General features: G+C 69.5%; 50 protein-coding genes and 2 pseudogenes (1 of these 52 cut by a window edge). 27 read left to right on the top strand and 25 right to left on the bottom strand.

What is annotated here, in order from left to right; genetic code table 11:
* Positions 1-995: the 3' portion of a rhamnan synthesis F family protein gene (locus Q0W60_RS04685; RefSeq protein ID WP_297693051.1), read on the top strand. It extends 2,095 nt beyond the left edge of the window; only the last 995 of its 3,090 coding nucleotides appear in the window; its start codon lies beyond the left edge, outside the window; the stop codon is at positions 993-995.
* On the opposite strand, the gene Q0W60_RS04680 is transcribed toward Q0W60_RS04685, so the two are convergent.
* Both Q0W60_RS04680 and Q0W60_RS04675 read right to left on the bottom strand, forming a co-directional pair.
* Complete coding sequence (locus tag Q0W60_RS04680) at positions 992-1,741, bottom strand: ABC transporter ATP-binding protein (protein WP_297693049.1); 750 nt, start codon at positions 1,739-1,741, stop codon at positions 992-994. The genes Q0W60_RS04685 and Q0W60_RS04680 overlap by 4 nt on opposite strands.
* A complete protein-coding gene (locus Q0W60_RS04675; RefSeq protein ID WP_297693047.1) occupies positions 1,738-2,571 on the bottom strand; it encodes an ABC transporter permease in 834 nt (277 codons plus the stop codon). Before Q0W60_RS04675 ends, Q0W60_RS04680 begins: the two co-directional genes overlap by 4 nt.
* 183 nt (positions 2,572-2,754) lie before the next feature.
* On the opposite strand from Q0W60_RS04675, the gene Q0W60_RS04670 reads away from it, so the two are divergent.
* A complete protein-coding gene (locus tag Q0W60_RS04670; protein WP_297693045.1) occupies positions 2,755-3,828 on the top strand; it encodes a glycosyltransferase family 2 protein in 1,074 nt (357 codons plus the stop codon).
* Positions 3,825-4,187, top strand: a complete 363-nt coding sequence (locus Q0W60_RS04665) for an SMR family transporter (RefSeq protein WP_297693043.1) — start codon at positions 3,825-3,827, stop codon at positions 4,185-4,187. Before Q0W60_RS04670 ends, Q0W60_RS04665 begins: the two co-directional genes overlap by 4 nt.
* Here Q0W60_RS04665 and Q0W60_RS04660 read toward each other — a convergent pair.
* Complete coding sequence (locus tag Q0W60_RS04660) at positions 4,133-4,939, bottom strand: PIG-L family deacetylase (protein WP_297693041.1); 807 nt, start codon at positions 4,937-4,939, stop codon at positions 4,133-4,135. The two genes, Q0W60_RS04665 and Q0W60_RS04660, sit on opposite strands and share 55 nt — an antisense overlap.
* A 94-nt stretch (positions 4,940-5,033) precedes the next feature.
* Here Q0W60_RS04660 and Q0W60_RS04655 point away from each other — a divergent pair, with 94 nt between their 5' ends.
* Positions 5,034-6,443, top strand: a complete 1,410-nt coding sequence (locus Q0W60_RS04655; RefSeq protein WP_297693039.1) for a hypothetical protein — start codon at positions 5,034-5,036, stop codon at positions 6,441-6,443.
* Here the strand turns inward: Q0W60_RS04655 and Q0W60_RS04650 are convergent.
* Both Q0W60_RS04650 and Q0W60_RS04645 read right to left on the bottom strand, forming a co-directional pair.
* Positions 6,386-7,207 (bottom strand): hypothetical protein, encoded by an 822-nt coding sequence (locus Q0W60_RS04650; protein ID WP_297693038.1) that lies wholly within the window; start codon positions 7,205-7,207, stop codon positions 6,386-6,388. The two genes, Q0W60_RS04655 and Q0W60_RS04650, sit on opposite strands and share 58 nt — an antisense overlap.
* A 13-nt stretch (positions 7,208-7,220) precedes the next feature.
* Complete coding sequence (locus Q0W60_RS04645; protein ID WP_297693036.1) at positions 7,221-8,291, bottom strand: hypothetical protein; 1,071 nt, start codon at positions 8,289-8,291, stop codon at positions 7,221-7,223.
* Positions 8,292-8,431: 140 nt separating this feature from the next.
* Here Q0W60_RS04645 and Q0W60_RS04640 point away from each other — a divergent pair, with 140 nt between their 5' ends.
* From Q0W60_RS04640 to Q0W60_RS04630, 3 genes are all read left to right on the top strand, one after another.
* On the top strand, positions 8,432-10,387 hold the full coding sequence (locus Q0W60_RS04640) for a hypothetical protein (RefSeq protein ID WP_297693034.1): 1,956 nt from the start codon (positions 8,432-8,434) through the stop codon (positions 10,385-10,387).
* Complete coding sequence (locus Q0W60_RS04635; protein ID WP_297693032.1) at positions 10,384-11,409, top strand: hypothetical protein; 1,026 nt, start codon at positions 10,384-10,386, stop codon at positions 11,407-11,409. The genes Q0W60_RS04640 and Q0W60_RS04635 overlap by 4 nt, the downstream gene beginning before the upstream one ends.
* 74 nt (positions 11,410-11,483) lie before the next feature.
* Complete coding sequence (locus Q0W60_RS04630; protein ID WP_297693030.1) at positions 11,484-12,695, top strand: hypothetical protein; 1,212 nt, start codon at positions 11,484-11,486, stop codon at positions 12,693-12,695.
* Here the strand turns inward: Q0W60_RS04630 and Q0W60_RS04625 are convergent.
* Positions 12,655-13,461, bottom strand: a complete 807-nt coding sequence (locus Q0W60_RS04625; RefSeq protein WP_297693028.1) for a DUF6270 domain-containing protein — start codon at positions 13,459-13,461, stop codon at positions 12,655-12,657. The two genes, Q0W60_RS04630 and Q0W60_RS04625, sit on opposite strands and share 41 nt — an antisense overlap.
* A gap of 270 nt (positions 13,462-13,731) precedes the next feature.
* On the opposite strand from Q0W60_RS04625, the gene Q0W60_RS04620 reads away from it, so the two are divergent.
* The 4 genes from Q0W60_RS04620 (at position 13,732) to Q0W60_RS04605 (ending at position 20,423) form a co-directional block, all read left to right on the top strand.
* Entirely contained in the window at positions 13,732-15,471 is a 1,740-nt protein-coding gene (locus tag Q0W60_RS04620; RefSeq protein ID WP_297693026.1) for a type I secretion system permease/ATPase, read from the top strand.
* A complete protein-coding gene (locus tag Q0W60_RS04615; RefSeq protein ID WP_297693024.1) occupies positions 15,468-16,841 on the top strand; it encodes an HlyD family type I secretion periplasmic adaptor subunit in 1,374 nt (457 codons plus the stop codon). Before Q0W60_RS04620 ends, Q0W60_RS04615 begins: the two co-directional genes overlap by 4 nt.
* Before the next feature lie 211 nt (positions 16,842-17,052).
* On the top strand, positions 17,053-18,663 hold the full coding sequence (locus tag Q0W60_RS04610; protein ID WP_297693021.1) for a calcium-binding protein: 1,611 nt from the start codon (positions 17,053-17,055) through the stop codon (positions 18,661-18,663).
* A 98-nt stretch (positions 18,664-18,761) separates the two neighbouring features.
* Positions 18,762-20,423: a glycosyltransferase family 4 protein gene (locus Q0W60_RS04605; protein WP_297693019.1), complete on the top strand. Its 1,662-nt coding sequence runs from the start codon at positions 18,762-18,764 to the stop codon at positions 20,421-20,423.
* Between the two features lie 206 nt (positions 20,424-20,629).
* Here Q0W60_RS04605 and Q0W60_RS04600 read toward each other — a convergent pair whose 3' ends face one another.
* Both Q0W60_RS04600 and Q0W60_RS04595 read right to left on the bottom strand, forming a co-directional pair.
* Positions 20,630-21,613, bottom strand: coding sequence for a M23 family metallopeptidase (locus Q0W60_RS04600; RefSeq protein WP_297693017.1), 984 nt, complete (start codon positions 21,611-21,613; stop codon positions 20,630-20,632).
* Positions 21,614-21,659: 46 nt separating this feature from the next.
* On the bottom strand, positions 21,660-22,409 hold the full coding sequence (locus Q0W60_RS04595) for a sulfotransferase domain-containing protein (protein ID WP_297693015.1): 750 nt from the start codon (positions 22,407-22,409) through the stop codon (positions 21,660-21,662).
* Positions 22,410-22,534: 125 nt separating this feature from the next.
* On the opposite strand from Q0W60_RS04595, the gene rfbF reads away from it, so the two are divergent.
* Genes rfbF through Q0W60_RS04560 form a run of 7 tightly spaced genes read left to right on the top strand, consistent with a single transcriptional unit; the run spans position 22,535 to position 28,699 of the window.
* The gene (gene rfbF, locus Q0W60_RS04590) at positions 22,535-23,302 is read left to right on the top strand and encodes a glucose-1-phosphate cytidylyltransferase (protein ID WP_297693013.1); all 768 of its coding nucleotides are present in this window, start codon (positions 22,535-22,537) and stop codon (positions 23,300-23,302) included.
* Positions 23,290-24,351: a CDP-glucose 4,6-dehydratase gene (gene rfbG / locus Q0W60_RS04585; protein WP_297693011.1), complete on the top strand. Its 1,062-nt coding sequence runs from the start codon at positions 23,290-23,292 to the stop codon at positions 24,349-24,351. Before rfbF ends, rfbG begins: the two co-directional genes overlap by 13 nt.
* Positions 24,348-25,589 carry a class I SAM-dependent methyltransferase gene (locus Q0W60_RS04580; RefSeq protein ID WP_297693009.1) on the top strand — a complete coding sequence of 414 codons (1,242 nt, stop codon included), beginning with the start codon at positions 24,348-24,350 and terminating at the stop codon, positions 25,587-25,589. The genes rfbG and Q0W60_RS04580 overlap by 4 nt, the downstream gene beginning before the upstream one ends.
* A complete protein-coding gene (locus Q0W60_RS04575) occupies positions 25,589-26,119 on the top strand; it encodes a dTDP-4-dehydrorhamnose 3,5-epimerase family protein (RefSeq protein ID WP_297693007.1) in 531 nt (176 codons plus the stop codon). Before Q0W60_RS04580 ends, Q0W60_RS04575 begins: the two co-directional genes overlap by 1 nt.
* A 52-nt stretch (positions 26,120-26,171) precedes the next feature.
* Positions 26,172-27,233 carry an FkbM family methyltransferase gene (locus tag Q0W60_RS04570; RefSeq protein WP_297693005.1) on the top strand — a complete coding sequence of 354 codons (1,062 nt, stop codon included), beginning with the start codon at positions 26,172-26,174 and terminating at the stop codon, positions 27,231-27,233.
* A gap of 6 nt (positions 27,234-27,239) precedes the next feature.
* Entirely contained in the window at positions 27,240-28,049 is an 810-nt protein-coding gene (locus Q0W60_RS04565) for an NAD(P)-dependent oxidoreductase (RefSeq protein WP_297693003.1), read from the top strand.
* Entirely contained in the window at positions 28,046-28,699 is a 654-nt protein-coding gene (locus Q0W60_RS04560; protein WP_297693001.1) for a hypothetical protein, read from the top strand. Before Q0W60_RS04565 ends, Q0W60_RS04560 begins: the two co-directional genes overlap by 4 nt.
* Here Q0W60_RS04560 and Q0W60_RS04555 read toward each other — a convergent pair.
* The 3 genes from Q0W60_RS04555 to Q0W60_RS04545 form a co-directional block, all read right to left on the bottom strand.
* Complete coding sequence (locus Q0W60_RS04555; protein ID WP_297692999.1) at positions 28,696-31,002, bottom strand: tetratricopeptide repeat protein; 2,307 nt, start codon at positions 31,000-31,002, stop codon at positions 28,696-28,698. The two genes, Q0W60_RS04560 and Q0W60_RS04555, sit on opposite strands and share 4 nt — an antisense overlap.
* Before the next feature lie 72 nt (positions 31,003-31,074).
* The gene (locus Q0W60_RS04550; RefSeq protein WP_297693062.1) at positions 31,075-31,371 is read right to left on the bottom strand and encodes a SemiSWEET family transporter; all 297 of its coding nucleotides are present in this window, start codon (positions 31,369-31,371) and stop codon (positions 31,075-31,077) included.
* The gene (locus tag Q0W60_RS04545; protein WP_297692997.1) at positions 31,368-32,039 is read right to left on the bottom strand and encodes a sensor histidine kinase; all 672 of its coding nucleotides are present in this window, start codon (positions 32,037-32,039) and stop codon (positions 31,368-31,370) included. Before Q0W60_RS04545 ends, Q0W60_RS04550 begins: the two co-directional genes overlap by 4 nt.
* A 115-nt stretch (positions 32,040-32,154) precedes the next feature.
* Here Q0W60_RS04545 and purD point away from each other — a divergent pair, with 115 nt between their 5' ends.
* Both purD and Q0W60_RS04535 read left to right on the top strand, forming a co-directional pair.
* On the top strand, positions 32,155-33,435 hold the full coding sequence (purD, locus tag Q0W60_RS04540) for a phosphoribosylamine--glycine ligase (RefSeq protein WP_297692994.1): 1,281 nt from the start codon (positions 32,155-32,157) through the stop codon (positions 33,433-33,435).
* Between the two features lie 77 nt (positions 33,436-33,512).
* Entirely contained in the window at positions 33,513-34,598 is a 1,086-nt protein-coding gene (locus Q0W60_RS04535; RefSeq protein WP_297692992.1) for a phosphotransferase family protein, read from the top strand.
* Position 34,599: 1 nt separating this feature from the next.
* Here the strand turns inward: Q0W60_RS04535 and lpxK are convergent, their stop codons facing one another.
* The 5 genes from lpxK to Q0W60_RS04510 are packed head-to-tail and all read right to left on the bottom strand — an operon-like array spanning position 34,600 to position 40,311.
* On the bottom strand, positions 34,600-35,604 hold the full coding sequence (gene lpxK, locus Q0W60_RS04530) for a tetraacyldisaccharide 4'-kinase (protein ID WP_297692990.1): 1,005 nt from the start codon (positions 35,602-35,604) through the stop codon (positions 34,600-34,602).
* The gene (locus Q0W60_RS04525; RefSeq protein ID WP_297692988.1) at positions 35,601-36,860 is read right to left on the bottom strand and encodes a 3-deoxy-D-manno-octulosonic acid transferase; all 1,260 of its coding nucleotides are present in this window, start codon (positions 36,858-36,860) and stop codon (positions 35,601-35,603) included. Before Q0W60_RS04525 ends, lpxK begins: the two co-directional genes overlap by 4 nt.
* Positions 36,857-37,810 carry a cation diffusion facilitator family transporter gene (locus Q0W60_RS04520; RefSeq protein WP_297692986.1) on the bottom strand — a complete coding sequence of 318 codons (954 nt, stop codon included), beginning with the start codon at positions 37,808-37,810 and terminating at the stop codon, positions 36,857-36,859. Before Q0W60_RS04520 ends, Q0W60_RS04525 begins: the two co-directional genes overlap by 4 nt.
* A 6-nt stretch (positions 37,811-37,816) precedes the next feature.
* Positions 37,817-38,548 (bottom strand): lysophospholipid acyltransferase family protein, encoded by a 732-nt coding sequence (locus Q0W60_RS04515; RefSeq protein ID WP_297692984.1) that lies wholly within the window; start codon positions 38,546-38,548, stop codon positions 37,817-37,819.
* Positions 38,545-40,311, bottom strand: coding sequence for an ABC transporter ATP-binding protein (locus Q0W60_RS04510; RefSeq protein WP_297692982.1), 1,767 nt, complete (start codon positions 40,309-40,311; stop codon positions 38,545-38,547). Before Q0W60_RS04510 ends, Q0W60_RS04515 begins: the two co-directional genes overlap by 4 nt.
* A 119-nt stretch (positions 40,312-40,430) precedes the next feature.
* On the opposite strand from Q0W60_RS04510, the gene Q0W60_RS04505 reads away from it, so the two are divergent.
* Positions 40,431-41,111: a protein tyrosine phosphatase gene (locus Q0W60_RS04505; protein ID WP_297692980.1), complete on the top strand. Its 681-nt coding sequence runs from the start codon at positions 40,431-40,433 to the stop codon at positions 41,109-41,111.
* A gap of 97 nt (positions 41,112-41,208) precedes the next feature.
* Positions 41,209-41,391 carry a hypothetical protein gene (locus Q0W60_RS04500; protein ID WP_297692978.1) on the top strand — a complete coding sequence of 61 codons (183 nt, stop codon included), beginning with the start codon at positions 41,209-41,211 and terminating at the stop codon, positions 41,389-41,391.
* Positions 41,392-41,397: 6 nt separating this feature from the next.
* On the opposite strand, the gene Q0W60_RS04495 is transcribed toward Q0W60_RS04500, so the two are convergent.
* The 3 genes from Q0W60_RS04495 to Q0W60_RS04485 form a co-directional block, all read right to left on the bottom strand.
* On the bottom strand, positions 41,398-41,640 hold the full coding sequence (locus Q0W60_RS04495) for a DUF4170 domain-containing protein (protein ID WP_297692976.1): 243 nt from the start codon (positions 41,638-41,640) through the stop codon (positions 41,398-41,400).
* Positions 41,641-41,698: 58 nt separating this feature from the next.
* Complete coding sequence (locus Q0W60_RS04490) at positions 41,699-43,030, bottom strand: TldD/PmbA family protein (RefSeq protein WP_297692974.1); 1,332 nt, start codon at positions 43,028-43,030, stop codon at positions 41,699-41,701.
* Between the two features lie 80 nt (positions 43,031-43,110).
* Complete coding sequence (locus Q0W60_RS04485; protein ID WP_297692972.1) at positions 43,111-44,637, bottom strand: UbiD family decarboxylase; 1,527 nt, start codon at positions 44,635-44,637, stop codon at positions 43,111-43,113.
* A gap of 63 nt (positions 44,638-44,700) precedes the next feature.
* Between Q0W60_RS04485 and Q0W60_RS04480 the strand changes: the two genes are divergently transcribed.
* Entirely contained in the window at positions 44,701-44,931 is a 231-nt protein-coding gene (locus Q0W60_RS04480) for a hypothetical protein (RefSeq protein ID WP_297692970.1), read from the top strand.
* Here the strand turns inward: Q0W60_RS04480 and Q0W60_RS04475 are convergent.
* From Q0W60_RS04475 to Q0W60_RS17380, 3 genes and pseudogenes are all read right to left on the bottom strand, one after another.
* Positions 44,928-45,281 carry an MmcQ/YjbR family DNA-binding protein gene (locus Q0W60_RS04475; protein ID WP_297692968.1) on the bottom strand — a complete coding sequence of 118 codons (354 nt, stop codon included), beginning with the start codon at positions 45,279-45,281 and terminating at the stop codon, positions 44,928-44,930. The two genes, Q0W60_RS04480 and Q0W60_RS04475, sit on opposite strands and share 4 nt — an antisense overlap.
* Positions 45,282-45,339: 58 nt before the next feature.
* A pseudogene (locus Q0W60_RS04470) lies at positions 45,340-45,576 on the bottom strand (S1C family serine protease); the annotation flags it as partial.
* Positions 45,569-45,784: pseudogene (locus Q0W60_RS17380) on the bottom strand (trypsin-like peptidase domain-containing protein); the annotation flags it as partial. The pseudogenes Q0W60_RS04470 and Q0W60_RS17380, both read right to left, overlap by 8 nt.
* Positions 45,785-45,993: 209 nt before the next feature.
* Here Q0W60_RS17380 and tldD point away from each other — a divergent pair.
* Both tldD and Q0W60_RS04460 read left to right on the top strand, forming a co-directional pair.
* Positions 45,994-47,424, top strand: coding sequence for a metalloprotease TldD (gene tldD / locus Q0W60_RS04465; RefSeq protein ID WP_297692964.1), 1,431 nt, complete (start codon positions 45,994-45,996; stop codon positions 47,422-47,424).
* 146 nt (positions 47,425-47,570) lie between these two features.
* A complete protein-coding gene (locus Q0W60_RS04460) occupies positions 47,571-49,616 on the top strand; it encodes a TonB-dependent receptor plug domain-containing protein (RefSeq protein ID WP_297692962.1) in 2,046 nt (681 codons plus the stop codon).
* On the opposite strand, the gene Q0W60_RS04455 is transcribed toward Q0W60_RS04460, so the two are convergent.
* Complete coding sequence (locus tag Q0W60_RS04455) at positions 49,613-51,472, bottom strand: peptide MFS transporter (protein ID WP_297692961.1); 1,860 nt, start codon at positions 51,470-51,472, stop codon at positions 49,613-49,615. The genes Q0W60_RS04460 and Q0W60_RS04455 overlap by 4 nt on opposite strands.
* A gap of 170 nt (positions 51,473-51,642) precedes the next feature.
* On the opposite strand from Q0W60_RS04455, the gene Q0W60_RS04450 reads away from it, so the two are divergent.
* Together Q0W60_RS04450 and Q0W60_RS04445 are read left to right on the top strand one after the other, a co-directional pair.
* Positions 51,643-52,152, top strand: coding sequence for a DUF427 domain-containing protein (locus Q0W60_RS04450; RefSeq protein WP_297692960.1), 510 nt, complete (start codon positions 51,643-51,645; stop codon positions 52,150-52,152).
* Between the two features lie 78 nt (positions 52,153-52,230).
* Positions 52,231-54,039: an aspartyl protease family protein gene (locus Q0W60_RS04445; protein ID WP_297692959.1), complete on the top strand. Its 1,809-nt coding sequence runs from the start codon at positions 52,231-52,233 to the stop codon at positions 54,037-54,039.
* Here the strand turns inward: Q0W60_RS04445 and Q0W60_RS04440 are convergent.
* Both Q0W60_RS04440 and Q0W60_RS04435 read right to left on the bottom strand, forming a co-directional pair.
* Positions 54,036-55,391: a glutamate--cysteine ligase gene (locus Q0W60_RS04440; RefSeq protein WP_297692958.1), complete on the bottom strand. Its 1,356-nt coding sequence runs from the start codon at positions 55,389-55,391 to the stop codon at positions 54,036-54,038. The two genes, Q0W60_RS04445 and Q0W60_RS04440, sit on opposite strands and share 4 nt — an antisense overlap.
* Positions 55,392-55,472: 81 nt before the next feature.
* On the bottom strand, positions 55,473-56,023 hold a 551-nt coding region (locus tag Q0W60_RS04435; protein ID WP_297692957.1), incomplete at its 5' end, for a 16S rRNA (uracil(1498)-N(3))-methyltransferase.

Raw genomic sequence — 56,023 nt, 5'->3', positions numbered from 1 at the left:
TCTACCCGACCGTCTACCCGGACGCGGACTACGCGACGGCCTACGCCGCCGGGCTGCCGCCCGAGGTGGAGATCGCCGCCGAGCGCGGCGCGGCGGGGCTCGCGGCGTTCATGCACGAGCGGCGCGGCTACTACGACGCCGTGATCGTCAGCCGACCGCACAACATGAAGGTCTTCAAGGCGGCGCTCGCCGAGATGCGTCCCTTCATTCCCCCCGGCCGGTTGATCTACGACGCGGAGGCGATCTTCGCGGCCCGCGACGGCGCAGGCCTCCCGCAGGCCGAGAGCCGGGCCGCGCTGCGAGCCGAAACCGCCTTGGCCAAGCGCGCCGCGGCGGTGCTGGCCGTCAGCGAGGCCGAGGCCGCGCAGTTCCGGGCCGCAGGGGTCGCGCGCGTCCGGGTCCTGGGCCATGCGGTGGAGGCGCGGCCGACCGCGCCCGGCTTCGCGGCGCGGCGCGACCTGCTGTTCGTGGGCGCGCTCGACGAGGACCATTCGCCCAACGCCGATTCGCTGCGCTTCTTCGTGGACGAGGTCGCGCCGCAGCTGGACGGTCTCATCGGCAAGGATTGGACGCTGTGGGTCGCCGGCCGCAACGGCGCGGCGGGCGTGCAGTCGCTCGCGGGCGACCGCGTGCGCCTGCTGGGCCGGGTCGCGGACCTGAGCGACCTCTACGCCAAGGCCCGGTTGTTCATCGCGCCCACCCGCTTCGCGGCGGGCATCCCGATGAAGGTTCACGAGGCCGCCGCCCGCGGGCTGCCGGTGGTCGCCACCTCGCTGCTGGCCCGCCAGCTCGGCTGGGCGGACGGCGACGCCCTGCTGGTCGCCGACGACGCGGCCGCCTTCGCCGAGGCCTGCGCGCGGCTATACGCCGATCCGCAGCTCTGGGCGCGGATTCGCTCAGGCGGGCTCGCGGCGGTCGAGCGGGACTGCTCGCCGGCGCGATTCCGCGCCACGGTTGCGGAGGTGCTGGAGGCCGTGGCTGCGCCTCGTCGCTAGGCGGCGAGCAGGTCGTCGAGCTTGCGGATGTCGGCCACCGGTGAGGCGATCCCGCCCTTGAGCCGCATCACCTTGTTGCAGTAGAGCCTGAGAAGGTCGGTGTCGTGCGAGGCCAGCACCAGGATCCCGGCCCGCTCCACCAGGCTCAGCAGCCGCTTGTGGGCGAGCTTCTGGAAATCGGCGTCGCCCACCGCGATCCACTCGTCCATCAAGAGCACGTCGGCCTCGACGGCGGTGGCGGCGGCGAAGGCGAGCCTCGCCTGCATGCCCGCCGAATAGGTCTTCACGGGCATGGAGAGGAACGGCCCAAGCCCGGTGAACTCGGCGATCTCGTCCATCCGTTCCTCGATCTCACGCGCCGAGAGGCCGGCGATGCGGCCGCGCAGGCGGATGTTGTCGTAGCCGGTGGCCGCCGGGTCGACGCCGAGGTTGAGGTCCAGTAGGGCCGCGATGCGGCCGTGCACGTCGATCGAGCCCTCGTCCGGCTCATAGGCTCCGGAAAGCGCGCGCAGCAGCGTCGTCTTGCCCGAGCCGTTGTGGCCCACGAGGCCCAGCCGGTCGCCGGCCTTCAGCTGCAGGTTCAGGTCGGAGAGCGCCGTCACCTCGGTGGCCCCGGCCAGCGACGAGCCCAGGCGCCCGCCCACAGTCACCCGCGCCAGGTGCTTCTTCAGCGACTTGGCGTCCACCCCGTAGACCGGGAAGCGGACGGTGAGGTTCGAGACCGAGATCGAGACCGGATGGCTCATAGGTAGTGCACGATCCGGCGCCGGGTGCGGGTGAAGATGGCGAAGGTCACCCCCCAGCCGGCGAGCGCCATCAGGGCGAGCATCAGGTAGCTGTGCGGCTCCAGCTGCTTGCCCAGCAGCGGCGCCCGGACGGCCTCCACCAGGTGATAGAAGGGGTTGAAGTCCAGCACGAAGCGGCTGGAGCCCAGCCGCTCGGGCAGCCAGAAAACCGGCGTGAAGAAGATCGCGAACTGCATCAAGGACTGGACGATCTGCGGCACGTCGCGGAACCGCGCGGAGAAGATGCCGACCAGCATGGCGGCCCAGGCAGAGTTCGCGACCAGCAGCACGAGCCCGACGGCGGCGGAGGCGACGTCGGCCTTCCGCCAGAAGCCGTAATAGACCAGGACGGCGACGATGATGACCATGTTGTGCGCCAGGTTGATCAGGTTCCGAAGCACCGTGCGCCAGACGAAGGTGAACATCGGCAGGCTGGTCTGGGACAGGATCCCCGCCGCGCCCACGAAGGTGTCGCAGCCCTCGGTCACGGTGCCGCTGATCGCGCCGAAGAAGACGATGCCGAGCGCCACGAACGGGATGAAATCGGGCACCGCCACGTTGAGCAGCTTGGCGTTCAGAAGCCCGATGCCGGCCACCATCAGCCCCATGGAGAGCGTGATCCAGAACGGGCCGAGGATCGAGCCGCGATAGCGGGCCACCACGTCGTGCGAGGCGAGCGACCAGGCGAGCCCGATCCGCTCGACGGAGCTCCTGAGGTCCCGCAGCGCCATGTTGACCTGGAACAGCGCGCCGCGCTGGCCCGTCCGCAACATGTGGGTGGCGGTGTCCATCAACACTCCCCGCGAAGGCGCCGGCTGGTATCAGGCGCCGATTCGCCGCGCAAGGCGGCCGCCTTGCCGCCTTCACGCCTCGTTGCCAGTTGATGGGGGCGTGCTCAAGGCGTGGCGCTTGCGGCCTTTTGCCAGCCTCGCGCCTTCCGTGTTAGCCCGATGGCGAGGCATGGCTGGAAGCGGATGACGTCCATCGACCAGATCGCGCGCGAACCTCCGTCGCCCGCCGGCCGGCGCAGGACGTCGCCGGCGGTCAGTCCCAGCCTTGAGGGCGCCGGCGTCTGGCTGGTCATCCCGTGCTACCGCGTGAGGGCCCACATCCTGGATGTCGTCGCCAAGACCCCGCCGTGGGTGGAGGGGATCGTCTGCGTCGACGACGCCTGCCCCGAGCACACCGGCGACTTCCTGGACGCCAACGCCAAGGACCCGCGGGTCGCCGTCGTGCGGCTGGCGAAGAACCAGGGCGTGGGCGGGGCGACGCTCGCCGGCTACGCCGAAGCGGTGCGGCGCGGCGGCCGGATCCTGGTCAAGGTCGACGGCGACGATCAGATGGACCTGGGCTACATGAGCCAGCTCGTGGCCCCGATCCTGCTCGGCGAGGCCGACTACGCGAAGGGCAACCGGTTCACGTCGGTGAGCCACCTGCGCGCGATGCCGGCGGTCCGGGTGTTCGGCAATGCGGCGCTGTCGTTCGCCGCCAAGCTGTCGACCGGCTACTGGAACATCTTCGATCCGACCAACGGCTACACGGCCATCGAGGCCACGGTCGCCAACCTCGTGATGCAGAAGCGGGTCTCGCGCCGGTTCTTCTTCGAGACCGACCTGCTCTACCATCTGGGCACCCTGCGCGCGGTGGTGCGCGACGTGCCGATGCCGGCCCGCTACGCCGGCGAGGTCTCGAACCTGCGGATCGGCGCGATCGTCGGGCCCTTCGCGCTCAAGCACCTCCGCAACTTCGTGCAGCGCGTGCTCGGGCAATACTTCGTGCGCGAGTTCAACGCCGCCAGCCTGGAGCTGGTGTTCGGCCTGTTCGGCATCCTGTTCGGCCTGGGCTACGCGGCGCACTACGTGGCGACGCGCGTGCCGGGCCAGGTCGCCTCGGCCGGCGTGGTGATGGCCGCGGCCCTGCCGATCATCCTGGGCGCGCAGTTCCTGCTGCAGGCGATCAACTTCGACGTGCTGAACGCGCCCAACCGGCCCATCCACCCCTACCTGCGGACCGTCCAGCGGCTGGAAGCCGGAGAGCCGCTCCCGTGAGTCCAAAGGACATCGCGCTCTGCGCGAGCGTGGCCATCGCCCTGCCGCTCGGTCAGAGCCTGTTCAAGTTCGCGGCCCTCTACGACCAACGGCTCTCCGGGCCGATCGTGATGCGGCTCGTCGCCAACTGGCCGCTGATGGCGGCCCTGGCGTGGTACGGCCTGGCGGCGATCCTGTGGTTCTACGTGCTGACGCGGGTGCCGCTGTCGACCGCCTACGCCTTCTCGCTGGTCGGCGCCTGCCTCGTGCCGCTGGTCGGCTGGATCGTCTTCAAGGAGCCGGCCAGCTGGCAGATGGGGCTCGGCTACGCGCTGATGACCGTGGGCTTCTTCCTGGTCCTGGCGCGGCCCGGCCTCTGAGGAGCCGGGGCGGCCAGCGCCGTATCGATGGCGGCGCGCACCGATTCGTAGGGCGTCCGGAACATCCCCTCGTAGTGCAGCCGCCCGGCATGCGGGCGCTCGCCGATGCGCTCGGCCGAAAGCGTCTGGGCGGCGAAGCCGCCGCGGACCAGGAAGGTCAGGAACATGGCGGGCCAGAGCCCCAGCCAGTTCCAGGTCTGCGAGGGGAAGAACCGGACCGCAGCGATCCAGGCGAGCCATTGGTCCAGGCTCAGGCCTACCCGGACCTCCGGCCCGTTCTCCGGGATCGGCGCGCAGGCGCGGTAGAGCGGCCCCAGCGGCCAGCGGCCGTTGTAGAGCCCGAACTGCTGGACAGGGACGCCGCCGCGTTCGGCCGCCAGCCTCACCGCGAGCGCCGCGCAACCGTCGTGATCCGGATGGCCGCCTTCCCAGGCCGGCGTGACGAACCGCGTGATGGGCGGCAGTTGGCTCAGCGCCTTGCGCAGTTTGGCGAGGGCGATGTCCAGGCCCTTGACGACTTCCCCGTCCAGCACGCCTGAGCCGGCGCCCACATGGATCGTCCGGCCCGGCGCGAAGCCGAGGCTGGCCAGGAAGGCTTGTGTCTCGGCCCGTCGCCGTGCGGCGGTCCGCCCGTCGCGATAGTCGGCGACGTAGAGGAACCAGCAGGCCTCGCCGGCGGCCCTGGCCTGCAGGATCAGCGGCAGGGCGCAGTACTCGTCGTCGAAGTGCGCCAGGAGGAAGGCTACGGCCATGGCTTCGCAATCCCACGCCGGCGCGACGGCCTCAATAGGGCTTCTCAGCCGTCGCGGCGCGACATATCGCAGGGGCGGGTCAGCGGGGACGAGCATGCGCAGCGTCAGCTTCAGGTCGGAAGCGGGGGTTACGGCCGGCGTCGGCGCGCGGGCTGCGGCCTGGCTGGCGCTCGCCGCGGGCTATGGCCTGATGCTGTGGCAGAACCTGCCCGGGCACCTTTCGGTCGATTCGGTGATCGAGCTTCACGAGGGCCGATTCCACGTCCGGGAGACCTGGGGCCCCGGCATCTTCCCGTTCATCCTGGGAATCTTCGACCGTATCGCGCCCGGGACCGCGCTCTACGTGATCGTCGGCGCGCTCCTGCTCTACGGCGGCTGGGCGTTGTTGCCGCAGTTGCGGGGCCGGGCGTCCTGGTGGTTTCCGCTCGTGGCGGCGGCCGCAGTGCTCACGCCCAACATCCTGATCTATCAGGGAATCGTCTGGCACGACGTGTTGTTCGCCAACGCCGCCATGGCCGGCTTTCTCTGTCTCGCCTTCGCCGACCGCGACTGGCAAAAGCCGCGCCGCCCGTGGGTTCGGCTCGCCCTCTCGGTCCTGCTGCTCGCGGCGGCCGGGCTCCTTCGGCAGAACGGCATCGTCGTGCTCGCTCCAGCCGCCGCGGCGGTGGCCTGGATCGCGCGAGGGGGCGGCCGGCGCCGCGCTGCGGCCTGGGGCGGGGGCTGGTTCCTGGCCGTGGTCGCCGCCACGGCCGTGCTCTCGGTCACCGCGCTCCCTCAGGGCCCGACCTTCGAGAAGGCGGACGCACAGGGCATGCGCGTGCTCGAGATCTATGACCTCGCGGGGGGGCTGGCGCGCGATCCCCGTCTGCCGCTGCCGCACATCGCGCAGGTCGACGCCGCCACCGCCGCCGCGCTCAGGGCCACGGCGCCCAAGTTCTATTCGCCCCAGCGGGTGGACTTCATCGACCAGGTGGAGCGGTTGCAGCACCGCCTGGTCCGGCTGCCCTCGCGGGCCATCTTCGGCGATTGGCTGGACATGGTCCTGCACCGGCCGGACCTCTATCTCGCCCATCGCATCCAGGCGTTCCGATGGGTGTTCGCGACCCCGGTGATCGATCGCTGCCTGCCCGTCTACCTCGGCATCGACGGACCCCCGCAGGAAATGGCCGAGCTCGGCCTGGAGAAGGTCTGGGGCGACCGGGATCAGCGGCTCTACAACTACTCGACCTGGTTCTACGACACCCCGGTGATGTCGCACGTGGCCTATGCGGTGCTGGCGCTCGCCCTGCTGATCCTGTTCGTCGTCCGGCGCGGGCCGGCCGACGGTCCGATGGCCGCGTTGCAGGCGGCCGGCCTGGTGTTCGCCGCCAGCTTCTTCCCCGTGTCGCTGGCCTGCGACTACCGCTACCTCTACTTCCTCGACGTGGCCGCGCTCACCGGCCTGCTCTACTTCGCGGCCGATCCGCGGCTGCGGGGACCGGAACGGCGCGCGCCGCCGGCCTGACGCCGGCGCGTGGTGTAGCGCTCGATCCAGGCGCGGGCGAGGTCCAGCCGGGGCATGCGCGCCTCGATGAAGCGATAGAGCGAGAGCTGCCGCCCAAGCCCGAAGCTCCTCACCCGAACATACTGGAACAGCCCGCCGACCAGCGCCTCGATCTCGCGGGCGGTGTTGACGTGCTCGTGACGCATGAGATCGCCGTAGTCGAGCCCGTGGCGGAGGCGGAATTCCAGGCCGGTGGTCAGGCCCCAGCCCAGTCTCCACAGCAGGCCGCCCTCGGCCGGGATCGCCGCCCGGAAGACGCCGTCCGCGCTCAGCATCTGGGCCGAGCGCGCCAGAACCAGCGGCAGGTCGCAGATGTGCTCGAGGGCCGCGACGCTGGTGATCCGCTGATAGCGCGCGTCGCGGGGCGCCTCGGCGATATCGGCATAGGCGCGGCGGATGCGGCCCCGCTCGGGCGCATCGGCGAACAGCTCCGCGAACGGCTCGACGATGTCGTAGGGGGCGGTGAACGGCTCGTATCTCAACTGATTCAGCGTGCCCGCGCCGAGTTCGAGGGTTGCGCGCGATGCGCCCCCGGCGACGTCGCGGGCCACCTGCCGGTGCATCCACGCCTCCAACCACTGCGACAGCGAGGCGGCGGTCGTCTCGCCGGTACGGTTCGCCTTGTACTGCAGCGCATAGATCTCCTGGATCGCGGGCGGCAGCGGCGGGCGCAGCTTCGGATAGCGCGCCAGCAGAGACTCGAGACGGTTCGGTCGGCTGGCCATCGGCGTACTCTCCTCATGGCGCGGCGAGCGCCGCGTCCAGCTCGGCCTCGGCTTCATCGACCGCGCGGAAGAAGGCCCTCAGCTCCGCTTCGAAGTGTTCGCGCTCGCGCGCCGCAGCCTCCCGCAGCTCGCCGAACTGGGCGCGAGCATACGCCAGTTCCGCGCGTGTCTCCCGCAGCTCGCCGCGCAGCTCGTCAGCCTCCCGCGAGGTCGACGAGACCAGCGGACCCATTTCCTCGGCCCGCCGAACAAGCTCCTGCGTCGCGCGGGCGAGCGGCGCGGGATCCGGCGGCTGGTCGGCGGCGGCCGACTTGAACCAGGCGTAGACCTCGGCGGTCAGCTCGCCAGCCCAGCCGAGCGGGCGCAGGCTCCCACCTCCTTCGTTGTGCCGCAGAGACGGCGAGAGGAAGCGGTCGATGGCCTTGCCGGCGCGTTCGGTGAGTTTCGGCAGCGCCGCGCCATGAGCGGCTTCGATCCGCACCGCTTCGGCCCGCCAGTCCGTGAGCAGGGCGTCGTAGGACACGAAGGCTCGCGGCAGGTCGCGGCTATAGGCTTCCGCCGCCAGCATGTACGAAGACCACAACAGCACCGACTTCTGCGGCGGGAATCCGTTCCTTCGCTCGAGCGAACCAGCCACCGCCAGCGGGTGGCGCACCGGGATGACACAGCGCGCGCCGATCTCCTGGTCCGCCAGAACCGTTCGCCAGAACGGCAGCAGGATGCTGACCCTTGGATCCTTCAAGAGCGGATGGGCCGCGCCGGCATACTCCTCCTCGAAGAGCGTCGTGGCGCGGTTCACCCAGGCGCGCTCCGCGCGCCGGCCCAGGGGCCGGAACGGAAAGCCGAAGACATCCTCCCACGCCCCGCCGGCGGCTCGCAGGCGCTCGTCGTTGAACAGGGCGATCTTCCACGGCTCGAAGTAGCCCTTCGCGTTGTGCTCGTCGCCGGGCATGAGGTTGTTCGGCAGCTCCGCCCCGGCGAGCGCCAGCAGCTGCGCCGCGGCCGAGGTGCCGGACCGGTGCATTCCGAGCACCAGGTAGGCGGTTCGCGGCGGATCGGAGCTAGCGGCCTTGTCCGGGGTCATCTCACGTGCGGGTCGGGGCGGCGGCGCGAGCGCCTTGCTTAGGAGCCGCCGCCGATGGTCGCAAGCGCCGTGGGACGGTTGATCGGCCGGGACAACTGTTGCACACGATCCGTCACGCCGCCGCCCAGGATCTATCGCGCATGGCCGTCAAGGCGCCACCCGAAGACGCGCAGCAGATCGTTTCGCTGGCCCTCGACGCGGCGTTCTATCGCACGATCTACGCCGATGCGCCCGGGGCCGCCCGCGATCCCCTCAAGCATTACGTCGAGCTAGGCTGGCGCGAGGGACGCGACCCGGCGCCGTGGTTCTCCACGCGGCGTTATCTGGACGCCTATCCGGAGATCGCCAACGCGCGCGTCGATCCGTTTCTCCACTACCTGCGAGAAGGCCGCCGGGAAGGCCGCGACGTCTTCCCGTCCGACCACGCAGCCCGTTACTTCACCCCGCAGCTTCGCGCGGGACGCGCGCCGGCTTGGAGCCTTGAGGCCCTGTTCGAGCCCGGATCGCAGGCGGCGCCGTCGGCGCCGCGGGTCAGCGAGGAGGACCAGGCGCTGGCGGCGACCGATTTCGACGCCGACTTCTATCGGGCCGCCAATCCCGACGTGGGCGGCGACGACACGGAAGCGCTGAGGCATTTCCTGGCGCACGGCTGGCGGGAGGGGCGCGATCCGAACGCCCGATTTTCCGTCAGGGACTATCTCGAGCTCTACCCGGATATCGAGGCGGCGGGGATCAATCCGTTCGTGCACTTTCTCCGCGCCGGCCGCGGCGAGGGCCGCCAGCCGCGCCATGCAATGGGGTTCCGCTACCGCATCCTGGCCGACCTTGCGCCGATGGAGGCGCGCATCCGCGGCGCGGCCGAGGCTTCGGCGCGCGTGCGGGCGGGCTCAGCCGCCGCGCTGCGAGCGGCGCTGGCCGCCTCGCGCACCGGCCTGGCGGGTCTGCACGTCACCTTCAGCCACGACGATTACACGGCCACCGTCGGCGGGGTTCAGGCCTGCCTGCAGCGGGAGGCGGCCGCTATCGCAGATCTCGGGCGAGACCATCTCCACGTCCATCCGGCGGCGCCGTGGCCGCTGCTGCGCGCCGGCGAGCGCGCGCCGCTCGGCCTGGTCTGGAACGGGTCCGCCATCGGCGCCTATCGGCCGCAGACCATCGCAGGCGTGCTGCGCGAGCTGGTCCGCAAGGCCCCCGCCGGGCCGAAGTCTTTTGCGCTGCACAACCTGCTGGGCCACGCCGTCGGGGAGGTCACAGCCATCCTCGACGCCCTCGGCCAGCGGCGCGGGTACTTCTGGCTGCACGATTTCGCGAGCCTCTGCGCGGGCTTCCACCTGATGCGCAACGATGTGCAGGACTGCGCCGCCCCGCCGCCTGAGAGCTCTGCCTGCGGGATCTGCGTCTATGGGCCCTGGCGCGCGCGGCATCTGGCCGAGCACCGGGCGTTGTTCGAGGCGCTTCAGCTGACCGTCGTCAGCCCCTCGCAGACCACGCTCGAGTTCTGGCGCGCCGCCTGGGCGTTCCCCGCCGATCGCGAGGTCGTGCTTCCGCATGCGAGGCTGAAGGCGAGGGGACCGGCCCTCACAGGCGGAGCCCATCCCTTCCGGCTGGTCTTCCCGGGCTTGCCTGCGGCCCACAAGGGCTGGCCCATCTTCAAGGAGCTCGCCCTCCGGTTCGAAGGCGATCCACGCTATGAGTTCCTGCACCTCGGCGCGCTGCCGGCGCGGGGGCTTCCGATCGATTTCGTCGAGACGGCGGTCACGGCCGAACGACCGCGCGCCATGCGCCAGGCGCTGGAGGCTAGCGAGGCCGACGCCGCGCTGATCTGGCCGCTCTGCCGCGAAACCTTCTCCTTCACGGCGCACGAGGCGGTCGCGGCGGGCGCGGCGGTGATCACCAACCCGGACAGCGGCAACGTCGCGGCCTTCGTCAGCTCGGGGCGGCATGGCCGGATCCTTGCCGACGAGGCGGCGCTGGTCGCGGCCTTCGAAAGCGGCGAAATCCTCGCGCTCACGCGAGGCGCGCGCAAGGCGCGTCTCTACGACCTCGCCTACAGCCGCATGACCGCCGAGCTGCTTGCGGCGGAGGCGGCGCCGTGAAGGTGCTCTGCTACTCCAGTTTCACCTTTTCCTATCTCAACCGCGCGCGGGTGCTGTTCCAGACTCTTCGCCGGTTCCATCCGGACTGGGAGCTCGTGGCCTTGGTCACCGACCAAGCCCCGGCCGGCTTCGTCTTCGATCCGGACGCCGAGCCGTTCGACCGGGTGGTCTGGGCGCAGGAGCTCGGCGTGCCCGAGTTCCAGAGCTGGCTGTTCAAGCATGACGTCGTCGAAGCCTGCACGGCGGTGAAAGGACCATTCCTCCACCAGGCCTGTGCGTCCGGGGCCGAGGCCGTGATCTATCTCGATCCGGACACCGCCCTGTTCGCGCCCCTCGATCCGCTGCTCGCCTGGCTCGAGGACCACGACATCCTGCTGACGCCGCACCTCGTCGATGCGAACGATGCGGCCGCCGCGATCCTGGACAACGACCTCTCGGCCTCGCGGACGGGCATCTTCAACCTGGGCTTCGTCGCGATCCGCGCCGGCGGGGAGGGCGCCCGGTTCGCCAAGTGGTGGAACGAGCGCCTGCTCGACTACTGCTTCGACGACATCCCCAACGGCCTGTTCGTCGACCAGCGCTGGTGCGACCACGTTCCGGCCTTGTTCGACAGGGTCAAAGTCGTCCGCGACCCCGGCTACAACGTGGCGAGCTGGAACCTCTCGCGGCGCACGGTGACGATCGGCAAGGACGGAGCCATCCGGGTGAACGGTGCGCCGCTGCGCTTCTGGCATTTCACCAAGCTGGGCCCGCTCGGCGACGCGATGACCAGGAAGTACGCCGGCGCGAACTTCCCGGTGTACGAGGTGTGGAGCTGGTACAAGCGACAGGTGGCCGCCGCCACCGATGCCGCCATCCCCGAGCGGTGGTGGGCGTTCGGCGCCTACGCCGACGGCGCACCGATCGAAGCGGCGCACCGGCGTCTCTACCGGACCCGCAGCGATCTCCAGGCGGCGTTCCCTGAGCCGTTCGCCTCCGGCGGCGGGAGCTACCAGCAATGGCTGGACCAGAACGTCGCGTGAGCGGCAAGCCGGCTCGGCTTGACACTCCAAACGCCGCGCCGGAGACAAGCACTCGGGCGAAGGGGGCTTCCGCGGTGTCCGATTCCGAGTCGTCGAGCGGCGCGGGGGCGGCCGCGGCCAGGCTGCTGGACAAGGTCCAGACTGCGGCCGGTCGGCTCGTGCAGTCCCGCGCCATCGCCCAGCAGGCGCAAGTGCGTGAAGCGCTCACCCGCACCGAGCTCACCCTCGCCCTCAACCAGGCGCTGATCGGACGCGCGGAGGCGCGGGCCCGCCTGCGCGTCGTCGCGTTCGACGCTTACCGCGCGAGCCGCCGCCCAGGGCGGCTGCGTCGCCGGGGCAAGCTGAGCCGCAATTTCGAGCAGTTGCTTGCCAGGCTGGGCGCTCCCGGCAAGGCGCTGGTGATCGCGCGCGCCGGCGTGTGGCGCGGGACCGGGCGCTTGCTCTTCGACTTGCGGCACATGGCCGCCTACGCGCGACGTGGCGCGCACCCGCAAGTCCCGCCGCCCGCGCTGTTCGACCAGGCGTGGTACCTGGAGACCTATCCGGACGTCGTCGCTGCCGGGGCCTCGCCTCTGGCGCACTATCTGCTGGAGGGGGGCGACGACGACCGAAGTCCGCATCCGCTGTTCGACGTGGCTCACTACCGTCGCGAGAACGGCGCGGATCTGACGGCGACGGGCGTGACACCGCTCGAGCACTTCGTCCGGCGCGGCGCGGCGCTCGGGCGCAATCCGCATCCGCTGTTCGACATCGCTTATTACATCGCCCAGTCGCCCGACCTGCAGCCCGGCGAAGACCCCTTGAGCCATTATCTGCGCATCGGCTGGACCCGCGAGCTGGCGCCGCACCCGCTGATCGATCCCGCCTGGTACCGGCAACGCGCGCCGCGCGCCGCGCGCCACCTCCCGCCGCTGCTGCACTATGTCGAGGCGGGCTGGCGGCAAGGCCTGTCGCCGCACCCGCTGTTCGACCCGCGCTGGTATCTTGAGCAGAACCCCGACATCGCCCAGGCCGGCGACGAGCCGCTGAGCCATTTCCTGTTGCACGGGGCGGCGGAGGGCCGCAGCCCCAGTCCGTGGTTCGACCTGCGCCATTATCTGGCGGTTCGCGGTGACGCTCTCGCCCCTGGCTCCAATCCGCTGATCGATTACCTGCAGGGCGGCGCCTGGGCGGTGGCGGAGCCGCGTCCCGGCTTTCCGACGGCGGCCTATCTCGCCGCCACGCCGGAGCTGGTGCGCGACGGGATCACGCCGCTCGAGCACTGGGCCCGCCGGCAGGCGGGCTGAGCCGGCGCTCGACGCCGAGCGCCTCGAGCTGACGCCAGATGTCCCGATAATAGCTCGGCACGTAATGAAACGGACTCAGGCCCCACCGGTGCGCGTCGTCCGCAATCCGGCTCTCCGGGGCGGCCACCTCCGCCATCGGCGGCATCAGCGTCCGGAACTCCGCTTCGTAGCCCTCAAGCAGCCGATTGTGCGCGCGTAGGTCTGTTTCCCGCCCGGGCAGGATCTCGACCGTCGGCAGCGCGCGCTCGCGGCCCGCGCGGTCGCGGCGCATCGGCGCCCATCGCGCGGAGTGCAGGATGAGGCGGGCGTCCTTCAAGGGCGTAGCCCGCACGAAGGCGGCGAATTCGGCCGCGCCGCCCGTCCAAAGCCGTTCGCAGGCCGCAGACAGCCGCGGGATGGATCGTGCGGACCTGAACGCCGGCTGCGCCAGGTAGCCGCTGACCTCGAGCTCCCAGCTGTGGGTGGCGATCGCGCCGTCCGCCGAGACGAGGTCGAATCTTTCGTCGATGAAGTCGAAGATCAGGTGCGTCGGGCGGAACGCGACGAGCGCCGCGAGCGCCGTCTTCTGCAGGTCGGCTGCGAGCGCCCGATGCTGGTGCCGCTTCAGGCCGCCCGGAGGCGTTCTTGCGGGCCGGAAGCGGCGGATCGGGGTGGAAAACAGGCTCGGCAGGCTGGTCCGCGACACATAGAGCAGGCCCTCGGGGTCGCCACGGATCGGCCACAGATCACGGGTTATGCAGCTGCCGATGATGGCGATCCGCGACATGTCGGCTCCCTCGCGCTCCGCGGCGCGGAGGCGGTCACCGGGCCTCTTAGCACGGCCGCCGGCCGTGCGCGCTACGGCGCCGGCGCGACCTCTTGGCCAAGTGATTCGTCGCGCCATTGACTTCAGAAGGGGTGCTGCGCATCTGTCCTGCCGCCCCGGGCTATTCGGGCGGCGTCCCGAACAAACCCTGGCTTTTCGAACAGCGTTCACCTTTTCTGGACCGGCTATGGTTTACGCTGGTCCAATCTCCCAACGGACGGCTCGGCCCGCATGAAGTTCCTCACGTTCCTGGTGAACCAACCCGACAACGTGCTGACGCGGGCGCTCGGCGACGCGAAGAAGCCGTTCATGGTCGCGGCCGTGTTCAGCTTCTTCACCAATGTGCTCTACATGGCGCTGCCGCTGTACACCTACCAGGTCTACGGCCGGGTGATGGTGAGCCAGAATCAGGCGACGCTGTGGATCCTGACAATCGTCACCCTGTTCGTCTTCATGATCTCCAGCACCATCGATGATTTCCGGGCGCGTATTCTGATCAATTACGGGGTGTTACTCGACCAGCGCGTCTCGGGCCGCGTCTTCTCAGGGTTGTTCGACGCCGCGGTGCGCGGCGACCCGAGCGCCCGCTCGCAGGCGCTCCGCGATCTGGACTCGTTTCGCCAGACCCTGACCGGGGTCGCCGCCGCAGCCTTCTTCGACCTGCCCTGGATGCCGGTCTTCCTGCTCGTCCTGTTCCTGATCAATCCTCTTCTGGGGTTCGCCTCGACGGCCGGAGCGCTCGCCCTGCTGGGGCTGGCGCTTGCCCAGGAACGGGCCATCCGACCGCCGGCCCGCGAGGCCAGCGACGCGGCGCTGAAGAGCTACGCGTTCACCGAAGCGGCGCTGCGCAACGGCGAGGTGGTCCGGGCGATGGGCATGCTGCCGACCCTCGGGGCGGCCTGGGCGCGCCACCGGCAGGTGACCATCGAACGCGGCGCCCACGCCTCTGAACGATCGAACACCTACACTGACATCATCAAGACCCTGCGGATGGGCATCCAGGTGCTGGTCATCGCCATCGGCGCGGCCCTGATCCTGGAGCACAAAATGGCCCAGGGCATGATCTTCGCGAACATGATCCTGGTGAGCCGCGCGCTGCAGCCTATCGAGCGCATCGTCAGCGCCTGGGAGCCGCTCAACAACATGGCGCGCTCGCACGCCCGGCTGATGGAGCTGCTGCAGAAGTCGGAGGCGCCGACGGCCGTCACCGCCCTGCCGCGCCCCACTGGCCGGCTCAGCGTCGAGGGGATCAATTTCGCTCCGCCGGGCGCCCAGAGGCTGATCCTCGCCAATCTGAATTTCCGCATCGAGCCGGGCGAGATGCTGGGCGTGATCGGCCCGTCCGGCGCGGGCAAGTCGACGCTCGCCCGCCTGCTGGTCGGCATCTGGCGGCCGATCAACGGCGCCGTGCGCCTGGATGGCGCGGACGTCTTCGCGTGGGACCGCGCCGATTTCGGCAAGTACGTCGGCTACCTGCCGCAGGACACGGAGCTGTTCGCCGGGACGGTGCGGGACAACATCGGCCGCTTCCGCGCCGACGTCACCGACGAGGAGGTGGTGCGCGCCGCGACGATGGCCGGCGTCCACGAACTTATCCTGCGCATGCCCAAGGGCTACGATACCGACGTCGGCGAGGGTGGTGTCGTACTGTCGGCCGGGCAGCGGCAGCGCATCGGCCTGGCGCGCGCCATGCTGGGCGAACCGGCGTACATCGTGCTCGACGAGCCGAACGCCAGCCTCGATGCGGAGGGCGAGGACGCCCTTCTGAAGGCGATCGAGGCCATGAAGGGCAAGGGCGCGACGGTCGTCGTGATCTCACACAAGCCGGGGATCTTCCGCTCGGCCGACAAGCTGCTGGTCCTGCGCGAAGGGCGCATCGACCTGTTCGGTCCGAGGGACCAGGTGATGGCCCGGCTGATGAAACCGGCGGACAAGCCCGCCGACGTGCGCGCGATCGAGGGCGGCCGATGAAACTGGAACTGGGACCCGTCCGCTCGAGCTACGTCACGCCGGCCTTCGGGCGGGACGATCAGCTTCCGGTCGATCCGCGGCTGCAGCAGAGGCTGCGCCGTCCGATGATCCTCGGCGGCGCGGTGATCGGGGTCTTTGTGGTCGGGCTGGGCCTATGGGCCTCGCTGACGCCGCTCGCCTCGGGCGTCACCGCGCCCGGCCAGGTGACGGTTGAAGCGAACCGCAAGACGATCCGCCACAAGGACGTGGGCACGGTGCGGCAGATCCTGGTGAAGGAGGGCGAGCTCGTTCACACCGGCCAGCCCCTCATCACCTTCGACGACACCGAAGCCAAGGCCGCCTACGACGTCTACCAGAACCAAGTCGACTCCTTGATCGCCCAGACCGCCCGGCTGACGGCGGAGGCCACCAACCAGCCGGCGGTGAAATTTCCGGCGGATCTCACCGCCCGCACCGCCGATCCGCGGGTCGCGGCGCTGATTCGCGACCAGGAATTCCTGTTCACCACGAAGATGCAGTTGTTCCAGAGCCAGTCCTCGGTCCTGCAGCAGCGGCTAGACCAGATACAGAACCAGATCGTCGGCGACCAGGCGCAGGTCGACTCGGTGAACGAGCAGCGCCAGCTCACCGAAGAAGAGATGAGCGGCTACGAGACCCTGTACGAGAAGGGCTATGCGCCGAAGACCTTGATTCTGCGCTACAAGCGCCAGGTTTCCGACCTGGTCGGCAAGAAGGGCCAACTGGCCGCCGACATCGCGCGCCTGCACCAACAGCAGGGGGAGACGCGCATGCAGCTCGTCTCCCTGCGCGACCAGCGCGAGAGCCAGGCCGCCGATGAGTTGCGCGACGCGCAGAGCAAGCTTTCCGAGGCGGAGCCCAAGCTCACCGCGACCAAGGAAACCTACGACGAGAGCGTCGTGCGGGCGCCGGTGGACGGCTACATCTTCAATCTCACGCAGTTCACGCAGGGCGGCGTCGCGGGCGGCTCCGAACCCTTGATGGACATCGTGCCGTCGAACTCGCCCTTGATGGTCACCACCATGGTGAATCCGGTGGACATCTCGCAGGTGCACGTCGGCATGGACGCCCAGGTGCGGCTCATCGGTCCCAACCCGCGCTGGAACAGTCCGTTGCCGGCCAAGGTGGTCGTCGTCTCGGCCGATCGGCTGACCAACGAGAAGTCCGGCCAGTCCTTCTACCGCGTCGACCTGCGCATCGATCCGAAGGACCTGAAGAACCTGGAGCGGACGACGAAGGTGACGCCCGGCATGACCGCGACCGGCATGATCGTGACTGGCAAACGCACCATCATGGGCTTCCTGATTTCGCCTGTTACCGACACCCTGCATCACGCCTTCCGCGAACAGTAGTTGCGGCCCGGATACACTCGGTGGCGAGCCTGTTAGCCGCACCTTTTAGGTGTTGCGCGAATTGCATGGTTCCGATACGTCTCCACACGGGCTCGTTTAACCTTCGCTGCGGCGATCCCGTGGCGTTGGGGGAGATTGGACCGCTGGGACACTCCAACCCGCTTGGGGGTCAGGCGTGCCTGGGTCCGTGTGACACAGACTGGAGAGACTAATGGCGACTTTTGTTTTCGAGACGATGACCGCGGCTCAAGCGTCATCGTTCACGGCGAACGACACGATCGTTTTCCAAAACGCGGCGTCTTCGGGTGCGAAGATGTCGGTGGTCTACGAATTCACCACCACGCCGCCGAGCGCGACATCGAGCGGCGGGGTCAGCGTCACCGACGTGATCATCACCGACCTGTCGGACGGCGTCTCGCACACCTTCGGCACGGGCGTGCTGGGAACCCACAGCTTCCTGTTCCCGGATGCTTCGACCCTCTGGGTCGGCGGCACGGGGAACGACACCTTCGACGGTGACGTCAACGCGGCGAACACCTCGGATGGCCTGTTCGGGGGCGCCGGCAACGACAGCATCTTCGGCGGCGGCGGCGGCGACGTGCTGCAAGGCAATCAGGGAACCGACACCCTGGACGGCGGCGCCGGCGCCGACACCATCTTCGGCGGTCAGGACGGCGACGTCATCACGGGCACGGCCGGCGCCGACTTCGCCCAAGGCAACAAGGGCGACGACACCATCAACTATGGGAGCGATTCGACGGGCTCGACGCTGCTCGGCGGGCAGGGCGACGACATCATCACCGGCGGCACGGGCAACGACTTCATCAACGGCAATCTCGGCAATGATCTAATCCAGGTTGCGAGCGGCGGCACTGACACCATCTTCGGTGAGGACGGTGACGACTCGATCTTCGTGACGGCCAAGGTCGTCACGATCGATGCCGGCGCCGGTAACGACCTCATCTCTGTCGACGCGACCGATACGGGCACGGCGAGCGCGATCCTCGGCGGTGACGGCGACGACGAGATCGATGTCGCCGCGGTGAAGATTTCGATCGACGCCGGTGCGGGCAACGACTCGATCGATGTCTCCATCAGCGTCTCAGGCACCGTGAGCGGCGGCGCCGGAGTCGACGACATCACCGTCGGCGGCGCCGGCAACGACGTGATCAACGGCAACGCCGGCAACGACACGATCGATGTCAATGGCACGAGCGGCCACGTTACGGTGCTCGGCGGCCAGGGCGATGACGTGATCGACGCCACCTCGGCGACGGGGACCGGCGACCTGCTCGACGGCAACCTCGGCAACGACGACATCACCGGTACGGCGCAAGCCGACACGCTGAAGGGCGAGGATGGCAGCGACACGCTGTTCGCCAGCGCCGGCAACGACCTGGTGGACGGCGGCGCCGGCAACGACTCGATCGTCGGCGGCACCGGCAGCGACACCCTGACGGGCGGCGGCGGCAACGACACCTTCGGGTTCAATCCGACGGATTCGAACCCGCTCGGGGCCGTCGGCACTCAGGATCGGATCGCCGATTGGGGCAGCCAGGACCACCTGCACGTCATCGGTGGCACCATCCCGGCGATCACGAACACCAACTACATTGAAGGCTCGGCCACGGATTATCCGAGCGCGGAAGCGCTCGCGGCCACCCGGTTCGGCCAAGGGTTCGATGCGGTTTCCGTCCAGGTCGGCAACGACGTGGTGGTGTTCCTCGATGTGGACAACGACCACGCGGTCACCTCGTCCGACATCGCGGTCGTGCTGATCAACAAGACGCTGGCCGACATCGACTTCAGCAACATCGTCTGAGTCGACCGCCAGCCAGGCATTCTGGGGCCGCCCCTCGGGGCGGCCCCTTTGTTTTGGGTTGAGCCGGCGCCCCTGCGCGGCTAGGCCGGGCGGCGATCATGTCGAACGCGGCGCTCTACCTTCACCCCAAGGGCTACGACACCTCGGGCCCGCAGCTCCTCGGCCGACTGGCCGCCGGTGAAAGCTTTCTGCGCGGCTTCCTCCGCCACGCTGATGTGGAGCGCTACTATTTCTGGAATTCCGGGGGCGCCCGACAGGAGGAGCTCGATGACCTGCTGGCGCGAATCCACGCGCCCGCGAAGCCGATCACCTGGATACGACAGGCCGACCGACGCTCGCTCTCGCAGGTGGGCGTGCTCAACATGCCGGTTCCAGGGGTAACCGCCGAGTCGTGGCACCGGCGTCCATTCGGCGCACGCGCCTACGCGATCTGCGGCATCACCCACACGACCGCGACCGATCGGGTCATGCAGACGATCGCCGAGCTGCTGATCGCTCCGGCCGAGGATTACGACGCGCTGATCTGCACGTCGACGGCGGTCCGCCACTCGGTCGAGACCCAGCTTACGGCCATGCGGGACTACCTTGCGGCCGAGTTCGGTCCGAGGCGCCGCGCGGAGCCGCAGCGGATCACCATTCCGCTTGGCGTGAACGCCGACGACTTCACCGGCGCGCCCGAACATCGCAGCGCCTGGCGCGCACGGCTCGATATCCCCGAGGATGCCGCAGTGGCTCTGTTCGTGGGGCGTTTCGACGTGCGGGGTAAGATGAATCCGGCGCTGATGGCGCTCGCCCTGGAGAGGGCCGCCGTCAGGACCGGCAAGCCGATCTATTGGGTGAACGCAGGCTGGGCCGGGAGCGCCAGGGCCGAAGAGGCCTACGAGTCAGGCTCCCGCGCGCTGTGCCCGTCCATCCACTATCGGCGCATCGATGGCAGACCGATCGACGTGCGGTTCTCGATCTGGTCGGTCGCGGACTTCTTCATCAGCTTCTCCGACAATATTCAGGAGACCTTCGGTCTGACGCCGGTTGAAGCCATGGCGGCGGGGCTGCCGTGCGTCGTGACCGACTGGGACGGCTACCGGGATACGGTGCGGCATGGGATCGACGGCTTCCGCGTCCGCACGGTCGCCCCGCCCCCAGGGCACGGCGCGGATCTCGCGCATTGGTTCTCCAATCAGTGGATCACCTATGACAATTACGTGGGCGCCACAGCCCAGTTCACTGCGCCGGACTATGCCGAAGCCGAGGAGGCGATCTCCGCCCTGGTGCTCGACCCCGAGCTTCGGCGGCGCATGGGCGCCGCGGCTCGGACCCGCGCCCGCGAAGTCTTCGATTGGGCGGCGATCATTCCCCAGTACCAGGCGCTGTGGACGGAGCAGAACGCCCGGCGCCTTGCCGCTCCACCGGCTCCGGCGGCGCGCGACAATCCGTTCCGCCCCGATCCCTTCACCCTGTTCCAGAGCTATCCCACCGAACACCTCTCGGTTCAGGCCGTGGTCGCGCTCGCCTCGGGAACGACCTGGGCCGCGGCGCGCGGCGTGCTCCAGCAGCCGCTGGCCGCCTACAGCGGATTCAACCGGCCGACGCTGCACGAGGTGGAGCTCGTCGTCGACTTCCTCGCGCGTCGAGGTTCAGCGATGGTGGCCGAGGTGCTGGAGATCATCCCGCCGGAGCGCCGTTCCTATGTGGAACGCGGCCTCCTCTGGCTGGCCCGGTATGGTGTCGTGACGATCGCACGCGCCGGCGCCAGGCCCTGAATGCAACCGGCCGGGCGGAGGACCCAGAGGTCCTCCGCCCGGCCAAAGCGACACAGCCATGGAGAGCTAGGCTGACGTGCAATTCTACCGCAAAGCCGGCTCGGACAAAAGCAAAACCCTGATCACCGTTGCTCAACTTGACTGACTTCATTGCCACGGGACGGTGAGGACGGATTCATGCACAACACGGCCACGCGGCCCCGGCCTCAGAGCGGGAGGCTGAACCGACGCTCCACTGGCGGCTGGCCGGGCCGCTCGATGCGCGCCACGGCGGCATAGGTTCCCTTCGCCCAGCCGGCGGGCGGCCGCTTGCGCCCCACGAACACCAACTGCTGATCCTTGTAGCTGGCGACGGGTTGGCGGGCTTGTGCCAGAACCCCGCCGTCAGGTCCGAAGAGCGTCAGGCTGATCGCGTCCCCGCCGTCCACTCCGATCGCGCGCACATAGGCGACGAGGGCCGGGGACCCGGGGCTGACCGCGCCGACGGCGGCCTCCTCCACGGCGCCCATGCTGACCGGACCCGGCGCAAACCCGGCATTGAGGATCGCGCCGGCCTTGTAGGCGAGCGCGTGCTCTGCGGCGGCGGTCCAGAGTGGCGCCTTCGCGCCGCAGCTTCCGGGCGGAGCGGCCGGCGCGAAGGGATCCACTACCTGACCCGCATGGCGCACCGTGATGTGCAGGTGTGGAAACTCGGTGTCGCCGGAGAGGCCGACCTTCCCGAGCGCCTGGCCGGCGATGACCATGTCGCCGACCTTCACCCGCAGGCTGCCGCGGGCCATGTGGCAATACTGGGTCTCCCAGCCGCCGCCGTGGTCGATCACGACGCCATTGCCGCACTCGATGTTGGCGATGTTCGGCGCGCCGGGCGCGCGGATCGAGATGTCGGGAACCCCGTCGCGCAGCCGCGCCACCCGCCCGGCCGCGGCGGCGAGGACATCGACGCCACGCCGCTGCTCGGCCATGTCCAGCAGGCGGATGTCGATCCCGTTGTGCCCCTGGTAGGTGCGGGTCCCGCAGTGGTAGTCGCGCGCGCCCGGCCCGGGGTCGCGATCGACGTAGTGCTGCACCTCGCAGTCGCGGCCGATCTGGCAGGCGAGCGGGAAGGCGAGCTTCGGCGGTGGGCCTTCGCCCCGCGCGGCGGGTGTGCAGAGCGCGACAGTGGCGAGTAGGGCGAGCGAGGCAGATCGCATGGCGGTCCTCCGGCGGCCACGACGCTGGCGCGGGGCCCGTGCGAAATTATGGCCCAGTGAAACTGATCCCGGTGAGGTCGCGCAGGCGCGCCTGGTCCCGGCGATAGACGCCGCGCAGAAACGCCTCGTCCTCGGCCGTGAGCTGGGACGGAAAGTCGATGTCTGCGCCGAGGTGAGCCTCCCTGGGCCGCGGGGGCGCTCCGGGCGGCAGATCGAGGAAGCGGCGGATGCGAGCCAGGGCCGCGGCGGGATCGGCCCGGAGATCCTCCGACGTGAGGATCAGCACCTGCGTCAAGGAAAACAGGCCATAGAGCCGCTCCGCCTGCTCCCCGTAGAACCCGCGCTCGACGTAGGAGAACTCGCGATGGTGGCCCCAGGGCTCGGCCTCGAACAGGCGTTGACGTCCCTCGCGGATACACCAGCCGAACGGCGCGCGCTCGACGCCGCGGGCGAATTCCATCCGCCAGTGCGACCAGGCGCGGGCCACCGGATCGCGCAGCAGAAGGATCAGCCGCATGGCCGGGTTGTAGGCCCTGATCCGTTCCAGGCTGTTCGGCCAATAGCTGTAGATCGGCGTCGCCTCGCCCCGAAGCCGTGGCGCGCCGGCCTCGAAGCCCCGGTGATAGCGGGCGTAGTCCGGTCGCGACCAATCCAGAGACTCGTCGTCGAAGAAGTGGGTCTCCTTCTCGCGGGAGAGGCTGACGCCAGGCTCCTCGGACAGATAGTCGTAGAGCGCCGTTGTGCCAGCCTTCTGCACGCCGACCACCAGGAAGTTGACCAGCGGAGCCTCGAGCATGGGGTCAGATGACCGAACCTGGAGCGTCCGACAAGAGACGCAAGGCGCGGCGCCGAAGTCGCTTCATCCCCCTTCCGGGACGCGATAAGAGGAGCGACGGCGGGCGGAGCCTCAGCGGGCGTTCAATGAAGACAGTCATCCTGGCCGGCGGGCTCGGCACACGGATTTCGGAAGAAAGCCACCTCAAACCCAAGCCGATGATCGAGATCGGCGGGCGGCCGATCCTTTGGCACATCATGAAGCTGTTCTCGCACGCCGGATTCGACGACTTCATCATCTGCCTTGGCTACCGGGGCTATGTCATCAAGGAGTACTTCGCCAACTACGTCCTGCACAACGCCGACCTGACGGTGGACCTGGGATCGGGGCGGCTCGAATACCATGCCACCAACCACGAGCCGTGGCGTGTCACCCTGGTCGACACCGGCGATGAGACCATGACCGGCGGTCGGCTCAAGCGGGTCGCCAAGTTCCTCGACCCGGACGAGCCCTTCTTCCTGACCTACGGCGACGGATTGTCCGACGTGGACCTCCAGGCGCTCGCCGCCTTCCACCGCTCGCATGGCAGGGAAGCCACTGTGACGGCCGTGGCGCCGCCGGGCCGCTATGGGGCGCTGGACGTCAAGGACCGCGTCGTGCAGCGGTTCACGGAGAAGCCGCCCGGCGACAATGCGCTGATCAACGGCGGCTTCTTCGTGCTGCAGCCGAAGGTGGTCGCGCGCATCGCCGGGGACGAAACGCCGTTCGAGCTCGCGCCCCTGGAGAGCCTCGCGCGCGACGGCGAGCTCATGGCCTTCCCGCACGAGGGCTTCTGGGCGGCGATGGACACGCTTCGCGACAAGAATCACCTCGAAGCCCTGTGGGCGTCCGGCGAAGCGCCGTGGCGGCGGTAGACCGCAGCTTCTGGCGCGGCAAGCGGGTCCTGCTCACCGGCCATACCGGATTCAAGGGCGGCTGGGCCGCGATCTGGCTCGCCGACGCCGGCGCGGAGGTCACCGGTCTGGCGCTCGCCCCGGACCAGACTCCAAGCCTGTTCGAGCTCGCTGGCGTCGCGAGCCTGGTGGATTCGCTCCTCGTCGACCTTCGCGACCGCGCCGCAGTCGAGGCGGCGTTGCAGGGGCGCGGTTTCGATCTCGTACTGCACCTGGCGGCTCAGCCGATCGTGCGCGCCGCCGTCGAGGATCCGATCGGAACCTTCGCGTCGAACGTCATGGGAACCGCTCATCTGCTGCAGGCGTTGCGCGCGCAGAACGCCCTCAGGGCGGCGCTCGTGGTCACCTCCGACAAGGTCTACGCCAACGCCGGCGAGGACCGCGCCTTCGCCGAGACCGATCCGCTGGGCGGTAAAGATCCCTATTCGGCGTCGAAGGCGGCGACCGAGATCGTCGTGCAGAGCTTCGCCCAGAGCTACTTCGAGCCGGTCGGCGTGCGCCTCGCCACCGCCCGCGGCGGCAATGTGATCGGCGGCGGCGACTTCGCGCGCGACCGGATCGTGGCTGACGTCGTCAGGGCCGCGCGCGCCGGCGAGGCGGTCCGGCTGCGCCACCCGGGGGCCACCCGGCCCTGGCAACATGTGCTCGACTGCCTGGCCGGCTACTTCGCCCATCTGCAGGCGCTGGCCACCGACGCGCGCACGCCGCGTGCGCTCAATTTCGGACCGCGTTCAGGCGGCCGGCCGGTGTCGGTGGGCGAGCTCGCGACCCGTGCCGTGGAGGCGCTCGGCGGCCAGCCCTGGCGACATGAGGCGGATCCGGGCTCCTTGGAGGCGACGTCGCTGGCCATAGACCCCAGCCTGGCCAAGGAGGCCCTGGGTTTCGAGGCTCGGCTCGACGTCCATGCGGCGGTCGCCCTGACCACGGACTGGTACCGCCGCGAAGCGGCGGGGGAGCGCGCGCTCGCCCTGTGTCGCGAGCAGATCGAGGGCTACGAGGCCGGCCGATGACCGAGGCTCCGCTCTGCCGCTTCTGCCGCGCCCCCCTGACGCACACCTTCCTCGACCTCGGCCGTCAGCCGCTGGCCAACAGCTATCTCACCGCCGATGAGCTCGCCTCCGGACGCGAGCAGAGCTATCCGCTGCACGTGCGCGTCTGCGACCGCTGCTTCCTGGTGCAGGCGGACGACGCAGTTCCCCCGCAGGCGATCTTCGACGCGGGCTACGCGTACTTCTCGTCGCACGCGTCGAGCTGGGTGGAGCATGCCCGGCGCTATGCGCAGGCGATGATCACGCGCTTCGGGCTTGGTCCGGACTCGCTGGTCGTCGAAGTCGCCAGCAATGACGGCTACCTGTTGCAGCACTTCGCGGCCACAGACATCCCTGTGCTCGGGATCGAGCCTGCGGCGAACACCGCCGAGGCCGCGCGCGCCCGCGGCGTGCCGACCGAAGTCATGTTCTTCAACGACAGGAGCGGCTGCGAGCTTGCGGCCCGCGGCGTCCGCGCCGATCTCATGGCGGCCAACAACGTGCTCGCCCACGTGCCGGACATCGCCGACTTCGTGGCGGGTTTCCGGCACGTGCTGAAGGACGAGGGCGTGCTCACCTTCGAGTTCCCGCACCTCTTGAACCTGATCGAGAAGGTGCAGTTCGACACCATCTACCACGAACATTTTTCGTATCTGTCACTGCTTGTCGGCGAGCAGGTGCTGCGGGCGAACGGCTTGCGCCCCTTCGACGTGGAGCGGCTCGCGACGCACGGGGGCTCGCTTCGGCTCTTCGTCTGCCACATGGGCTCCGGGCGTGCGGAGACCGACGCCCTTCGGCGCCTGCGCGCCGACGAGGCGGCCGCCGGGCTCGATCGGATCGCAACCTACCGGGGCTTCACGCCGCGGGTGGAGGCGGTGCGCGAGGACTTCCGCGCCTTCCTGGCGACCGCGAGGGGCGAGGGCCGGTGCGTAGCGGCCTATGGGGCTGCGGCAAAGGGGAACACCTTCCTGAATTACTGCGGGACCACCAGCGCAGACGTGGTCTGCGCCTTCGACGTAAGTCCGGCCAAGCAGGACCGCTTCCTGCCGGGAAGCCATATCCCGGTCCGCAGTCCCCGCGCCCTGCGCGAGGTCCGGCCGGACTACCTCCTGATCCTCCCCTGGAACCTGCAGGAGGAGATCGTCGGCCAGCACGCCCACATCCGGGAGTGGGGCGGCCGCTTCGTCATGGCCTCACCACAGGTGCGGGTGCTGTCCTGATGCGGTTCGCCGAGGCCGAGATCGAAGGCGTGGTGGTGATCGAGATAGAGCCGCGTTTCGACGCGCGCGGCGCGTTTGAGCGGCTGCATTGTCCGGACGAATTCGCCGCCGCCGGCTGCCCCTTCGAGCCCGTCCAGACGAGCCTCTCGCGCAACCCGCGCGCGCTGACCCTGCGCGGCATGCATTACCAGGAACGTCCGCACGGCGAGACCAAGCTCGTGCGTTGCGTCCGGGGCCGCATTTTCGACGTCGCGCTGGACCTGCGGCCGGAGAGCCCGACCTACCGCCTCTGGAGCGCCGCCGAGCTTTCGGCGTCGAACGCCCGCGCCCTGCTGATTCCGGAGGGCGTGGCCCACGGATTCCTCACGCTCGAACCGGATTCCGACGTGCTCTATCAGATCGCGCCAAGGTTCGAGCCCGGGCACGAAGCCGGCGTTCGGTGGGACGATCCGGCCTTCGCCATAGGTTGGCCGACCGAACCGGAGGTCATCTCCGAGCGCGACGCGGGCTACCCAAATCACCAAGGCTGAGGCCCGCCGCGCGATCTGTTAGAGAGGCCCGCTGCATGAGGACAGGCAGGTTATGACTGACGACAGGGCGCTCGTGGCGCTCGCCCGCATCGCGTCGAACGGAGAATGGCGCAAGGCCTTCATCCGGCAGCTGGTCGCGTTCGAGGCGGAGATCGAAGCCCCAGGCGTCGACGTGCGCGAGGAGATCACCGGGCCGCTCGTCGACGCGCTCTTCGATGACGACCAGGTGGTGCGCAAGGCGCTGTCCAACGGCGTCGCCTTCGAGTTCCTCTATCGCTCCAAGATCGCCCGCGACTTCGTCATGTCGGTCCCCGAGACGCCGGATCATGCCTGGGAGCCGCAGACCAGCCGTCTCCTGGTCAAGCTCGCCCGGCGCGCGCAGCAGGTGGTGATCGGCGGCGCCTACTTCGGGGACCACGCCATCCTGATCGCGCGCGAGATCGCCGCGCGAGGCGGGATGGTGCACGCATTCGAGCCGAATCCCCAGCAACGGGCCATGCTGCAGCGGAACGCCGAGATCAACGGACTCACCAACATCCGCGCGCGGCCCGAGGGCCTATGGTCGGATTCAGGCGCCAGCCTCAAGCTCGTGGGCTACGACAGCTTCGCCACGGCCGAGCCGGCCGCGAACGAGGAGGAAGCCTTCACGACGGTGACCATCGCCGACTATCTGGCTGCGGCGGGCGTCGATCGGCTGGACCTCATTGTCGTCGACATCGAAGGCGCCGAGCTGGGCGCGCTCACCGGAGCTGAGCCGTTCCTTGCCAGGCCGACGGGCGATGCGCCCGACATCCTCTTCGAGGTGCATCGGAACTACGTCGACTGGTCGAACGGGCTGGGGAACACCCAGATCGTTAAGCTGCTGACCGCGCACGGCTACACCGTCTTCGCCCTGCGCGACTTCAATTCGAACTACGATCTCGCCGGCAAGCCGATCGAGCTGATCCCGGTCGACGCCGTCCATCTCGAGGGGCCGCCTCACGGCTTCAACATGGTGGCGGTGAAGGATGCCGGGATGTTCCAGGGCCCGGACTACGCGATCGTGCGCGGCGTCTCGCCCAAGTACCTGCGCCACAGGGACCCGAAGCTGCACCATCCGGTCGGGGGGCTCTGAGCGACATTGCAGAGGCGGGCCACCATCGTCGGCGCGTCGGGGTTCGTCGGCCGGCGGCTGCGGGCGCGGCTGGAGGCGAACGCCTGGGATGTCTACGCCCCGGCGAAGCATGAGCTGGAGCTCCTGGAGCGCGACCTGGGCGTGGTGTTCTATTGCGCCGGGCTCACCGCCGACTACGACCGCCGGCCGTTCGAGACGGTCGAGGCGCACGTCACCCTCGTAAGCCGACTATTGGAAGCCGGCCGCTTCGATAAGATCCTCTATCTGTCCTCGACGCGACTCTACGACGGCCTGCCAAACGCGGACGCCTCGGAGGCCGAACCTCTGCTGCTCGACCCAACGGACCCGCGCAGGCTTTACGATCTCTCCAAGGCGCTCGGCGAAAATCTCGTCATGACCCGCGCCGGAGGGCGGGGCGCGGTCGCGCGACTGGCCAACGTCTACGACTGGGAGCCGGGCGCGCCGGGCTTCCTGTCCCAATGGCTGATCCGGGCGGCGAGCGAGCGGGCGATCACGCTGCAATCGAGCCCGCACATGGCCCGCGACTACATCCACCTGGACGACGTCACAGACGCTCTCATCGCAATCGCGGATGTGCCGGAGAGCGCCATCTACAACGTGGCCAGCGGGGAGCTCGCCATCAATCGCGAGATCGCCCAGGTGTTCGAGGCATGCGGCTGGCGCGTGAGTTTTGCGGACGATGCGGCGCCGCCCACGCCGCCCAATCTCGCGGTGGCTCGGCTCCGGGCGCTTGGCGTCAACCCCCGCCCGGTGAAGGATAGGGTCCGCGCCTATCTGGAGGGCCTGAAGCGGTGAAGCTGCTCGACCATAGCCGCGAAAGCCTGGTGGCCTATACGACCGCCCAATGCGCCGCCGTCGTTCCCGATGGGCGAGAGGCCGCGTTCCGAGCCGCGGTGGAAGCGCATCTCGACGAAGCCTTGGAGCGGCTGCACCGCTGCATCAACGCCTGCGCGCCGTGGCGGCCCGACGAGTTCAACGTGCTGCAATCCTCCCAGCACTGCATCTATTTGTACTTCCTGGGCAACACCATCTGGAAGCGATCCGGCGACGCGGCGGCTGCGACACGCCTGTTCCTGATGAACAAGGCGCTGAACGGCATCGACCTGTTCTACGAAATCGCCATGCCCGAGGTGTTCTACATCGGCCACAGCGTCGGCATCGTCCTGGCCAAGGCGACCTACGGCAACCACCTCGTGCTCTACCAGAACTCCACGGTCGGTCGGCACAAGGACCAGATCCCGGTGATTGGCGAGCGTGTGGTGCTCTATCCGAATTCCGCCGTGATCGGGCGCTCGGTGGTGGACGACGACTGCGTGGTCAGCCAAGGCGTCAGCGTGATCAACAAGCGCACGCCGAAAGGCTCGATGGTTTTCTCAGGCGGTCCGGGCGACCTCGTCTTCCGGCCGCGGCCCGACGGCCTCCTCCAGGAATACTTCCGGCTCTAGGCGCGAACCTTGGCTTCGGAAGCGGGGACGTCCGCCACGGCCTTGGCCACCATGTCGTAGAAGTCGCGGGCGAACTCGGCGTCGCGGCCGAGCGGGCTTTCGCGCATGCGCTCGCGAAGCGAGTTTCTGAGGTCGCGCCGGCGTTCGCGGTCGCCGACGAGCCGCATGGCGATCTCGGCGTACTGATCGAGATCGGCGGCGCAGAGGTCGCCGAGGCCGATGTTCGACAGGATCGAATAGCTCAGGCGTTCGTAGAACGCCTCGCCCACCAGGCTCACCAGCGGAACCCCCATCCACAGCGATTCCGCGGTCGTCGTCCCGCCGGTGAGCGGGAAGGGGTCCAGGGTGATGTCGACCTCGTTGTAGTAGGGCATGTGCTGGCCCCGCACGGTGTGGAAGATCACCCGCTCCTCGGCGACGCCCTCGGCGGCGAACGCCGCCAGGATGTTCTGCCGGAAGCTCGGCGTTCCGCCCTCCGGCCGGATGAAGGCGAACCGGGAATCGGGCGTCGCGGCGACGATCCGCGCCCAGGTCCTGAGCACCTCGCGGCCGTATTTGTGCGGATTGTTGGCGGTGCCGAACGTGACGAACCCCTTGCGCTCCTCCGGCAGCGCGTCGGCCAGCGGGTGGTGGGCGGAGAACACCCGCCCGAGCGCCAGCCAGCTGTGCGGCATCATCAGCGGCTTCTCGATCAGCAGCTCCCCACGGCTGGGGGCGCTGAACGGATCGCAGACGAAGTAGTCGATGGTGGAAAGTCCCGCCGAATGCGGGTAGCCGAGCCAGCTCGCCTGGATGGGCGCAGGCCGCCAGGCCATGACCTCCAGCTTGTTCATGTGCGTCGAGCCGCCGAGCTCGATCAGCATGTCCAGCTGGTCGTCGGCGATCATCTGGGCGGCGTCCCGCGCGGCGATGTCGGGATTCCACCGGAACGCGGTCACCCGGCCGGCGATGTAGCGTTGCACGCGGTCTTCCTGGCCCTGGAAGTAGGAGTAGCAATAGACATCGAACCGCTCGCGATCGATGTGATCGAACAACGGCAGGGAGAAGTAGGCCACCGGATGCTGTCTGAGGTCGGAGGACATGAAGCCGAGGCGCATCTTGCCGTCCTTTGGACGCGGCGGCGGTCGCCGCAGCGGCTGCTCGGCCGCCACCGCCTCCGTGTTGCGCCCCCAGATGCGGTGCTGCTCGAGGAGTTCGCTCCGGTCCTCCGGCGTGCGCACCCGCGCCAGCTGTTTCAGGAGCGCGGTGTGGCGGCCGGATTCGGCCCATAGCCGTCCGACATCCCTGAACGATCCCAGCCGATCCAACTCGTCGAAGGCGCAGACCCGGATGAGCACTTCAGTCCCGATCTTCAGCGGGGCAGGCCCGGTCAGCGTCTCCTGCGCCAAGGTCGCCTTCAGGATCTGATACGCTTCCTCGATGTGGGCGCCCTCGTCGCCGCTGCGGGTGCGTTCCAGGCTTTCCACGAGCGCCATCCGGTGGAGGAGCTTGTGTGGGTCGAGTTCCACTGCGCGCCGCAAATGGATATTGCCGCGCTCGCGATCGTATTCCGTGATCACGCCGCCGAGCTGGTAGTGCAGCCAGGCGGCCGTTTCGAAACTCGGCCTTATCTCCTGCAGGTAGGCTTCCGCCTTCCGAAGCTCGCCGCGCCGGCGGAACAGCACCGCCTTGGCCTCATGCAGCCGGGCCTCCTGGGGCAGGGTTGCGATCGCCTTGTCGAGCGTCTCCTCGCACAGCTTGTCCCGGTGCAGGTCGTGCAGCGCGCCGGCGAGGTCGAGCCAGGCTTCGACGTAGTCCTTGCGCAGGGCGACCGCCTGGCGGAACCGCACGATGGCGGCCTCGCGTTTGCGCTGCCCGAGAAGGGCGCGTCCGATCTGACGCTGATGCTCGGGATTGCGCGGCTCCTGCCGCACGAGCCGGGTGAAGACGGCTTCGGCCTTCGCCGGCTCGCCCATGTCGAGATAGATGTTCCCGCGGTTGACGAGCGGCGCGAGCGGGCGAGGATCGAGCCGGCTGGCTTCGTCCAGCGCAGCCAGCGCTTCGTCGAAGCGGCGGAGCCGCCGCAGCAGCACGCCGCGTAGATTCCAGAGTTCGACGTCCTTCGGATGACGCGACACGGCCTTGGCCGACCAGTCGAGGCCCTTCTCCAGCTGGTTCGTGAGATAGAGCTGGTGGATCAGGACGCGATAGGCCTGCGCAGGTTGCTCGGGATCCGCGTCGATGGCCGCGATGATCTCGGCGATGGCCACCTCGCGCTGACCAGCCGCGAGGGCCGCGTTGGCCGCCACCAGGCGCTGGTTCATGCCCCGACCTTCTTCAGCCTTTCGCCCGCAGGCTCGCGAGGCAAGAGGCTTAAGGCGCGCGCGAGGTCCTGGCTAGAGACCGGCGCGCCGCATGGCGCGGGCGCGGCGACTGAACCGCCACTTGAGCGCCAGCACGGCGGCCGAGAGCAGCAGGCAGACGATGTTCGAGCCCGCGACCGCCCAGCTGCCGATCAGCACGCCATATCCCGTCCACAGGGAGAAGCCGGTCACGGTCACGATGTACATCCGCAAGGAGACCGAGGAGGCGTCTCGTTCCAGCCAGATCTTGCGGATTTGCGGCACGAAGCTGGTCATGGAGCACAGGGCGGCTCCGACGCCCACCGCGTTGGCCAGGAGGGGCAAGCTCAGCTTGCCCCCGGAATGCGGACCGCCGCGCGAAGACCGCCCGGCGCGCCGGGCGCGAGGGCGAGCTCGGCTCTGAGCTGCTTGCACAGCAGCTCGACGAGACCGATGCCGAAACCGGAGCGGCACGTCGCGAGGTCCGCGCCGACGCCGTCGTCAGAGATCGTCAGCGCAGCCCCGCCGTCGGTCTCCTGCAAGCTGATCTCGATCTGGCCCCCGCGTTCGGGGAAGGCGTGCCCGAGGGCGTTGTGCACCAGCTCCTCGACAATCAACCCAAGCGGCGCGGCCTGCGCGGGCGTCACCCGCACCGGATCGAGGTCGAGCTGCAGGCGCACGTCCGGGCGGCCGGCTCCGGCGGCGATCTCCCCGACCAGTTCGCGGAGCAGCGCCTGGGCGTCAAGCCGGCTCGGATCGGCGGGGTGCGGGAGGTGCTTCAGGGCGGCCGCCAGCGCCGCAACGCGGTCGGCCGCGCGGCGCAGCGCCTTGCGCGCCGGCCCCTCCGGCAAGCGGCGGGTCTGCATGAGCAGGATGGACCAGACGAGCTGCAGGTCGTTGCGGGCGCGGTGATCCACTTCGCGCAGGCGGGCCTCGGTCGCCGAAAGCGCATCCTCCAGCTCCGCAATCCGCGATCGGAGCTGGACTTCCACAGCCTCCGACGGGCCGGGGATTTCCATGACGTTGCGAAGCTCCCGTCTCCTAAGAGACCAACGGCGCCGGTTGGCGCAGGTTCCCGCCCCAGGAGAATGACGGCTTGACCCTGAAGCCGGCCGCCGCCTAAGCGCTCAGGGCATGAACATCCTGCTGGTCGGCTCCGGGGGCCGCGAGCACGCCCTCGCCTGGAAGATCGCCCAGTCGCCGCGGCTGACGCGGCTGGTCGCGGCGCCCGGCAATCCCGGCATGGCGAGGCTCTGCGAGGCCCGCGCGATCGGGGCGACGGACGTCCACGGGCTCGTGGGCCTGGCGCGGGAGATCGGCGCGGATCTGGCCGTGCTCGGCCCCGAGGTCTCGGTGGCGGCCGGTGCGGCCGATGGGCTCACGGCGGCAGGCGTGCCCTGCTTCGGGCCGACGGCGGCGGCCGGCCGGCTGGAGTCCTCCAAGGCTTTCACCAAGCGGTTCGCCGATCGCTACGGCCTGCCCACCGCGGCCTATCGGGTCTGCGAGACCGCAGAGGCGGCCAAGGCGGCCCTGGATCGCTTTTCACCGCCTTACGTGGTGAAAGCCGACGGCCTCGCCGCCGGAAAGGGCGTGGTGGTGGCGCCGAGCCGGGCGGAAGCCGAGGCGGCCGTCGATGATGCGCTCGGCGGCCGGTTCGGGGCGGCGGGCGCACGGGTCGTCATCGAGGAGTTCCTGGAGGGCGAGATCGGCTCGCTGTTCGCGCTCTGCGACGGCGAGACCTCGATGCTGTTCGGCTGGGCGCAGGACCACAAGCGCGCCTTCGACGGGGAGCAGGGGCCGAACACCGGCGGCATGGGCGTCTATTCCCCGGCCCCGGTGTTCACGCCCGAGCTCGTGGAGCAGGTCCGCACCCGGCTGGTCGAACCGGCCTTCGCCGGCATCGCGGCGGAGGGTGCGCCCTATCACGGCGTCCTGTTCGTCGAGCTCATGGCGACCCGGGCCGGACCGAAGCTCGTGGAGTTCAACGCCCGGTTCGGCGATCCCGAGTGCCAGGCGCTGATGCTGAGGCTGGAGAGCGACATCGTGCCCTACCTGCTCGCCTGCGCCTCCGGACGCCTCTGCGACCTGCCGTCGCCGGTGTGGAGCGACGCCGCGGCGATCTGCGTCGTCATGGCGGCGCGAGGCTATCCCGGCGCGCCGAAGGCCGGCGGCGCGATCGGCGGGGCGGAGGCCGACTTCGGCCCCGACATCGTGGTCTTCCAGGCCGGCACCCGGCGCGACGCCGACGGAAGCCTTCGTGCGGCCGGGGGTCGGGTGCTGAACGTCTGCGCCAGGGCGCCGACCCTGCAGGCGGCGCGTGATCGCGCCTACCGGGCCGTTTCGGCGATCGACTTCCCGGACGGCTTCTTCCGCTCGGATATCGGCTGGCGCGCGCTCCAGAGGGAGCCCGGCTGAGAGCCGCGCCTTGCGGGCCCGATGCGCGGCCCGGTAAAGTGGCTTCAAACAACTGTACGACAGAGGGCAGGAGCGCCATGTCCGAGACCACCGAACTCACTGCGGAACGGGCGCGGGAACAGGCGAACACCGGGACCGATCTGGTGCCCGAGGCGCAGCGCTTCGACGAAGCGTCGCTCGACCGGTGGATGATGGCCAATGTGGCGGGCTACGAGGGCCCGCTCGAAGTGCGGAAGTTCAAGGGCGGGCAATCCAATCCGACCTACCAGCTGATCACGCCGGCCAAGAAGTACGTGCTGAGGCGCAAGCCGCCGGGCAAGCTGCTGCCTTCGGCGCACGCGGTCGACCGCGAATACCGCGTGATCACCGCCCTCCATCCGACCGGCTTTCCGGTAGCCAAGACCTATGGGCTGTGCACCGACGATGGCGTGATCGGCACCTGGTTCTACATCATGGAGATGGTGGAAGGCCGGATCCTCTGGGACCAGAGCCTTCCGCAGTACGAGCCGGCCGAGCGCAACGGAATCTTCCGCGCCAAGATCAAGACGCTCGCCGACCTGCACAACACCGATTACGTGAAGATCGGCCTGGAGGATTTCGGTAAGCCCGGCAATTACATGGGCCGTCAGGTCGACCGCTGGACCAAGCAGTACAAAGCCTCGGAGACCGAGCACATCCCGGAGATGGAGAAGCTCATCGAGTGGCTGCCGAAGACCTTGCCGCCGCAGGAGCGCACCTCCATCGTCCACGGCGACTATCGGCTGGACAACATGGTCATCCATCCGACCGAGGCCCGGGTCATCGCCGTCCTGGATTGGGAGCTCTCGACGCTCGGCGATCCGCTCGCCGACTTCACCTACATGCTGATGAACTGGGTGAACGGTGCGATTTCGCACATCCCCGACCTCGCGGCGCACGGGATTCCGACGCTGGATGAGACGGTCGCGTACTATTGCGAACTGACGGGCCGCTCGAGCGTGCCGGACCTCAACTGGTTCTATTCCTACAACACCTTCCGACTGGCAGGCATCCTGCAGGGGATCGTGGGTCGCGTGCGTGACGGCACCGCCAACAGCCCGCATGCCGCCCAGCAGGCGGATCGGGTGATCGGTCTCGCCCAGGCCAGCTGGCGCTTCGCGCAGAAGGCCGGCGCGCTCGGCTAGCCTAAAGCCCGGCCCGACTCAGGAGAGCGTCCAGCCCGGCCGGGTCGTCGAAGCGGGCCCGCACCGGCCAAGCCGCGATGCGCGTGCGCCAGGATTTCGGCAGGCGGACCCAGTCCTTCTCGGTGGTGATCAGGCCGGCGCCGAACTGCGCGGCGCGCTCGGCCAGGCGCTGCAGGGCGGCTTCGCCGTAGGCAAAGTGGTCCGGAAGCGGGGCGAAGTCGACGAGATCGCACCCAGCAGTCCGCAGCGCCCGCTCCACCTTCCACGGCTTGCCGACCCCGGCGAAGCCCAGCTGAGGGCCGCGCGGCGGGGCCGCCGCCGCCTCCAGGTGGGCGATGATCACGGGCTTGTCTCCGAGCTGCGCAATCAGCTCAGGATCCGGCGCGGGCAGGTCGGCCGGCAGCAGGACGATCACCGCCTGGGCGCGCGCCAGACCTGCGGCCAGCGGCTCGCGCATCGGCCCGGCCGGAAACACCCGCCCGTCGCCGAAAGGCCACTCGCCGCCGCGGGTTTCGCCGTCCACCACGACCAGCGAGAGCGTCTTGGCGACAGACGGGTTCTGATGCCCGTCGTCAAGCACGACGACCTCCGCGCCGCCAGCGGCTGCGGCCCTCGCGCCCGCGGCGCGATCGCGGGACACCCAGACCGGCAGGTCCTCGGCCAGCATCAGCGGCTCGTCGCCTACCTCATCGCTCGTGTGGCGCTGCGGATCCACCCGTACCGGGCCCTTCAGGCGTCCGCCATAGCCGCGCGAGACGAGGTACGCGACGCGGCCGCGCGCGGCCAGCCTGTGGGCGATCTCACGCGCCACCGGCGTCTTGCCGGCGCCGCCCAGGGTGAGATTGCCGACGCAGATCACCGGCACGCCGGGATCGAGCGGATGCGCCCGGGCGATCCTTCGCGCCGTGGCCGCCGCCCAGATCAGGGAAAGCGGCGTCATGAGCGCCCGCGTGCGCGGCGCCGTCGGCTTTCGTTCGTACCACCACTGCGGAGTCGCCAGCTTCATGCCGGCAGCAGCGGTTCGAGCTGGACGAGCGCGCGCTCCAGCGCCGCGCCGTGGCGCTCGGCGTAATCCAGCGCGGCCTCCCCCATCCGCCGCGCGATGGCCGGATAGGCGAGCAGGCCCGCGACGTGCCGGGTCAGCGCCGCCTCGTCCCGCGCCTCGACCGCGGCGGCTTCGGCCAGCATCTCGTCGTAGATGGCGCGGGCGTTGAACACGTGCGTTCCGGTGATGATCGGCTTGCCGAGCCGCGCCGCCTCCACCGGATTGTGGCCGCCGACGCCTCCGACGAAGCCGCCGCCCATCACCACCACGTCGGCGAGCCGCAGGAAGAGGCCGAGCTCGCCCAGCGTGTCGGCGAGATAGACCGAGGTCGTCGCGCTCAGGAGTTCGCCCGCGCTGCGGCGGGAGACCGCGGCGCCCGCGGCCGCAAGCTCGGCTGCGATCTCCGGGGCGCGCTCCGGATGCCGCGGCGCGAGGATCACGAGCGCGCCCGCCGCACGGACGGCCTTGGCCACCAGCAGATCTTCGCCGGGGTGGGTACTGGCGGCCAGCACCAACTTGCGGCCGTCGATCCTCCGCCGCAGGGCTTCGAGCTCGGCGGGGTCCGCCGGCGGGGCCTCGCCGAGCAGCTTGAGGTTCAACAATGGCCCCACGCGCGCGCCCAACTCCGCCAGTCGTCCGCCGCTCGCGGAGTCCTGCGGCAGGACCAGATCGAACGCCTGCAGCAAGGCCCTGATGGAGGCCGGCGCCCGCGCCCAGCCGGCGGCGCTGTCCTGGCGCATGCGTGCGGAAACCAGCGCCAGCCGCGCCCCCTTCCGTTGCGCCGTCAGGATCAGGTTCGGCCAGAGCTCGGCCTCGGCCAGGATCGCCAGGCCTGGCCGCCAGTGGGCGAGGAAGCGCCCCGCTGCAGCCGGGGTGTCGATCGGCACGAACTGATGGATCACCCCATCCGGCAAGCGCCTTGCCAACACCTCGGCGCTGGTGGTGGTGAGCGAGGTCACCAGCAGGACGAGGTCGGGCCGTCGGGCCCGCAGCGCCTCGATCAGCGGCAGGAGGGATAGGCTTTCACCCACGCTGACGGCGTGGAGCCAGACCAGCGGCCCGGTCGGTCGTGTTCGACTGGCGCGGCCCAGCCGCTCGCCAAGCCGCGCGGCGTCCTCCTTGCCGCGCACCGCCCGACGACGCAGGAGCGCCGCGGCGAGGGGCTCCAGGAGGATCGTGGCCGCGCCGTAGAGGGCTAGCGGCAGGGGACGGATCACACGACCTCGGCGGCGGCGAGCCGGCAAGCCATCGCCGCGTCGGTCTCCACCTGCAGGGTCGCGTGCCCGATCTTGAAGCGGCGCGCCAGCTCTTCACAGGCGGCGTGCAGGAAGGCGTCGCCGTCTTCGTTGGCGGGGCGGATCAGGTGAGCGGTCAAGGCCGTCTCGGTGGTGCTCATCGCCCAGATGTGCAGGTCATGGACCTCTTCGACGCCGGGCTGAGCCTCCAGCCAGCCGCGCACGGCCGCCACGTCGATCTCGCGCGGCGCGGCGTCCATGGCGAGATTGAAGGAGTCGCGCAGCAGGCTCCAGGTGCCGACGACGATCACCACTGCGATGGCCAGGCTGAGGGCCGGGTCGATCCGATCGAAGCCGGTCACCGCGATGAGGCCTGCGCCCACCACGACCGCGAAGGACACCGCGGCGTCGCCCGACATGTGCAGGAAGGCGCCTCGGGCGTTCAGCTCGTGGCGGCCGCGGAAGAACAGCAAGGCGCTCGCCGTGTTGATCACCGCGCCGGCTCCGGCTGTCCACATCACGATGACGCTGGAGATCGGCTGCGGATGTGCGAAGCGGCGAACGGATTCGGAGGCGATCGCTCCGATGGCCACCAGTAGAACGACGGCGTTGGCGAGCGAGGCGAGGATGGTGGCCTTGCGCAGACCATAGGTGTGCCGCCCCGCCGGCGCTCGCTTGGCCAGCACCGACGCACCCCACGCCAAGACCAGCGCCAGCACGTCGGAGAGGTTGTGCCCCGCATCCGCCAGCAGGGCGAGCGACGACGACAGGAGGCCGGCCACCAGTTCCGCCAGCACGATCATCGTATTCAGGGCGATGCCGATGGCGAAGGCGCGGCCCATGTCCGCCGTCGCATGATGATGATGGTGATGGCCGTCATGGCCATGATCGCCATGGGCGTGGGGCTCGTGTGCGGTCGCCGCGTCGGCCATCGGGCTCTATGTCTCACCGGCGGGCGCCGGGATCAATGCAGGCGCGCGCCCCACAAGAGCCTCGGCGCGGCGCGTGGCGGCCGAGAGGCGCGCCGACCAGTCCTGCACCAGACGGTCCATTTCGCGCTCGTCCGCATCGGACGGCACGAACAAGGGGCCGTCCCAGACCACGGCGCCCCTCGCGAGCGGCGCGGCCCACATGATCCTGTCCCAGGTGTCCATTTGCAGGGCGGGACGGGCGGCGATGCCCATCAGGAACACCGGCTGTCCCGAGCGGCGGGCGATCTGCAGCGCGCCGGGCGCGATCACCTCGTTCGGTCCGCGCGGCCCGTCCGGAGTGACCACCAGGGCGCCGCCGTCGGAGACCCAGGCCACCGCCTCGCGGATCGCCGCCACCGCCTGCCGCGCCTTGGCCGCGTCGCCCTTCTTGGCCGAGGAGATGCGGATCGACGGAAAGCCCGACATGGCCAGCGCCTTGGCGATGAACTCGCCGTCCGCGGAAGGGCTGACGAAGGCGCGCGTGCGCTTGCGCCACCATTGCGGCGCCGTGGCCAGGCACAGGGGAATGCGGCCGTGCCAGAAGAGCGCGATCGCGCCGGAAGCGCCGGCGAGCACCGGCTCGACGCAGGCCAGGTTCTCGTGCCGCCAGCGGACGGACTTCAGGATCAGGCGCAGATAGGTCCCGAGCGCCCAGCCGAGCGCGGCCTGGACGCCGTCGCTGCGCAGCAGGTTCTTCAAGCCGCGGTCTCCGCCTCCAGGTCCTGGCTCCTGGCCAGGCGCGCATAGAGGCCGCGCTTTCGCATCAGGGCGGCATGATCGCCGGTCTCCACCACCCGGCCCTTGTCGATCACATAGATGCGGTCCGCCCCGCGCACCGTGGAGAGACGATGGGCGATCAGGATCGTGGTGCGCCCGGCCATCAGCCGCTTCAGGGCCGACTGCACCTGGGCCTCGCTCTCGGTGTCCAACGCGCTGGTCGCCTCGTCCAGCAACAGGATCGGCGCGTCCTTCAGGAAGGCGCGGGCGATGGCGATCCGCTGCCGCTGGCCGCCGGACAGCCGGGCGCCGGCCTCGCCGACCACGGTCTCGTAGCCGTTCGGCAGGGCGAGGATGAACTCATGCGCGGCCGCGGCCGCGGCCGCCCGCTCGATCTCCGCATCGCTCGCGTGGCCCCGCGCATAGGCGATGTTGGCGCGGATGGTTTCGTCGAACAGGAACGGCTCCTGGGTGACGAGGGCGATCTGGTCGCGCAGCGAGGCGAGGGTCACCTCCCGCAGATCCCGCCCGTCGATCGCGACGCGGCCTCGCGTGGGGTCGTAGAAGCGCGGGATCAGGTTGAGGATCGTCGTCTTGCCGCCGCCCGAGGGACCGACCAGGGCGATGGTCTCGCCGGCGGCGATCTCGAGGTCGATGTCGTTCAAGGCCGGCGGTCCGTCGCCGCCGTACCTGAAGCCCACGTGCTCGAAGCGAATGACGCCGCTGCTCCGAGGCATCGCCACGGCGCCCGGCGCCTCGCGCACCTCGGGCTCGACGTCGAGGGCGGCGAACAGCCGCCGCGCCGCCGACAGGCCCTCGGCGAAGACGCCCTGCAGGTTGGCCAGCTGGCGCAGCGACTGGGCGGCCATCAGGAAGGCGGCGATGAAGGCGGTGAAGCCGCCGGGCGTCACGCCGCCGCGATAGGCGGCGTAGGCGATCAGGCCGGCCAAGACCAGGCTGGTGGTGAGCTCGGTCACCGGGGCGGCCCAGGCGCGGGCGTTGGCGCCCTTCACAAGGTGGCGCTCGCGCCGCCGGATCACGTCACCGACCCGCTGCTCCTCGAAGCCCTCGCGGTTCTCGATCTTCACCACCCGAATGCCGTCGAGGCTCTCCATGATCGCCGTGGAGAGCGCCGAAGTCTCGGACATCGCGCCCTTGGCCGCCTTGGTGGTCCGCCGCGCGAAGCTCCGCATGACCGTGCTTGCCGCCGGCGCGCCGGCCAGCGCCACCAGGGCCAGCGTCCAGTCGATGTGGAACATCACCCACAGGCCGCCCAGCACCATCAGGGCGTTCTGGGTGTAGTTGACGACGCCGGAGGTCGCCGCCTCACGCGTCAGGCCGGCGTCGTAGAGGACCGACGAAACGAAGGTTCCGGAGTGCTGGGCGCGCAGCCGGGCGAGGTCGGCGCGGACCAGCCGGCCGAACAGCTGCCGCTGCACGTCCGCCACGACGCCGTTGCCGATCCGGTTGACCAGCGAGGCCTGGACGACCTGCACCACGGTCCTGAGCAGCGCCAGGGCGGCGATGGTCAGCGGGATGGTGACGACGGCATGCGGCTTGTGGCGGCCGAGCAGGTCGTCGACGGCCGGGCGCAGGATCTGCACCAGCCGGGCGCTGAGCGCCGCGCTCGCGACGGCGGCCAACAGGGCGACAGTCCAGCCCTTCCAGCGCGGCGCCATGTAGATGCGCGCGATGCGCGCCGCGAGCGTGCGCGCGGAAAGCTCGGGCTGAACGCTCTCGCTCATGGGCTTGGGGTCGACCGATGCGGGGGCGAAGTCAAGCACGCCGCCTGTCGCGCGGTCGGCGCCCGGCTGCGGTGCCGCCGTCCCTATCGCGGCGGCGCGGCGGCCGCTAGTTAGGGCGCATGACCGCCGAGCCTTCGCCGGATTTCGACCTCGCCGGGCCGCTCGGGCGCGCGCGGACGTACGCCGACTATCTGTGGAACGACCACGCCTACCTCAGGCTCGGGTTCTCCAACGCTCATTGGGTCTCGGACGAGCTCGTCCGAACCAACCAGCCCTGGCCGCACCAGCTGGAAGGCTGGAAGGCGAAGGGGATCCGCACGGTGATCAACCTGCGCGGCGACTTCCACCGGAGCTTCTACGCCCTGGAGCGCGACGCCTGTCGCCAGCTGGACCTGGAGTTGGTCAACTTCCCCGTGGGCTCGCGCGAGGTCCCGAGCCGGCAGCGCGTGCTGGGCGCAAAGCGCTTGTTCCAAACGGTCCAATATCCGGCGCTGATGCACTGCAAGTCGGGCGCGGACCGGGCCGGGATGATGAGCGTGCTCTACCTTCACTTCCGGAAAGGCGAGACCATCCGCGAGGCGATGGATCAGCTTCACCTGCGCTATCTGCATGTGCGCCACGGCAAGACGGGCGTGCTGGACTACACCTTCGAGCGCTATCTCGCCGAGGGCGAGCCGGCCGGGATGTCATTCCTGGAGTGGGTCAGGAGCCCGGCGTACGACCCAGCCGGGCTCAGGGCCGACTTCAAGACGCGGACATGGGGCTCATGGCTCACCGAGCGCCTGCTCAACCGTGAATGAGGTCCTAAGTGCGATATCCGACAGACTCGCGGTCCGCGTACGTGTCAGTGTAGGTCGTACGGAGGACGGGGCCCTGACGACCGCAATCAAGGATGACGTGCTGACGCTGCTCGGGGTCCGCGCCGACGGCGTCGCCTCTATCGTGGACCTGGTGGCCGATGGCCGGGCCCACGCGCGGCGGCGCGCGCGCGCGCTGCTGCGCGAGCACGCCTCCTGCGAGGCGGTGGAGATCTGGCGCGGCGGCGCCCTCCTCGAGAAGGTGGTGCGCCAGCCCGCGTGACCCGATCTAATGGCGGTGGTCTTCGTCCGAATTCGGATCGAGCAGCCGGTGCGCGTGGATGATGAAGTAGCGCATCAGGGCGTTGTCGACGGTCTCCTGAGCCTTGGCCCGCCAGGCCCGCAGCGCCTCGTCGTAATTCGGATAAGCGCCGACCAGGTCGACCCGCGACAGGTCGCGGAACTCCGGCGGCCCCTGAAGCGACTTCAACTCTCCCCCGATCACCAGGTGCAGGAGCTGCTTGTCCGGCATGGGCGGCCTTCCCGGTTGCGTGCGGCGGCCTAGCGGATAGGCCCCCCAGCGCCGGCGATCAACGGCCGGCGATGGCCAATGCATCCACCAGGATCGAGGGCGCGTTGGTCGCCCCGCGGATCTCGAGGTCCGCGCCGGGGATCAGCCGGGCGTAGATGTCGATCAGGTTGCCGGCCACGGTGATCTCGGTCACCGGATAGGCGATCTCGCCGGACTCGAACCAGAAGCCCGAGCAGCCGACCGACCAGTCGCCGGTGTTGCCGTTGAGCGAGGGCCCGAACATCGACGTGACCAGCAGTCCTTCTCCGGCGTCGGCCATCAGGCCCGCCTGATCGCGATCGCCCGGCTGCAGCGTCAGGTTGCTCGGCCCGACGCCCGGCGGGCCGGCGAGGCCGCGCGAGGCGTGGCCGGTGCTGGTCAGGCCCAGCTGCCGCGCCGAGGCGCTGTTCAGCAGCCAGGTGGTGAGCACGCCCTCGTCGACGATCGCGCGCGGCTGGTTGGCCACCCCTTCGTCGTCGAAGGGGGCGGAGCCCAGGCCGCGGCGGCGATGCGGATCGTCGGTGATGGTGACGTGCTCGCCGAACACCCGGCCGCCGAGACGGTCCTTCAGAAACGAGGTTCCGCGCGCGACGGCGGGGCCGGCGATGGCGCCCACCAGGGGCGAGATCAGCGCCGCTGCGATTCGGTTCTCGAAGATCACCGGCGCGGTGGTCGAGGCGATCTTGCGCGCGCCGAGCCGGGAGGCGGCGCGGCGGCCGGCCTCGGCGCCGATCGCCGCCGGCTCCGGCAGGTCCGCACGCCAGCGCACCGAGCGGCCCTCGTAGCCGGTCTCCATGCCGTTCTCGTCGCCGGCGATGGCGCTGGCGCCCAGCGAGAAGCCGGACGCTCGGTGTTCGCCGGAGAAGCCGCCGCTGGTGATCATCCGCCAGCGCGAGGTCGACCAGCTGGCCGCGGCGCCATCGGAGTTGGTCACCTTCGGCGTCGCGCGGGCCGCGTCCTCGGCGATGCGGGCGCGCTCCTCGAGCGACTCCGGCGAGGGCTCGCTGGAATCGTAGAGGTCGAGATCGGGGAGCGGCTCCCTGGCAATGAGGTCCGGATCGGCGAGGCCGGCGTAGGGGTCCTCCGGAGCGAGCTTCGCCATCGCGACGGCGCGCTCCACGAGCTTGGCGCGAGCTTCGGCGCTGACGTCGGAGCCGGAGACGCTGGCCTGCCGGCGACCGACAAAGACCCGCAAGCCCAGGTCGCGGCTCTCCTCGCGCTCCACCTCCTCCAGCTCGCCAAGGCGCACCGTGATCGACAAAGAGCGACGCTCGGCGCCGACCGCTTCGGCGGCGTCGGCCCCGGCGCTCAGCGCGGCCGCCAGGAGGTCTTGCAACAGGGTCTCGTCCATGCCGGCCATATGGCCGCCGCCGCGCCGGCGGGCAAGCCGCTTGACGGATGGCGTCGATCATCGGGGGCGGAGCGACGAACCTAGCCGATCGGGCGGCCCTCGCCCGGCAACCCGAGCCTCGCCCACTTCTCGGTGACGGCCGCGACGATGGCCTGGTCCATGGCCAGAAGCCGGCCCCATTCGCGCTTGGTCTCCGGCGGCCATTTGTTGGTCGCGTCGAGGCCGATCTTGGAGCCCAGTCCGCTCTCCGGGCTGGCGAAGTCGAGGTAATCGATGGGGGTGCTCTCGACGATGGTCACGTCGCGGGCGGGATCCATCCGCGTGGCGATCGCCCACATGACGTCCTTCCAGCTCCGGGCGTCGATGTCGTCGTCCACGACGATCACCCACTTGGTGTACATGAACTGCCGCAGGTAGCTCCAGACGCCCATCATCACCCGCTTGGCGTGACCGGCGTAGGCCTTCTTCATCGAGACCACGGCGATGCGGTAGCTGCAGCCTTCCGGCGGCAGCCAGAAATCGACGATCTCCGGGAACTGCTGCTGCAACAGCGGGATGAAGACCTCATTCAGCGCCTCGCCCAGGACCGAGGGCTCGTCCGGCGGCCGGCCGGTGAAGGTCGTCAGGTAGATCGGGTCGCGCCGCATGGTGATGGCGGAGACCTGGAACACCGGGAAGCGCTCGACGGAGTTGTAGTACCCGGTGTGGTCGCCGAACGGGCCTTCGTCGGCGTACTCGTCCAGCAGCACATGGCCCTCGATCACGATCTCCGCGTTGGCCGGGACCATCAGCGGCACCGTCTTGGCCGCGACCAGCTCCACCTTCGAGCCGCGCAGGAGGCCCGCGAACTGGTACTCCGAGAGCGTGTCCGGCACCGGCGTCACGGCCGCGAGGATGGTTCCGGGATCGGCCCCGATGACGGCGCAGGCCGGCAGGGGCTCCGGGCGGCCGGCGTCCTTCCAGCGGCGGTGGTGCTGGGCGCCGCCGCGATGCGCGAGCCAGCGCATGATCGTCCGGTCGGGCCCGATCACCTGCATCCGATAGATGCCGAGGTTGTAGTCGTCCTCGCGCGAGGCGGACGGCCCCTTGGTCACCACCAGCGGCCAGGTGATCAAGGGCGCGGGTTCGCCCGGCCAGCACGTCTGGATCGGCAGCTTGGAAAGGTCGATGGCCTCGCCCTTCAGCACCACCTGCTGCACCGGCGCGCGCTTCATCACCTGCGGCCGCATGGCCATCACGGTCTGGGCGAGCGGCAGCATGCCGAGCGCCTCCTTGAGGCCACGCGGCGGCTCGGGCGCACGCAGGACAGCCAGGAGTTCGCCGACCTCGCGCAGGTCGGCGGCGGTGGCCCGTTCGCGACCGCCGAGCGTCACCCCCATGGCGACTCGCCTGACTGTCCCAAACAGGTTGGCGAGCGCCGGGATTTCGGAGACCTCGCCGTCGGCCCGGATCGGCTCCTCGAACAGCACCGCCGGGCCGCCGTTCGCCAGCAGGCGGTGCTGGATCTCGGTGATCTCGAGCACCGTCGAGACCGGCTCGGCGACGCGGACCAGCTCGCCCGCCGCCTCCAGCCTCGCCATGAACTCCCTGAGCGACCGATATGCCAAGCGCCCCTCCGATGCGGTGGGCGAACCTAGAGCGGGGAGCCCACCCGGTCTAGGATCGCGCCCATGACGCGCATCGACCTCGACGACCTGCCGCCGAAGGTGGCGAGCCTGCTGACGGGGCTCGCCGACGGCGACGAGGTGCTCCTCGTCCAGCACGGCGCGGTGGTCGGCCGCCTGGTGGCGGGCGAGCTCGCGGCTTCGCCCGGGCCCGAGCCGGAGCCGGACGCCGATCCCGAAGCCCGCGCCCAGGAAATCTTCGAACTGTTCCGCTCCTCGGTGGAGGACGAGTTCTAGACCGAGCGCGCGTCGGCCGCGTCGCGCTCTTTCACCCACTTCTTGGGCGCGACTTTGCGCCAGCGCCGGTCCAGGAAGTTGCGGAACGAGCCGGGATGCAGGCTCGCCATGCGGGCCAGCACGCTCGGATAGTCTTTGTAGTGGGAGGTGAAGTGGAAGGTCTCGGGTTCGGCCTCGATCAGCATCTCGCGCTCGTCGAAGGAGACCTCCAGGAGGACCAGGCTGTCGTCCTCGCGCCGGAGCCGGGTGAAGAACTTGCCGTTCACCTTGTACGACGGCCGGCCATAACTCATGCCCTTCTCGGCGCCGGGGAAGGCCATCACGATCGCTTCCATCTCCTCGAGGGTCATGGCGGGGCCTCCTTGGATCCGCCGCCCAGGTTCGCGCGAAGTCGCCCGCTGTCAAAGCCTAGCGCTTGCGGCGCGCCGCGGCGCGGCTCGCCGGCGCGGCCGTCCGCATCGGCTCCGCCGCCTCAGTCAGCGCCAGCGCCCGCATCGCGTCGTCGATCGGGATGAAGAAGTTCAATCCCATCTGGTGGCTGCCGGGCAGGATGCCGGCCACCGTGATCGCCACGACCGATCCGCGCTCGTCGATCAGAGGCCCGCCCGAGTTGCCGTGGTTGCCCGGCGTCGCTCTGGATGAAGCGCAGCCCGTTCTCGACGCGCTCGGCGGAGACGATGCCCTTGGTCATGGTGTTCTGCAGAGAGTCGTCGAGCGGCGTGCCGATGGCGAACACCGTCTCACCCTGCGGCAGCGGCCCTGGACGCAGGCTCAAGGGCGCGCGGCCCTGCGCATCTGTCTTGATCAGGGCTACGTCGCGTCGCGTATCGGCGCGGACCACCTCGCCAACGGCCTCCGCGCCGTCCGACCAGGGGGATCAGGTCGCGGGCCGGAAACTCCACATAGTCGACTTTGCCGTCCTCGCGCATGGTGTCGCTCCGTGTGTTCTTGGATTGTTCTAACCTGACGAGGCGGAATTGAAAAGAGGCGCGGAAGCGGCCGGAGGCCCGCGGGCCGAAGCGCGGAGATGACGCGGCGCCTCGGGCTCCCTATCTTGGCGCCATGAACGCGCACGCCCCTGCACCCTCGATCCTGCAATCCGTCGGCGTCGAGCCGGACCGCGCCCGGGAGATCCTCTCCGACGCCCTGGCCGGAGCCGACGACGGGGAGTTGTTCGTCGAGCGCTCTGAGAGCGAAAGCTTCCTGTTCGACGACGGCCGGCTGAAGTCGGCAGCCTACGACGCCACCGAGGGGTTCGGGCTGCGGGTCGTCGCCGGGGAGACGGCGGGCTACGCCCACGCCAGCGAAATCACCGAGGACGCGATCCGCCGGGCGGCCGGCAGCGCCAAGCTGGCCAAGCGCGGCTATTCAGGGTCGGCGGCGGATGCGCCGCGGCCGACGAACGCCAAGCTCTACGGCGAGGACGATCCGCTCGCCTCGCCGGCGTTCAGCGACAAGGTGGCGCTGTTGCAGGAGATCGACGCCTGGGCCCGCGCCCGCGACCCGCGTGTGGTGCAGGTGATGGCCTCGCTGGCCGGCGAACGGCGGATCGTGGAGATCGTGCGCGCCGACGGCCGAGTGATCCGCGATGTGCGCCCGCTCTGCCGGATCAACGTGCAGGTGACCGTGGAGAAGGATGGGCGCCGCGAGAACGGCTACACCGGCGCCGGCGGCCGCGCCGGCTTTGAGACCTGGATCACCGAGGACAAGTGGCGCGCGCACGTCGATGAGGCGCTGCGCCAGGCGCTGGTCAACCTCGACGCCGTACCGTGCCCCGCGGGCGAAATGGACGTGGTGCTGGGGCCGGGCTGGAACGGCGTGCTGCTGCACGAGGCGGTGGGCCACGGCCTGGAAGGCGACTTCAACCGCAAAGGCACCTCGGCGTTCTCCGGCCGCATCGGCGAGCGGGTGGCCGCACCGGGCGTAACCGTCTTCGATGACGGCACGATCGCCGGCCGACGCGGCTCGCTCACCGTCGACGACGAGGGCACGCCCACCGAGCGGACCATCCTCATCGAGGACGGCGTGCTGAAGGGCTACATGCACGATCGGATGAGCGCGCGGCTGATGGGGCTCGCCCCCACCGGCAATGCGCGCCGGCAGTCCTACGGCCACATGCCGATGCCGAGGATGACCAACACCGCCATGTTGGCGGGCGAGACGCCGCGCGAGGAGATGATCCGCTCGACCAAGCGCGGACTTTATTGCGCGAATTTCGGCGGCGGTCAGGTGGACATCACGAACGGCAAATTCGTGTTCCAGTGCACCGAGGCCTACCTTATCGAGGACGGCAAGATCACCACGCCGGTGAAGGGCGCGACACTGATCGGCGACGGCCCGTCGGCGCTGACCCGGGTGACGATGATCGGCGACGACTTCGACTTCGACCCGGGGATCGGCGTCTGCGGCAAGTCCGGCCAGAGCGTCCCGGTCGGCGTGGGTCAGCCGTCGCTGAAGATCACGGGGCTGACGGTCGGCGGAACGGGCGTCTAGGGCCGGCCGCACCAGCTGCGGAAGGGATGTGCGCGCCGCCAGGATATCGGCGGCAATCTTTCCCGAATTTAATCCACCTTACGGGCATTTAATTGGCCCGAAGCGCGCGAGGCGGCGCATCTCCGGTCCAGGAGAGACCCGCGTCGATGAGCTTCCTGCTTGCCCTCGCCCAGGCGGCGGCGCCCGCCGCCGCGCCCGCGACTACACCGCAGCAGGGGCTGACCTCCTATCCCGCGGCCTATTTCGCGGGGGCGACGACCGGCACGGCGCTCGACATGGTGAACCGCCTCCCGGACTTCGTGCTCGATACCGGCTCCAGCGTCCGCGGCTTCGAGGGCGCGGCCGGCAACGTGCTGGTCAATGGCGAGCGACCCGCCTCGAAGAGCGACGCGCTCGACGCCATCCTGCAGCGCATCCCGGCCGCCAAGGTCGAGCGGATTGACGTGGTCCGCGGCGGCGCGCCCGGCATCGACATGCAGGGCAAGACCGTCATCGCCAACTTGGTCTTGAAGAGGGGCGGCGGCGCCCACGCCATCCTGGCGCTCGCCAATCAGCACGTGAACGACGGCCGCAACCTCGGGGGCGTCCGCCTCGAGGGCTCCGGCGCGCTGACGCACCGCCGCACCTGGGAGGCGAGCCTACACGTCGGCAAGGGCCCTGATGACGGAGTCGGCCCCGGCCACAACGAGATCCGCTTTGCCGACGGACGCCCGCCGTTCGTCGCGCGCATCAACACGGCGGGCACGGACCTCCAGGGTCAGTTCACCGCCGCGGTGGAGACGCCGCTCATGGGCGGCAGGCTCAGGCTCAACACCTACTTCAACCAGGAGAAGTTCAAGGAGCCGGAGCAGGATCTCATCACCTCGCCCGGGTCGGACCTGCAGTCCTTCGACTTCATTCAGAAGACCTACGACGCCGAGGGCGGCGCCCGTTACAGCCGCAGTTTCGGGCCGAACACGACGGTGGAGCTGATGGCGCTGCGCACCTCGCGGCACCGGAAGACCGACTCCAGCTCGGCCGACGCCGATCCGTCGGTGGCCGGCAGCGACGCCTCGGACGATTTCTTCAACCTGCGCAGCTCCAGCGAGCTCATCCTGCGCGCCGTGCTGAAGCAGCGTTTCGGTGCGACATTGTCCCTCGAGGCGGGCTCGGAGAACGCCGACAACAAGCTCGAAAGCCATACCTCATTCGCAGTGGACGGGGCGCCGCAGTCGCTGCCGGCCGCCAACGTGCGGGTGGAGGAAAAACGCACCGAGTCCTTCGTCAAGCTCGCTTGGCGGCCGATCTCGGCGATCACTGTCGACGCCGATCTCGCCTACGAAAGCTCCGACCTCTCGTCCCGCGGCGACGTGGTGCTGGGCAAGAGCCTGCAGTTTGCCAAACCCCGGCTGGCGGTCACCTGGAACGCAACCCGCGGGACCCAGCTTCGGCTGCGGCTGGAGCGGGTGGTGGGGCAGCTCAACTTCGACGATTTCGTGGCGTCCTCCAGCTTGGCGAGCAGCATCGGAGTCACGGCCGGCAACCCGAACCTCAATCCTGAGCAGGACTGGGTGGGGGAGGCGGCTATCGAACAGCAATTGTGGCGCGGCTCGAGCCTGATCCTGACCGTGCGCCACTTCAAGATCACCGACGCGGTCGACCGCGGCCCCGTGTTCGCCGCCGACGGCTCGGTCTTCGATCAGCCGACCAATATCGGCTCAGGCACGAAGGACGAGGTCGAGGCCACCGGGACCCTGCGGTTCGACAGCTTCGGCTGGAAGGGCGCGCTGCTGAAGTTCGACGTCGTCGAGCGCTGGTCGCACGTCACCGACCCGACCACCCACCAGCTCCGGGCGATCTCCAATCTGCATCCGCTGGATTGGAGCGTGAACTTCAACCAGGACCTGCCCAGGTACAACGCGAGCGTCGGCTTCGACCTGTTCGGCGGCTTCCAGCAACGGTCCTACCGCTTCAACCTCATCGAGAATTTCAAGCTTCAGACCTTCGCGCACCCGTTCGCGGAGTGGCGGCCCAGGCCCGATCTCAGCCTCAGGGCCGAGCTGCCGCTGATCAACCACCCGCATGTGCGGCTGCGCGACGAGTTCCTGGTCTTCCCCGGGCCGCGGTCGCGGGGCGGCACGCCCGACGTGCAGGAGCGGACCTTCACCTTCCCCTACAGCTGGTATTTCCGCATCCGCAAGGAAATCGGCTAGACGCGGCGGTCGGCGCGGGCGGCCTGGGGGTTCACCGCCTGCCGCTCCCCGTCGAGCGTCGGCGCGGTCGGCTCCGGCTGCTGCGGGCGGGTGTCGCTGGCGCCGTGCGCCAAGTGCTTGAGGAACGGCGCGAGGACCACGAACAGCACGCCCGCGCCGAGGCCCCACGCACCGATCATGCTGAACACATGGACGTAGGTGGCGAGCGCCTTGCCGGGATCGAGCACCTGGCCGGCGATGGAGTCGGCGGCCGTGAGCTGGGCGATCTTGGCGGCCAGCCACTGGGCGCCGGAGGTGCCGAGAAACCACGTCGCCATCAGGGTGGAAATCAGCATCGGCGGGGCGAGCTTGGTCATCTGCGACAGCCCGACCGGCGACAGGCAGAGCTCGCCGGTGGTCTGGGCGAGGTAGGCCAGCGCCAGCATCAACAGCGGGATCTTGTAGCCGGGCCCGACGAACGCCGCCGCGGCGCCGACGATCACGAAGTAGCTGGCTCCCACGAGCAGCAGCCCAAGCGCGAACTTGAACACGGGATTCGGGTCGCGCCCGCGGCGCCCGAGCCAGGCCCAAAGCGCCGAGAACACCGGCGCGAAGATCAGAATCCAGCTCGCCTGGAACGATTGCGTCTGGGCCGGCGTCATCGATTGTCCCGCCCAGAGCCGCAGGTCGACGTTGCGCTCGGCGAACTGGTTGAGCGAAGAGCCGCCTTGCTCGTAAAGCGCCCAGAAGACCACCGAGCCGAGGATCAGGACGATGGCCAGCATCAGCCGCTCGCGCTCGGCCTTGCCGCATTTGGCCGCCATGTACCAGCCGAGATAGGCGAGCGTCGCGATGGTTCCCAGGCCAAGCAGCCAACCGACGATCGCGTAGCTCTGCACGACGACGAAGATCAGGCCCACGCCGACCAGGCCGAGCAGATAGATGCTCCATTCGCCGTTCAGCGGACCCAGCACCGGCTTGCGCAGCGCGGCAGGGTCGGGCGGCTCGCCCTTGCCTTCGAGCAGGGGCTTGCCGAGGACGAAGACGATCCAGCCCACGAGCATACCGACCCCGGCGGCGCCGAAGCCCGCCCACCAGCCGATCGTCTGGCCGAGCCAGCCGCAGGCGATGGCGGCCCAGAACGAGCCCAGGTTGATGCCGAAGTAGTAGAGGGTGAAGCCCGGGTCGCGCCGCGGATCGCCTTGCGGATAGAGCTGGCCCACGATCGAGGAGATGTTGGCCTTCAGGAAGCCGACCCCCATGATGATCAGGGCGAGCGCCAGGTAGACGACGTTCTTGAACATCGGGTTCGGGTCTTCGACCGACAGCTGGTAGTCGCCCTTGACCAGATGGGGCGGCAGCGGCGCGCCGGCGGGCAGGCCCTTGATGTCGAGGCCGCCGTCCGAAGCCGGGCCGTAAGCGTAGGGCTTCCCGGCCACGAGCAGATGCACCTGCCGGCTGTCGGCCCGCCCGGTGACCTGAAATTCGTAGCGCGCGCCGTGGTAGGTCATCACCTGCACGGCAGGCTTGCCTTCGAACGCCATGGTGGTGTGGCCGAGCACCAGCAGCAGGGCGCCGAACGCCACCGCCTTGCGCGCTCCGAGGAAGCGATCGGCCAGGAAGCCGCCGACCAGCGGCATCAGGTAGACCAGCGAGGTGTAGGCGCCGTACTGGCCGTTGGCCACCGTGTCGTCGAACAGGAAGTGCTGGGTCAGGAAGAAGATCAGCAGGCCGCGCATGCCGTAGTAGGAGAAGCGCTCCCACATCTCGGCGAAGAACAGGATGGTCAGCCCGCGGGGGTGGTGGCGCAGCTGGATGAGCACGGGGATGGCGGTCGCCAGGCTGACCACGACCCCGGCTACGAAGACGATGTCCATGAAGCGTCCTGAGTTAGGCGCCGCGACGCCTCGGAGGGGTCTTTTTCGCGCGCGCTTCGGCGATTTCGTGGGAGAAGATCATGCGAGGCGCCGAGGCACAAGCAAGGGCCTGCCCCGGCGGAGCCCGCCTTGCGGCCCGCGCGTTTGAGAAGGCGACAGGAGGACCCCGCATGCTGAAGCCCGGCCCCGATCATCCGATCACGCTCGAGCCCGCCCGGAGCCGCTGGCGGGCGTTCTTCGCCGGTCACGTCATCGCCGACAGCGACGACGCCCTGATCCTTAGCGAAGCCGGCCATGACCCGGTCGTCTATTTCCCGCGCGAGGACGTGGGCATGGAATACATGTCGCGTCAGGACAAGGTCACCCACTGCCCCTACAAGGGCGACGCCAGCTACTACACGATCCTGATGGACGGGGAGTTCGCCGAGAACGCGGTGTGGTCTTACGAGGCTCCCTACGAGGCTATGGAGCCGATCACCGGCCGGCTGGCCTTCGACCGCGCCAAGGGGGTCGAGGTTTATCCGGTGGACGATGCGGCGGTGAACCCGCATCACCGCAGCGAGCCTGCGAGCGTGGACGAGGTGGTCCGGCACACCGACTCCGGCGACGGCCGCAGCCAGGCCGAACGCTGGGAACCCGACGCCGGCACGCCCGGCCAGGAGGAGGGCGGAGTTCGCTAAGGCGTCGGCGCTCGTCTCGGCGCCGCCGCGTCAGTTTTCGCCTTCGCAGGCGAGCTTGGCCGTCCTAGGCTTCCACCTATGGGTGGGAAAGCGATCCTCTTCGCGTCGGTTCTCGCGGCGCTCGCCACGCAAGGCGCAGCCGCCCTGGCCGCGCCAAGGTGCGACATCGGCAAGGTGGCCGAGTTCCCGGTCACCATGGTCGGGCTGAGGGCCCATGTGACTGTGAAGGTGGACGGCCAGGACACCACCTTCATGGTCGACAGCGGAGCCTTCTACAGCTTCATGAACCGCGAGGCCGTGAAGCGGCTCAAACTGGATAGCCATCCCGCGCCCATCGGCTACTACGTCAAGGGAACCGGCGGCACCGACGCCCGGGTCGACATCGCTCTGGTCGACAAGCTCGGCCTCGGCGAGGGTCTCGACATTCCACGGGTTCCCTTCCTTGTCCTGCCCTCGATCGGCTCCCCGACCGCCGGCGTCCTCGGTCAGAACGTCATGTCGGCCATGGACACCGAATACGATCTTGGCAACGGGGTGATCCGGTTGATGCATCCGTCGCCCGATTGCCAGCACGCGATTCCCGCCTACTGGGCGGGCTCGCAGACGGTGAGCGAGGTGGACCTGGAGCCGATCAGGCCGGAGACGCCGCACCTCCGCGGCGAAGCCAAGATCAACGGTCAGACGATCCGCGTCACCTTCGACACCGGCTCGCCGGTCTCCTATCTCAAGCGCGCCACCGCCGAACGGCTGGGATTCCGCGCCGACGGTCCGGGCGTCCAGGCCTCGGGCATCTCAGGTGGAATCGGCGGCCGCGTCTTCGAAAGCTGGATCGCGCCATTTGACAGCCTCGATATCGGCGGCGAGCAGATCAAGCACACGCGCCTGCGCGTCGCCGCCCTGAGCCTCGACGGCGAGGACATGCTGCTCGGCGCGGACTTCTTCCTGTCGCACCGCATCTATGTCTCCAAGCAGCAGCACAAGATTTTCTTCACCTACAACGGCGGTCCCGTGTTCCAGTTGGGCCGTCCGTCGACCGTCGCGAGCGCCGGCGCGCCAGCCGGAGCGCCCGGCGCGACCCTGCCCGCGCCCACCGAGCAGTATGCCGATACGCCCAGCGACGCCGCCGGCTTCGCCCGACGCGGCCAGGCCTCGATGTCGCGCCGCGACTTCGCGGCTGCGGTCGCTGACTTCACCAAAGCGAGCGAACTGGATCCGAAGAATCCCGAGTATTTCCGCCATCGCGCCGAGGCTCATATCGGCGAGCGGCGCCCCGTGCTGGCCATGGCCGACCTCGATGAGGTGCTGAAGCTCAAGCCCGACGACATGAACGCGCTCATCGAGCGCGGCAATCTTTATCTCGCCTCGGGCGACGAGCATCGGGCGAGCAGCGACTTCGAGACCGTGATCCGGGCCGATCCCGACCGCGAGCTTGCGGTCGCCGGGCTCTATTCGGCGAGCAGCCGCTTCGAGCCGGCCGTCGTCCACTACGACACCTGGATCGCGGCGCATCCGAAGAGCGAGCGCATGGTCGACGCGCTCAACGGCCGCTGCTGGGCGCGCTCGCTGTGGGGACATGAGCTCGACAAGGCCCTGGCCGATTGCGAAGCCGCGGTGCGTCGCGGCCCGCACATAGCGGCGCTGTTCGACAGCCGCGGGCTGGCGCATCTGCGCCGCGGTGAGCTCGATCTGGCGATCGCCGACTATGACGAGGCGCTGAAGCTGCAGCCGAAGCTCGCCTGGTCCCTCTACGGGCGCGGGCTGGCCAGGATCGGCAAGGGCCTCAAGGCCGAGGGCGAGGCCGATCTGCAGGCCGCGACGCAGATCGCCCCGAATCTGCCGGCCACGGCCAAGCGCCACGGCATCGACACCCGCGCCGGCGGCGGCTAGTAGGCGAAAGCCTCGAAGACCTTGCTGACGTCGCCAGCCCAGGGGCCGCTGTAGAGCTCAAGAAGGCGCTCGGCGGGCGTGACGCCGGTCTCGGCGATGGTGTCGAGCTCGGCCAGGTAGCCGCTCTCGTCGACGAGGCCGCCCGACAGTCGGTTGCGCCGCTTCAGGCCTTCGCGGGCGATGGCCAGCATGTCCTGGGCTACGTCCTGGACGGTGCGGCCCGCCACCTCGGCTTTCAACCCGATGCGCGCCACGTCCTCGCGCAGCCGCTCGTGGTCGGCGATCTCCCAGCCCTTGCAGAGATCCCAGGCCGCCGATAGCGCAGCGGCGTCGTAGAGCACGCCGGTCCAGAGCGCCGGCAGGGCGCAGAGCCGGCTCCAGGGTCCGGAGTCGGCGCCGCGCATCTCCAGGTACTGCTTCAGCCGCACCTCCGGGAACAGCGTCGTGGTGTGGTCGGCCCAGTCCTTCAGGGTCGGTTTCTCGCCGGGCAGCTCCGGCAGCTCGCCCTTCATGAAGGCGCGGAACGAGCGGCCGGCCACGTCGATGTAGCGGCCGTCGCGCTTGACGAAATACATCGGCACGTCGAGGGCGTAGTTGGCGTAGGTCTCGAAGCCGAAGCCGTCGGCGAACACGAAATCCAGCATCCCGGTGCGGTCGGGATCGGTGTCCGTCCAGACCACCGCGCGCGTGGACACCAGCCCGGTGGGCCGGCCCTCCCGGAACGGCGAGTTGGCGAACAGCGCGGTGGCGATCGGCTGCAGCGCCAGCGAGGTGCGGAACTTGGCCACCATGTCGGCTTCCGAGCCGAAGTCGAGGTTGGCCTGCACCGTGCAGGTGCGGAACATCATGTCGAGGCCCTGGCCGCCGACTTTGGGCATGTAGCCGCGCATGATCTTGTAACGGCCCTTGGGCATGACCGGGACCTGCTCGCGCGTCCAGATCGGGGTGTAGCCGAGGCCGAGGAAACCCAAGCCCAGCTCGTCGGCGACGACCTTCACCTCCTGCAGATGGCCGCCGGTCTCCTCGCAGATGTCGTGGATGGTCTCCAAGGGGGCGCCGGAGAGCTCGAACTGGCCGCCTGGCTCGAGGCTCACGCTGGCGGCGCCGCGCTCCAGGGCGATGACGTTGTCCCCCTCGTAGACCGGCGCCCAGCCGTAGCGCCCGAGGCCTTCCAGCAACGCCTTGATGCCCTGCGGCTCATAGGGGACGGGGGCGTGCGAGCCCAGGCGGAAGACGAACTTCTCGTGCTCGGCGCCGACGCGCCAGTCGGCCTTCGGCTTGGCCCCCGCCTCGAACCAGCTGACCAGGTCCGCAAACACCAGCGGACGATCGTCGCAGGCGACCTCGGCCATCCATCACCTCCCCAGCCCAACCCGCGAGGTCCGGCCGAAATCCTTACGCTGCCAAGATAGGTGGGCGCAAATCGGAGAAGCTCAAGAGCGCCAGTCGCCGAGCGCCGCCTGCCAGAGCGCGAGCGCCGCGATGGCGGCCGTGTCGGCGCGCAGGATGCGCGGGCCCAGGCTCGCAGCGATCGTGAACGGCTGCGCGCGGAGGAGCTCGCGCTCCTTCGGCGAGAAGCCGCCTTCCGGACCTATGAGAATAGCCCAAGGGCCCGGCGGCAGGTCGCGGAGCGCCGCAAGGATCGGTTGGGCGTCGCCGGCTTCGTCGCAGAACAGCAGGCGGCGGCGCTCGGCGGGCCAGTCGGCGATCAGGCGGTCGAGCTTCACGGGGGCTGCGATCTCCGGCACGTCCAGCCGTCCGGTCTGCTCGGCGGCTTCCGCGGCGATGGCGGCGAGGCGCTCGATGCGGGTGTGGTCGGCGTTGGTGCGTTCGGTGATGACCAGGCGCACGCGCGCGGCGCCCAGCTCGGCCGCCTTCTCGACGATGGTCTCCAGCCGGGCGCGCTTGACCAGCGCCACGATCAGCACGAGGTCGGGCCCGAACGCCTGCGGCCGCGCCGGATCGATCACCTGCAGCACGACCT

It is taken from the genome of Phenylobacterium sp., assembly GCF_025934275.1.
In the GTDB taxonomy this organism is placed as follows: Bacteria; Pseudomonadota; Alphaproteobacteria; order Caulobacterales; family Caulobacteraceae; genus Phenylobacterium.
Note: the sequence above shows the minus strand (reverse complement) of the source record. Positions and strands in the feature narration are given on the sequence as shown.

What these genes read in the sequence shown, in the direction of transcription:
- Q0W60_RS04615 (WP_297693024.1), top strand. Translation starts at nt 15,468, where the DNA reads ATGAAACTGGAACTGGGACCCGTCCGCTCGAGCTACGTCACGCCGGCC.
- Q0W60_RS04490 (WP_297692974.1), bottom strand. Translation starts at nt 43,030, where the DNA reads ATGGACGAGACCCTGTTGCAAGACCTCCTGGCGGCCGCGCTGAGCGCC.
- Q0W60_RS04450 (WP_297692960.1), top strand. Translation starts at nt 51,643, where the DNA reads ATGCTGAAGCCCGGCCCCGATCATCCGATCACGCTCGAGCCCGCCCGG.
- Q0W60_RS04535 (WP_297692992.1), top strand. Translation starts at nt 33,513, where the DNA reads ATGTCCGAGACCACCGAACTCACTGCGGAACGGGCGCGGGAACAGGCG.
- Q0W60_RS04455 (WP_297692961.1), bottom strand. Translation starts at nt 51,472, where the DNA reads ATGGACATCGTCTTCGTAGCCGGGGTCGTGGTCAGCCTGGCGACCGCC.
- Q0W60_RS04655 (WP_297693039.1), top strand. Translation starts at nt 5,034, where the DNA reads ATGCGCAGCGTCAGCTTCAGGTCGGAAGCGGGGGTTACGGCCGGCGTC.
- Q0W60_RS04640 (WP_297693034.1), top strand. Translation starts at nt 8,432, where the DNA reads ATGGCCGTCAAGGCGCCACCCGAAGACGCGCAGCAGATCGTTTCGCTG.
- Q0W60_RS04675 (WP_297693047.1), bottom strand. Translation starts at nt 2,571, where the DNA reads ATGGACACCGCCACCCACATGTTGCGGACGGGCCAGCGCGGCGCGCTG.
- Q0W60_RS04670 (WP_297693045.1), top strand. Translation starts at nt 2,755, where the DNA reads ATGACGTCCATCGACCAGATCGCGCGCGAACCTCCGTCGCCCGCCGGC.
- Q0W60_RS04580 (WP_297693009.1), top strand. Translation starts at nt 24,348, where the DNA reads ATGACCGAGGCTCCGCTCTGCCGCTTCTGCCGCGCCCCCCTGACGCAC.
- Q0W60_RS04595 (WP_297693015.1), bottom strand. Translation starts at nt 22,409, where the DNA reads ATGCTCGAGGCTCCGCTGGTCAACTTCCTGGTGGTCGGCGTGCAGAAG.
- Q0W60_RS04605 (WP_297693019.1), top strand. Translation starts at nt 18,762, where the DNA reads ATGTCGAACGCGGCGCTCTACCTTCACCCCAAGGGCTACGACACCTCG.
- Q0W60_RS04505 (WP_297692980.1), top strand. Translation starts at nt 40,431, where the DNA reads ATGACCGCCGAGCCTTCGCCGGATTTCGACCTCGCCGGGCCGCTCGGG.
- Q0W60_RS04680 (WP_297693049.1), bottom strand. Translation starts at nt 1,741, where the DNA reads ATGAGCCATCCGGTCTCGATCTCGGTCTCGAACCTCACCGTCCGCTTC.
- Q0W60_RS04495 (WP_297692976.1), bottom strand. Translation starts at nt 41,640, where the DNA reads ATGCCGGACAAGCAGCTCCTGCACCTGGTGATCGGGGGAGAGTTGAAG.
- lpxK (WP_297692990.1), bottom strand. Translation starts at nt 35,604, where the DNA reads ATGAAGCTGGCGACTCCGCAGTGGTGGTACGAACGAAAGCCGACGGCG.
- Q0W60_RS04620 (WP_297693026.1), top strand. Translation starts at nt 13,732, where the DNA reads ATGAAGTTCCTCACGTTCCTGGTGAACCAACCCGACAACGTGCTGACG.
- Q0W60_RS04520 (WP_297692986.1), bottom strand. Translation starts at nt 37,810, where the DNA reads ATGGCCGACGCGGCGACCGCACACGAGCCCCACGCCCATGGCGATCAT.
- Q0W60_RS04660 (WP_297693041.1), bottom strand. Translation starts at nt 4,939, where the DNA reads ATGGCCGTAGCCTTCCTCCTGGCGCACTTCGACGACGAGTACTGCGCC.
- Q0W60_RS04575 (WP_297693007.1), top strand. Translation starts at nt 25,589, where the DNA reads ATGCGGTTCGCCGAGGCCGAGATCGAAGGCGTGGTGGTGATCGAGATA.
- rfbF (WP_297693013.1), top strand. Translation starts at nt 22,535, where the DNA reads ATGAAGACAGTCATCCTGGCCGGCGGGCTCGGCACACGGATTTCGGAA.
- Q0W60_RS04645 (WP_297693036.1), bottom strand. Translation starts at nt 8,291, where the DNA reads ATGACCCCGGACAAGGCCGCTAGCTCCGATCCGCCGCGAACCGCCTAC.
- tldD (WP_297692964.1), top strand. Translation starts at nt 45,994, where the DNA reads ATGAACGCGCACGCCCCTGCACCCTCGATCCTGCAATCCGTCGGCGTC.
- purD (WP_297692994.1), top strand. Translation starts at nt 32,155, where the DNA reads ATGAACATCCTGCTGGTCGGCTCCGGGGGCCGCGAGCACGCCCTCGCC.
- Q0W60_RS04625 (WP_297693028.1), bottom strand. Translation starts at nt 13,461, where the DNA reads ATGTCGCGGATCGCCATCATCGGCAGCTGCATAACCCGTGATCTGTGG.
- Q0W60_RS04570 (WP_297693005.1), top strand. Translation starts at nt 26,172, where the DNA reads ATGACTGACGACAGGGCGCTCGTGGCGCTCGCCCGCATCGCGTCGAAC.
- Q0W60_RS04460 (WP_297692962.1), top strand. Translation starts at nt 47,571, where the DNA reads ATGAGCTTCCTGCTTGCCCTCGCCCAGGCGGCGGCGCCCGCCGCCGCG.
- Q0W60_RS04440 (WP_297692958.1), bottom strand. Translation starts at nt 55,391, where the DNA reads ATGGCCGAGGTCGCCTGCGACGATCGTCCGCTGGTGTTTGCGGACCTG.
- Q0W60_RS04475 (WP_297692968.1), bottom strand. Translation starts at nt 45,281, where the DNA reads ATGACCCTCGAGGAGATGGAAGCGATCGTGATGGCCTTCCCCGGCGCC.
- Q0W60_RS04610 (WP_297693021.1), top strand. Translation starts at nt 17,053, where the DNA reads ATGGCGACTTTTGTTTTCGAGACGATGACCGCGGCTCAAGCGTCATCG.
- Q0W60_RS04555 (WP_297692999.1), bottom strand. Translation starts at nt 31,002, where the DNA reads ATGAACCAGCGCCTGGTGGCGGCCAACGCGGCCCTCGCGGCTGGTCAG.
- Q0W60_RS04650 (WP_297693038.1), bottom strand. Translation starts at nt 7,207, where the DNA reads ATGGCCAGCCGACCGAACCGTCTCGAGTCTCTGCTGGCGCGCTATCCG.
- Q0W60_RS04445 (WP_297692959.1), top strand. Translation starts at nt 52,231, where the DNA reads ATGGGTGGGAAAGCGATCCTCTTCGCGTCGGTTCTCGCGGCGCTCGCC.
- Q0W60_RS04480 (WP_297692970.1), top strand. Translation starts at nt 44,701, where the DNA reads ATGACGCGCATCGACCTCGACGACCTGCCGCCGAAGGTGGCGAGCCTG.
- Q0W60_RS04600 (WP_297693017.1), bottom strand. Translation starts at nt 21,613, where the DNA reads ATGCGATCTGCCTCGCTCGCCCTACTCGCCACTGTCGCGCTCTGCACA.
- Q0W60_RS04510 (WP_297692982.1), bottom strand. Translation starts at nt 40,311, where the DNA reads ATGAGCGAGAGCGTTCAGCCCGAGCTTTCCGCGCGCACGCTCGCGGCG.
- Q0W60_RS04545 (WP_297692997.1), bottom strand. Translation starts at nt 32,039, where the DNA reads ATGGAAATCCCCGGCCCGTCGGAGGCTGTGGAAGTCCAGCTCCGATCG.